General features: G+C 43.9%; 59 protein-coding genes (2 of these 59 running past the window's edge). 31 read left to right on the forward strand and 28 right to left on the reverse strand.

The window, feature by feature from the left end:
- On the forward strand, positions 1–356 hold the 3' portion of the coding sequence (locus L1D15_RS01520) for an NADH:ubiquinone oxidoreductase (RefSeq protein WP_239836361.1). The gene continues 7 nt to the left of window position 1, outside the view; 356 of the gene's 363 nt are visible here — the last part of the coding sequence; the start codon falls outside the window, past its left edge; the stop codon is at positions 354–356.
- Positions 357–567: 211 nt separating this feature from the next.
- The gene (locus L1D15_RS01525) at positions 568–1,734 is read left to right on the forward strand and encodes a D-alanyl-D-alanine carboxypeptidase family protein (protein WP_239874441.1); all 1,167 of its coding nucleotides are present in this window, start codon (positions 568–570) and stop codon (positions 1,732–1,734) included.
- Positions 1,735–1,775: 41 nt separating this feature from the next.
- Here the strand turns inward: L1D15_RS01525 and L1D15_RS01530 are convergent, their stop codons facing one another.
- The gene (locus L1D15_RS01530; RefSeq protein ID WP_239863737.1) at positions 1,776–2,297 is read right to left on the reverse strand and encodes a cytochrome b/b6 domain-containing protein; all 522 of its coding nucleotides are present in this window, start codon (positions 2,295–2,297) and stop codon (positions 1,776–1,778) included.
- Between the two features lie 414 nt (positions 2,298–2,711).
- Between L1D15_RS01530 and L1D15_RS01535 the strand changes: the two genes are divergently transcribed.
- From L1D15_RS01535 to L1D15_RS01550, 4 genes are all read left to right on the forward strand, one after another.
- Positions 2,712–3,059 carry a helix-turn-helix transcriptional regulator gene (locus L1D15_RS01535; RefSeq protein WP_239835445.1) on the forward strand — a complete coding sequence of 116 codons (348 nt, stop codon included), beginning with the start codon at positions 2,712–2,714 and terminating at the stop codon, positions 3,057–3,059.
- Positions 3,060–3,152: 93 nt separating this feature from the next.
- Positions 3,153–3,368, forward strand: a complete 216-nt coding sequence (locus L1D15_RS01540) for a DUF3820 family protein (RefSeq protein ID WP_239835444.1) — start codon at positions 3,153–3,155, stop codon at positions 3,366–3,368.
- A 40-nt stretch (positions 3,369–3,408) separates the two neighbouring features.
- Positions 3,409–3,654 carry a hypothetical protein gene (locus L1D15_RS01545; protein ID WP_239874442.1) on the forward strand — a complete coding sequence of 82 codons (246 nt, stop codon included), beginning with the start codon at positions 3,409–3,411 and terminating at the stop codon, positions 3,652–3,654.
- A 260-nt stretch (positions 3,655–3,914) separates the two neighbouring features.
- A complete protein-coding gene (locus L1D15_RS01550; RefSeq protein WP_239874443.1) occupies positions 3,915–4,982 on the forward strand; it encodes a sensor domain-containing diguanylate cyclase in 1,068 nt (355 codons plus the stop codon).
- Positions 4,983–5,144: 162 nt separating this feature from the next.
- On the opposite strand, the gene L1D15_RS01555 is transcribed toward L1D15_RS01550, so the two are convergent.
- Positions 5,145–6,092 (reverse strand): LysR family transcriptional regulator, encoded by a 948-nt coding sequence (locus L1D15_RS01555; RefSeq protein WP_239874444.1) that lies wholly within the window; start codon positions 6,090–6,092, stop codon positions 5,145–5,147.
- 148 nt (positions 6,093–6,240) lie between these two features.
- Here L1D15_RS01555 and L1D15_RS01560 point away from each other — a divergent pair, with 148 nt between their 5' ends.
- Both L1D15_RS01560 and L1D15_RS01565 read left to right on the forward strand, forming a co-directional pair.
- Positions 6,241–6,900, forward strand: a complete 660-nt coding sequence (locus L1D15_RS01560; protein ID WP_345779244.1) for a DJ-1/PfpI family protein — start codon at positions 6,241–6,243, stop codon at positions 6,898–6,900.
- Between the two features lie 47 nt (positions 6,901–6,947).
- Positions 6,948–8,378 (forward strand): NAD-dependent succinate-semialdehyde dehydrogenase, encoded by a 1,431-nt coding sequence (locus L1D15_RS01565; RefSeq protein WP_239874446.1) that lies wholly within the window; start codon positions 6,948–6,950, stop codon positions 8,376–8,378.
- A gap of 45 nt (positions 8,379–8,423) precedes the next feature.
- Here the strand turns inward: L1D15_RS01565 and L1D15_RS01570 are convergent, their stop codons facing one another.
- Positions 8,424–8,672, reverse strand: a complete 249-nt coding sequence (locus L1D15_RS01570) for a hypothetical protein (RefSeq protein WP_239836360.1) — start codon at positions 8,670–8,672, stop codon at positions 8,424–8,426.
- 231 nt (positions 8,673–8,903) lie between these two features.
- Here L1D15_RS01570 and L1D15_RS01575 point away from each other — a divergent pair, with 231 nt between their 5' ends.
- The 8 genes from L1D15_RS01575 (at position 8,904) to L1D15_RS01610 (ending at position 16,057) form a co-directional block, all read left to right on the forward strand.
- Positions 8,904–9,536 carry a hypothetical protein gene (locus L1D15_RS01575; protein WP_239874447.1) on the forward strand — a complete coding sequence of 211 codons (633 nt, stop codon included), beginning with the start codon at positions 8,904–8,906 and terminating at the stop codon, positions 9,534–9,536.
- A 9-nt stretch (positions 9,537–9,545) separates the two neighbouring features.
- A complete protein-coding gene (locus L1D15_RS01580) occupies positions 9,546–10,229 on the forward strand; it encodes an ABC transporter ATP-binding protein (protein ID WP_239874448.1) in 684 nt (227 codons plus the stop codon).
- Entirely contained in the window at positions 10,217–11,476 is a 1,260-nt protein-coding gene (locus L1D15_RS01585) for an FtsX-like permease family protein (RefSeq protein ID WP_239874449.1), read from the forward strand. The genes L1D15_RS01580 and L1D15_RS01585 overlap by 13 nt, the downstream gene beginning before the upstream one ends.
- On the forward strand, positions 11,469–12,218 hold the full coding sequence (locus tag L1D15_RS01590) for an outer membrane lipoprotein-sorting protein (protein ID WP_239874450.1): 750 nt from the start codon (positions 11,469–11,471) through the stop codon (positions 12,216–12,218). Before L1D15_RS01585 ends, L1D15_RS01590 begins: the two co-directional genes overlap by 8 nt.
- 34 nt (positions 12,219–12,252) lie before the next feature.
- Positions 12,253–13,485 (forward strand): hypothetical protein, encoded by a 1,233-nt coding sequence (locus L1D15_RS01595; RefSeq protein ID WP_239875100.1) that lies wholly within the window; start codon positions 12,253–12,255, stop codon positions 13,483–13,485.
- Entirely contained in the window at positions 13,485–14,543 is a 1,059-nt protein-coding gene (locus L1D15_RS01600; protein WP_239874451.1) for a histidine kinase, read from the forward strand. Before L1D15_RS01595 ends, L1D15_RS01600 begins: the two co-directional genes overlap by 1 nt.
- On the forward strand, positions 14,533–15,318 hold the full coding sequence (locus L1D15_RS01605) for a LytTR family DNA-binding domain-containing protein (protein WP_239874452.1): 786 nt from the start codon (positions 14,533–14,535) through the stop codon (positions 15,316–15,318). The genes L1D15_RS01600 and L1D15_RS01605 overlap by 11 nt, the downstream gene beginning before the upstream one ends.
- 112 nt (positions 15,319–15,430) lie before the next feature.
- Positions 15,431–16,057: a LysE family translocator gene (locus tag L1D15_RS01610; protein ID WP_239874453.1), complete on the forward strand. Its 627-nt coding sequence runs from the start codon at positions 15,431–15,433 to the stop codon at positions 16,055–16,057.
- A 51-nt stretch (positions 16,058–16,108) separates the two neighbouring features.
- On the opposite strand, the gene L1D15_RS01615 is transcribed toward L1D15_RS01610, so the two are convergent.
- On the reverse strand, positions 16,109–16,291 hold the full coding sequence (locus L1D15_RS01615) for a hypothetical protein (protein WP_006960472.1): 183 nt from the start codon (positions 16,289–16,291) through the stop codon (positions 16,109–16,111).
- A gap of 170 nt (positions 16,292–16,461) precedes the next feature.
- Here L1D15_RS01615 and L1D15_RS01620 point away from each other — a divergent pair, with 170 nt between their 5' ends.
- On the forward strand, positions 16,462–17,076 hold the full coding sequence (locus tag L1D15_RS01620; protein ID WP_239874454.1) for a DsbA family protein: 615 nt from the start codon (positions 16,462–16,464) through the stop codon (positions 17,074–17,076).
- Between the two features lie 53 nt (positions 17,077–17,129).
- Here L1D15_RS01620 and L1D15_RS01625 read toward each other — a convergent pair whose 3' ends face one another.
- Together L1D15_RS01625 and L1D15_RS01630 are read right to left on the reverse strand one after the other, a co-directional pair.
- Complete coding sequence (locus tag L1D15_RS01625) at positions 17,130–18,914, reverse strand: alpha-amylase family glycosyl hydrolase (protein WP_239874455.1); 1,785 nt, start codon at positions 18,912–18,914, stop codon at positions 17,130–17,132.
- A 171-nt stretch (positions 18,915–19,085) separates the two neighbouring features.
- Positions 19,086–20,876: a M28 family metallopeptidase gene (locus tag L1D15_RS01630; protein ID WP_239874456.1), complete on the reverse strand. Its 1,791-nt coding sequence runs from the start codon at positions 20,874–20,876 to the stop codon at positions 19,086–19,088.
- Between the two features lie 377 nt (positions 20,877–21,253).
- Between L1D15_RS01630 and L1D15_RS01635 the strand changes: the two genes are divergently transcribed.
- On the forward strand, positions 21,254–21,448 hold the full coding sequence (locus L1D15_RS01635; RefSeq protein ID WP_239835429.1) for a hypothetical protein: 195 nt from the start codon (positions 21,254–21,256) through the stop codon (positions 21,446–21,448).
- 48 nt (positions 21,449–21,496) lie between these two features.
- Here L1D15_RS01635 and L1D15_RS01640 read toward each other — a convergent pair whose 3' ends face one another.
- The 7 genes from L1D15_RS01640 to L1D15_RS01670 form a co-directional block, all read right to left on the reverse strand.
- Entirely contained in the window at positions 21,497–23,308 is a 1,812-nt protein-coding gene (locus tag L1D15_RS01640; RefSeq protein WP_239874457.1) for a diguanylate cyclase, read from the reverse strand.
- The gene (locus L1D15_RS01645; protein ID WP_239874458.1) at positions 23,301–24,470 is read right to left on the reverse strand and encodes a substrate-binding protein; all 1,170 of its coding nucleotides are present in this window, start codon (positions 24,468–24,470) and stop codon (positions 23,301–23,303) included. Before L1D15_RS01645 ends, L1D15_RS01640 begins: the two co-directional genes overlap by 8 nt.
- A gap of 133 nt (positions 24,471–24,603) precedes the next feature.
- Positions 24,604–25,212: a GGDEF domain-containing protein gene (locus L1D15_RS01650; RefSeq protein ID WP_239874459.1), complete on the reverse strand. Its 609-nt coding sequence runs from the start codon at positions 25,210–25,212 to the stop codon at positions 24,604–24,606.
- Positions 25,213–25,366: 154 nt separating this feature from the next.
- Complete coding sequence (locus tag L1D15_RS01655; protein WP_239835425.1) at positions 25,367–25,675, reverse strand: helix-turn-helix transcriptional regulator; 309 nt, start codon at positions 25,673–25,675, stop codon at positions 25,367–25,369.
- Between the two features lie 343 nt (positions 25,676–26,018).
- Entirely contained in the window at positions 26,019–26,999 is a 981-nt protein-coding gene (gene dgcA, locus L1D15_RS01660) for an N-acetyl-D-Glu racemase DgcA (protein WP_239874460.1), read from the reverse strand.
- Between the two features lies 1 nt (position 27,000).
- Entirely contained in the window at positions 27,001–28,011 is a 1,011-nt protein-coding gene (gene dgcN, locus L1D15_RS01665) for an N-acetyltransferase DgcN (RefSeq protein ID WP_239874461.1), read from the reverse strand.
- Positions 28,012–28,113: 102 nt separating this feature from the next.
- On the reverse strand, positions 28,114–28,989 hold the full coding sequence (locus L1D15_RS01670) for a LysR family transcriptional regulator (RefSeq protein ID WP_239874462.1): 876 nt from the start codon (positions 28,987–28,989) through the stop codon (positions 28,114–28,116).
- A 152-nt stretch (positions 28,990–29,141) separates the two neighbouring features.
- On the opposite strand from L1D15_RS01670, the gene yegD reads away from it, so the two are divergent.
- From yegD to L1D15_RS01685, 3 genes are all read left to right on the forward strand, one after another.
- Complete coding sequence (gene yegD / locus L1D15_RS01675; protein ID WP_239874463.1) at positions 29,142–30,494, forward strand: molecular chaperone; 1,353 nt, start codon at positions 29,142–29,144, stop codon at positions 30,492–30,494.
- A 388-nt stretch (positions 30,495–30,882) separates the two neighbouring features.
- Complete coding sequence (locus L1D15_RS01680; RefSeq protein ID WP_239863774.1) at positions 30,883–31,893, forward strand: porin; 1,011 nt, start codon at positions 30,883–30,885, stop codon at positions 31,891–31,893.
- Between the two features lie 191 nt (positions 31,894–32,084).
- On the forward strand, positions 32,085–32,699 hold the full coding sequence (locus L1D15_RS01685) for a fumarylacetoacetate hydrolase family protein (protein WP_239835419.1): 615 nt from the start codon (positions 32,085–32,087) through the stop codon (positions 32,697–32,699).
- Positions 32,700–32,872: 173 nt separating this feature from the next.
- On the opposite strand, the gene L1D15_RS01690 is transcribed toward L1D15_RS01685, so the two are convergent.
- From L1D15_RS01690 to L1D15_RS01700, 3 genes are all read right to left on the reverse strand, one after another.
- Positions 32,873–33,181 (reverse strand): AzlD domain-containing protein, encoded by a 309-nt coding sequence (locus L1D15_RS01690; protein ID WP_239863775.1) that lies wholly within the window; start codon positions 33,179–33,181, stop codon positions 32,873–32,875.
- Positions 33,181–33,897 (reverse strand): AzlC family ABC transporter permease, encoded by a 717-nt coding sequence (locus L1D15_RS01695; RefSeq protein WP_239874464.1) that lies wholly within the window; start codon positions 33,895–33,897, stop codon positions 33,181–33,183. Before L1D15_RS01695 ends, L1D15_RS01690 begins: the two co-directional genes overlap by 1 nt.
- Positions 33,898–33,974: 77 nt before the next feature.
- A complete protein-coding gene (locus L1D15_RS01700) occupies positions 33,975–34,802 on the reverse strand; it encodes an AraC family transcriptional regulator (RefSeq protein WP_239863777.1) in 828 nt (275 codons plus the stop codon).
- A gap of 208 nt (positions 34,803–35,010) precedes the next feature.
- On the opposite strand from L1D15_RS01700, the gene L1D15_RS01705 reads away from it, so the two are divergent.
- The 6 genes from L1D15_RS01705 (at position 35,011) to L1D15_RS01730 (ending at position 39,969) form a co-directional block, all read left to right on the forward strand.
- On the forward strand, positions 35,011–35,649 hold the full coding sequence (locus tag L1D15_RS01705; protein WP_239874465.1) for a LysE family translocator: 639 nt from the start codon (positions 35,011–35,013) through the stop codon (positions 35,647–35,649).
- 49 nt (positions 35,650–35,698) lie between these two features.
- Entirely contained in the window at positions 35,699–36,121 is a 423-nt protein-coding gene (locus L1D15_RS01710) for a GNAT family N-acetyltransferase (protein ID WP_239874466.1), read from the forward strand.
- A 79-nt stretch (positions 36,122–36,200) separates the two neighbouring features.
- Positions 36,201–36,566, forward strand: a complete 366-nt coding sequence (locus L1D15_RS01715) for a hypothetical protein (protein ID WP_239863780.1) — start codon at positions 36,201–36,203, stop codon at positions 36,564–36,566.
- A gap of 92 nt (positions 36,567–36,658) precedes the next feature.
- Positions 36,659–38,758, forward strand: a complete 2,100-nt coding sequence (locus L1D15_RS01720) for a protein-disulfide reductase DsbD domain-containing protein (protein WP_239874467.1) — start codon at positions 36,659–36,661, stop codon at positions 38,756–38,758.
- The gene (locus L1D15_RS01725; protein WP_239874468.1) at positions 38,758–39,258 is read left to right on the forward strand and encodes a protein disulfide oxidoreductase; all 501 of its coding nucleotides are present in this window, start codon (positions 38,758–38,760) and stop codon (positions 39,256–39,258) included. The genes L1D15_RS01720 and L1D15_RS01725 overlap by 1 nt, the downstream gene beginning before the upstream one ends.
- A 9-nt stretch (positions 39,259–39,267) precedes the next feature.
- Positions 39,268–39,969 (forward strand): DsbA family protein, encoded by a 702-nt coding sequence (locus L1D15_RS01730; RefSeq protein WP_239874469.1) that lies wholly within the window; start codon positions 39,268–39,270, stop codon positions 39,967–39,969.
- Between the two features lie 48 nt (positions 39,970–40,017).
- On the opposite strand, the gene L1D15_RS01735 is transcribed toward L1D15_RS01730, so the two are convergent.
- From L1D15_RS01735 to L1D15_RS01770, 8 genes are all read right to left on the reverse strand, one after another.
- On the reverse strand, positions 40,018–41,337 hold the full coding sequence (locus L1D15_RS01735) for an O-antigen ligase (RefSeq protein ID WP_239874470.1): 1,320 nt from the start codon (positions 41,335–41,337) through the stop codon (positions 40,018–40,020).
- 58 nt (positions 41,338–41,395) lie between these two features.
- Positions 41,396–41,971 (reverse strand): hypothetical protein, encoded by a 576-nt coding sequence (locus L1D15_RS01740; RefSeq protein ID WP_239835408.1) that lies wholly within the window; start codon positions 41,969–41,971, stop codon positions 41,396–41,398.
- 137 nt (positions 41,972–42,108) lie between these two features.
- Positions 42,109–42,801: a VpsP family polysaccharide biosynthesis protein gene (locus tag L1D15_RS01745; RefSeq protein ID WP_239835407.1), complete on the reverse strand. Its 693-nt coding sequence runs from the start codon at positions 42,799–42,801 to the stop codon at positions 42,109–42,111.
- Positions 42,801–45,005 carry an exopolysaccharide regulatory tyrosine autokinase VpsO gene (gene vpsO, locus L1D15_RS01750; protein ID WP_239874471.1) on the reverse strand — a complete coding sequence of 735 codons (2,205 nt, stop codon included), beginning with the start codon at positions 45,003–45,005 and terminating at the stop codon, positions 42,801–42,803. Before vpsO ends, L1D15_RS01745 begins: the two co-directional genes overlap by 1 nt.
- 9 nt (positions 45,006–45,014) lie before the next feature.
- Positions 45,015–45,533: an exopolysaccharide export protein VpsN gene (gene vpsN / locus L1D15_RS01755; RefSeq protein ID WP_239835405.1), complete on the reverse strand. Its 519-nt coding sequence runs from the start codon at positions 45,531–45,533 to the stop codon at positions 45,015–45,017.
- Between the two features lie 4 nt (positions 45,534–45,537).
- Positions 45,538–46,728, reverse strand: coding sequence for an outer membrane beta-barrel protein (locus tag L1D15_RS01760; protein ID WP_239874472.1), 1,191 nt, complete (start codon positions 46,726–46,728; stop codon positions 45,538–45,540).
- Positions 46,729–46,748: 20 nt separating this feature from the next.
- Positions 46,749–48,143, reverse strand: a complete 1,395-nt coding sequence (vpsL, locus tag L1D15_RS01765; RefSeq protein ID WP_239863794.1) for an exopolysaccharide biosynthesis glycosyltransferase VpsL — start codon at positions 48,141–48,143, stop codon at positions 46,749–46,751.
- Between the two features lie 436 nt (positions 48,144–48,579).
- A complete protein-coding gene (locus L1D15_RS01770; protein ID WP_239835402.1) occupies positions 48,580–49,188 on the reverse strand; it encodes a TetR/AcrR family transcriptional regulator in 609 nt (202 codons plus the stop codon).
- Positions 49,189–49,297: 109 nt separating this feature from the next.
- On the opposite strand from L1D15_RS01770, the gene L1D15_RS01775 reads away from it, so the two are divergent.
- Positions 49,298–50,467: an MBL fold metallo-hydrolase gene (locus L1D15_RS01775; protein WP_239874473.1), complete on the forward strand. Its 1,170-nt coding sequence runs from the start codon at positions 49,298–49,300 to the stop codon at positions 50,465–50,467.
- A 54-nt stretch (positions 50,468–50,521) separates the two neighbouring features.
- On the opposite strand, the gene L1D15_RS01780 is transcribed toward L1D15_RS01775, so the two are convergent.
- Positions 50,522–51,616, reverse strand: a complete 1,095-nt coding sequence (locus L1D15_RS01780; protein WP_239874474.1) for a mechanosensitive ion channel family protein — start codon at positions 51,614–51,616, stop codon at positions 50,522–50,524.
- Positions 51,617–51,739: 123 nt separating this feature from the next.
- Positions 51,740–52,186 carry a DUF2850 domain-containing protein gene (locus L1D15_RS01785; RefSeq protein ID WP_239875101.1) on the reverse strand — a complete coding sequence of 149 codons (447 nt, stop codon included), beginning with the start codon at positions 52,184–52,186 and terminating at the stop codon, positions 51,740–51,742.
- A 544-nt stretch (positions 52,187–52,730) separates the two neighbouring features.
- On the opposite strand from L1D15_RS01785, the gene L1D15_RS01790 reads away from it, so the two are divergent.
- Both L1D15_RS01790 and L1D15_RS01795 read left to right on the forward strand, forming a co-directional pair.
- Positions 52,731–53,012: a pyrimidine/purine nucleoside phosphorylase gene (locus L1D15_RS01790; protein ID WP_239874475.1), complete on the forward strand. Its 282-nt coding sequence runs from the start codon at positions 52,731–52,733 to the stop codon at positions 53,010–53,012.
- Between the two features lie 242 nt (positions 53,013–53,254).
- On the forward strand, positions 53,255–53,542 hold the full coding sequence (locus L1D15_RS01795) for a hypothetical protein (RefSeq protein ID WP_239836357.1): 288 nt from the start codon (positions 53,255–53,257) through the stop codon (positions 53,540–53,542).
- Here the strand turns inward: L1D15_RS01795 and L1D15_RS01800 are convergent.
- Both L1D15_RS01800 and L1D15_RS01805 read right to left on the reverse strand, forming a co-directional pair.
- Positions 53,529–54,695, reverse strand: coding sequence for a GGDEF domain-containing protein (locus L1D15_RS01800; RefSeq protein ID WP_239874476.1), 1,167 nt, complete (start codon positions 54,693–54,695; stop codon positions 53,529–53,531). The two genes, L1D15_RS01795 and L1D15_RS01800, sit on opposite strands and share 14 nt — an antisense overlap.
- Positions 54,696–54,990: 295 nt before the next feature.
- Positions 54,991–55,878 carry a LysR substrate-binding domain-containing protein gene (locus tag L1D15_RS01805; RefSeq protein WP_239874477.1) on the reverse strand — a complete coding sequence of 296 codons (888 nt, stop codon included), beginning with the start codon at positions 55,876–55,878 and terminating at the stop codon, positions 54,991–54,993.
- A gap of 90 nt (positions 55,879–55,968) precedes the next feature.
- Here L1D15_RS01805 and L1D15_RS01810 point away from each other — a divergent pair, with 90 nt between their 5' ends.
- Positions 55,969–56,761: the 5' portion of a DMT family transporter gene (locus L1D15_RS01810; protein ID WP_239874478.1), read on the forward strand. Its footprint extends 119 nt past the window's final position; the window shows 793 of its 912 coding nt (coding positions 1–793); the start codon lies at positions 55,969–55,971; its stop codon lies beyond the right edge, outside the window.

The raw sequence follows: 56,761 nt of genomic DNA on the forward strand, positions 1-56,761 counted from the left end.
TATTTCTGATAATAATGGCGTCAATATCAGCAGGTGTACTATCCGCTGATCACCTTCACTCTTTCATGTTAGGTCTGTCTATCTCTGCTCTAGCGGTAGGTAGTTGTTACTGGTTTGCATTCAGAACGACGCGTTTCCCTCAGCTAGCGCTGTTGCTACTTATTTGTGGCATGCTTTCTAAGTTAACTATTACCGTGGTCGGTGTGAGCTGGAGCATGTCGGAAGAGTTAATAACCTCACCACTAGTATTTGCATTGTCGTACCTGTTCTTCTCTTTAGTAGTGACTTACTTGTGGTTCAGCTATCGAGACAGCATTACACCTAATCCGAAGAAGGTGCAGGGAGCACAGGCATAATCGTTAATCTCGGCCAAATTGATAAAGCCAGTGTTGTGAACACTGGCTTTTTTGTATTAACTTTCCGGTATGTGGAGTCAAACTCTCATAATTTAATAAAACTTTCTAATAAGAGTAACGATTGATTACAAAGCAAATAAATATCATTGCGGTTTGTTTATATTCGGATCAATATAAAAACTCTAATTGTGACTTAAGTTGGTAACGTCCCATGAAAAAAACGTTTCTCCTCAAAGCAGCCCTTCTTTCCTCAATTGCTGTGTCATTGAGTGCACTTGCTGCACCAAGCATTATTCCTGATCCCCCTACACTAGGGGCAAAAGGGTATGTTCTTATTGACTATAACACCGGGCAAGTATTGGTCGAAAAAAATGCGAAAATTAAGTTAAATCCGGCCAGCTTAACTAAACTCATGACCGCTTATGTAGCTGGGCAGGAAGTTAAAGCAGGTAATATCACGCTAGATGATCAAGTTGTGATCAGTAAAAATGCTTGGGCGAAAAACTTCCCTGATTCATCAAAGATGTTCATCGAAGTAGGTACTACTGTTCCGCTCATAGATTTGTATCGAGGTCTGATCGTGCAATCGGGTAATGATGCCAGCGTGGCGATTGCAGAGTACGTCGCTGGAAGTGAAGATGCCTTTGTCAACCTGATGAATTCGTGGGCTGAAAAGCTTGGCCTAGAGAATACTGCTTACACTAATCCACACGGTTTGGACAGTAACGGCCTATACTCGACACCGTTGGATATCGCTAGATTAGGCCAAGCGATTATTCGTGATTTACCGGATATCTACCCTCTCTACAGCGAAACCTCATACACATACAATGGTATTACCCAATACAATCGAAATGGTTTACTGCGAGATCGCAGTATGAATGTTGATGGTATGAAAACCGGCTATACCAGTGGGGCTGGTTACAGTTTGGCTACTTCAGCGACTAACGGGGATATGCGTTTGATTGCTGTTGTGATGGGTGCAAGTAGCACTAAAAGTCGTGAATCAGAAAGCAAGCAATTGTTAAGCTATGGCTTTCGATTCTTCGAGACAGTATCACCGACGAAAGCGGGTGATATCGTTACGGAAGCAAAAGTCTGGATGGGTGAACAAGATAAGTTGAGTGTGGGTGTGGAACAAGACATCTATATGACCTTGCCAAAAGGTAGTGCAGGCAAACTTACGGCGGAAGTAGAGTTTGATCGTGAGTTGGTGGCTCCTATTCGTTCTGGAGAAAAAGTCGGTAAGATAATCTACGGAGTTGAAGGAGAGGACGTCGCTACGGTGGACCTTGTCGCCCAAACGGATATGGACGAGGGAAGCTTGTTTAAAAAAGTACTCGATTGGTTTAAACGTTTGATCTCAAGTTGGTTCTGATTGAGAAGCGGATGTGTGCAGCATCCGCTTTTTAGTTCGCTTTAGATCATCAATTTGAGAATCTTGTTTTTTCTAATGACATGGTGATGAATCACGGCAAGGATATGAAGCGTGACTAATGAGGCAAGAATAAGGCAGGAGAATCGGTGTACTTTAAAGAAAAATGAGCTTACCTCGGGTTCGGTAATGAAGTGATTAATTTCAATAACCCAGAAAAAATAATAAGGGTGCTCTAACATAAGAAAGCCTGAGGTAAATACTCCAAACATTGTGAAATACATTAATGAATGTATCAGCTTAGCCATATTTTTCTGAAAGCTTGAGGTGTTTAGTTCATCATTAAAGCTTGGTCTAAAATATTTCCAAACCCATCGGGCTAAAAACACTGGAACGGCAATAGTGGCGAGAGACATATTTAATGTCGATAAGAAATTAAATGTCGGTGAGCCTACAGTCGTGAAGTGCATCCCATAGCCTGCTATTGTTGTGTATAAGATGATGATAGCCATCAGCCAATGAAATACCTTGGAAGCTCTATCATAGCTAAAATCGCTTATGTTCATATCTTCCCTCAATATTTACACCAGATAGAATTAATTATTATTTGCCCACTAAAATATAAAAATAACATATGATAATGCCATTATTTTATATTGCTAATTAAGTGAAGATCTAACGAAAAAAATTTAATATTGGCAACTGGTTGTTATTATTTTGGAAGGGTAGTCCCGAATAGATTCATGGAAGAATATCCATTAATAAACCTACAACTGGTTTTACTGTTGATTTATTACTGGAGTTAATCATTGCCTTGTTAGTTATGTCTAAGTCAATGACTAACCATCAAAGTCGCTATGCTTTCAAGAGCGGTGCGTGTCGAGCCAACCAAACTTTTAACTAACGTTAACGCCTTGCTGACATCTCCGAGAAAGAAAGTGCACAGAATCCCCCTCATTAAGCAATACAAGGATTCACCAATGGAATTTACTGAGAAGGATAGAGAGGCGCTGTACAACACGTGGATGTCTCAGAAATCTAAAATGCGTCTCACACAAATGGAGTTTGCTAAAAAGTTAGGGATCAGCCAATTGAACTTTTCGCAGTTGTTGCGCGGAGAAGAGCCTTTGACTATGTCGTTTATTAGCCATTTTTGTCGATTGCTTCACCTAGATGCGAAACAGATTTTTCCTTCCCTCAAGGAAGCTAATGAAAATGGACCTAAGGTGGTCTACCTTCAAAGTCGCATGAGTGTTGATGGCGAAATTCAGAATGCTTACATCGAAGGTAATCAAATCGTGGTCGAATACGCTCACACGGTGAATTAAGCATAATGTTAGTTAATGGTGATCGCGCTTTGTACGACAAGCGGTTTCAATGATACCCTAAGCTCAGAATGAGTTCTGAGCAGCCCTACCATCATGCTAGAAAAAGAAAACCTTATAAAATTAGCCCGCGTCCAGATGCCATTTGGCAAATATGCTGGGCGTGCTCTAATCGACCTCCCTGAAGAGTATTTGCTGTGGTTCGATAAAAAAGGCTGGCCGAGTGGTGAACTTGGGCAGCTATTGCAACTTTGTCTGGCGTTGAAAATCGAAGGGTTAGACAGTGTGGTAAAGCCCTTAAAGCGAATGTAATTGACCAAAAACCTCTCCATTGTAATGAAAAAGACTGATTATGAATTTTGATATTGATGCATTGAGGCATCACCAGCTGGTCGAAGATGGCCCACTACTAGAAGGGTGCTACATTCATCAGCCTGCCCAAGGTAGCCATCAAGATGATAAGGCTGTGTTAGCTGAGCGCCAAGCGTTGGAAAAGATGGGCTATCAAGTAATGCAGGTTCAGGCTAAAGGCAAAACAACAACGTTTGCCGAAGCAATGCAAAAGTTTGCGAGGCAGAGTGGTCATCAGCCGAAGTAATAAGCGAATGTCACTTAGTACAGTATCCTGAAGTTTTCTAAAGATAAATCCTGTTTCTATTCAAAAGAGTCAGACCGCTAGGCTGACTCTTTTTGTCAAAGTTAGAAAATAGCAAGATAAAGAGGCTAGCTATTTAGCGCTTTGATTTATCTATATGAATGGGTCTGATTGTAATAATGCGTCAGGGTTATTTGTTTTCTGTGGGTTGTCTATACTTGTAACAACGACAAAATTATGGTTGATACTCGTCAGGATATCTTATGGAAGAGACAAACTACCTGAAGTCAGAATTATACAATCTCGTATCCAAAGATGACTCCATCTTTGAGTTCATATATCAGTATGCCCTAGATGGTATTTGGTATTGGGATACGGTCGATGGCAATAATGAATGGATGAGCCCTGGCTTCTGGGAGTTACTTGGCTATGACCCTCAAGAAATGGAGCATCTGGCCTCTGAATGGCAAGACATTATTAATTCTGAAGATCTAGAAACGGCCATCGTCAATTTTCAAAAGCATTGTGAAAACCCTGAACACTCTTACGATCAAGTTGTACGGTATCAACATAAAGATGGCTCAACCATTTGGGTTCGATGTCGTGGTGTTGGAATACGTGATGAGACAGGTAAAGTCATCAGAATGCTTGGAGCTCACACCGATGTCACTCAAATCAAGCTAGCTGAAGAGCAACTCAAAGAAGCGAATGAGCAGCTCAAAAAAGCGAATGCACAGCTTGAAAAAATGAATTTACAAGATCACATGACTAAGCTCCTAAATCGTAATGGGCTGGAAAAGAAATTTGAAGAATTATTAGCCTTATGCAAGCGCAAAAAGTTACCACTTAGTATTGCTGTCATAGACGTCGATAACTTCAAGGCGATTAATGACAAATATGGTCATCTTGTTGGCGATGAATTTCTTATTATCATTGCGGATTCAATTAAAAGGGCACAGAGAACAACGGATGCGTGTGCTCGGCTAGGTGGGGATGAGTTTATGGTACTTATGCTGGATGCCGATCTGGATCAAGCAAAGCAAGGGGCGGAAAGAATTCGATCTACCATACAAAAACAGTTTGTTGAACCCTATGCACTAACCGTGAGTATTGGCGTGTCTTCTATCAACTATCAAGAGTTGGCTTTATGTCAATCCGATAAAGAAAGCATACAAAATATCTTGCGACATATGATAAAAATAGCCGATAAAGCAATGTATCAGTCTAAGGCGTCAGGTAAGAACACGGTATCAAGCCACGTAATTAAAACTATCTCTTACGTTGTTCCACCACATATATCGGATTTGTATAGCCGTGAGATAAAGAGCTGAAAAATAATAAACGCTTATCAGGACCATTTGCCGTAATAATGTTCAGAGATAGCAGTCATCCAGTGTGAACAGATGATTTTTTATTTATTGGTTTTATAAAGTCTGGCGCTGATAATTGCAGGTCTTGATAGTGTTTTAAATCATGAAAGCGAAGGTATTGCGCTATGTGGGGAGTTTAATCTCTAGGTGACTTACCCAAGTGTGCCGTGGCGTTTCTGCTTGAGACTGTATTGCATCAACGACAAAGTCTACGAAGAGCTTTACTCGTAAAGGCATATATTCACGTTGATGGTAGAGAAGGTAAACGCCTTCGTTTTGTGGGCGAAAGCTGGGAAAAATAGGAACTAACTCTTCACTTTTAAGCCAGTCTCGGGCGATAAAATGAGGAATTTGGGTGAGCCCTAACCCTTGAGCACAAAGCTCTGCCATTGATTCACCATCATTAACGACAATGCTCCTGGCTGTTTCGATTCGGTGAGTATGTTCAGTGGTAGCAAGTCTCAGCCCGAGTAATTTTCCGGTTTGTCTAAAGCGAAAGCGTATCCAAGTGTGTTGGTGAAATTCCTCCGGTCCTCTGGGTGCACCGTATTGCTCAAGGTATTCTTTGCTCGCACAAATCAAGTAATCGATAGGACTCAGTTGTCGAGCGATCAGCTGCCGATCTTGTACAACACCTGACCTAATTGATATATCAACGCTTTGATCAATCATATCAACGTAAGAGTCATCGTAGCAGATGTCTAAGTCAATACTTGGGTATTGACGACGAAACTCTTTGAGCAAAGGCTGGATATAACGGCGCCCATAAGAAACAGGCAGGTTAAGTTTTAATGTACCTGATGGTGAACTGTTTGCATGTTTTAAATCTTTTTCACAAGTACTGAGTTCCTCAATAACTCGTCTTGCGGTTTGTTCATACTGCTGGCCAGCAAGTGTTAACTTAAGTCGCCGGGTTGAGCGGAGAAATAACTGTACGCCAAGTTCGGACTCCAACCTATGCACGGCTTTACTGATGGTCGATGGGTCGCTGCCGTACTTTGTCGCTGCTGCCGCGAAGCTTCCTGTGTCTAACGTTGCAATGAAAAACCGTAACGAGCGTAGTTTATCCATGCCAACTCCATTATTTATTCGTGAATATTATTCACTATAGATATGTAAGCATGCCACTTCAATCATTAAAGATGCCCGATAAGATAGTGATAACTATTTTGTTTCAACAGTGGAGTAAACAATAATGATTGGAAAACTTAAAGTCCGCATGGCGGCACTATGTACACTGATTCTTGCCTTAATTGTATTGGTGCCAACCGCGTCGGCAGCAGACAAGAAGATTGGTATCTTGGTCTATGATGGTGTTCTCACATCAGATGTGACAGGACCACTGGAAGTATTTGGGGTTGCTGACCGATTAACCTGGTTCAGTGACTATGATGTAGTGACGGTTTCCGTTACGAATACGACTACAGTGACAACAGAAGAAGGATTAAAGCTGGGGGTGGACACTTGGATTGGAGAGTCCCCTAAGCTTGATGTATTAATACTCACGTCGAGCTACGACATGGATCCATTGATCAACAATAAGGCTTTGATTAACTATATTTCCTCTACCGCCAAAAACGCAGAATGGATGGCAAGCAATTGCTCAGGGGCGTATTTGTTAGCTGAAGCTGGTGTATTAAATGGCAAGCAAGCGACGACATGGGCAGGAGGTGAGGGTGATTTTCAAAGTGACTATCCAGAAGTTAAGGTACTGAGCGATAAAAATTATGTTGTGGATGGTAATGTACTTACATCCAATGGCAGTTTGGTTAGCTATCAAGCTGCGTTAAAGCTGCTACATTTAATGAGCTCTCAATCTAAAGCTCAAGAGGTGGCGGATACGTTACAATACTCTCGCTTCTCCAATCAGGCTTTTTAGGAATAGCGTGCAGGGTTCAGCAATAGGCGAAGAACAAGGTAATCACAATGCAGCAAATAGGTAATCAGAGTTTAGTGTCTTTCATGGTGTCGGATCAGGACAGAAGTGTTGCGGTTTACAACCCCGCGACGCAAGAGCTGCTGGGTTATGTACCGATTTCCACTCAGGAGGAAATCGAACAGGGAATTGTTCGGGCTCACAATGCTCAGAAAGAGTGGGCCAAGCTGACTGGCAAGCAGCGAGCTGTCATCCTGCAAGGTTGGTTTCGATTACTGGTTGAAAACCAAGATGACCTCAGTCGTTTAATGACCCTAGAACAAGGCAAGCCACTAGCGGAAGCGAAAGGTGAAGTGCTCTATGGCGCGAGCTTTGTTGAGTGGTTCGCTGAAGAAGCAAAACGCACTTACGGTGAAACCATTCCAGCGCCAACGCCGGACAAGCGTATGGTGACTATTAAGCAGCCCGTCGGTGTCGCGAGTGCGATTACGCCGTGGAATTTTCCGATAGCGATGATTACTCGCAAAGCCGCTCCTGCACTTGCAGCCGGCTGTAGCTTTGTGGTGAAACCCGCTGAACTGACACCGCTGTCTGCGTTTGCGGTAGTAGAACTGGCCTATCAGGCGGGTATTCCTCGCGATGTTTTGCAAGTGGTTGTAGGGGAGAGTGCACCAGAAGTTGGAGCGCTGTTTACCTCGCATCCATTGATTCGCAAGCTGTCTTTTACTGGTTCAACTCGCGTCGGTAGTCTCTTGATGCAGCAGAGTGCCCACGATATTAAGCGCACTTCAATGGAGTTGGGTGGTAACGCTCCGTTCATCGTATTTGATGATGCGGACATAGACGCTGCGGTTGATGGAGCGGTGGCTTCTAAATTCCGTAATGCAGGCCAGACGTGCGTGTGTGCCAATCGCTTCTACGTTCATCGCAATGTATACGATGAATTTGTAGCTAAATTTGATGAAGCGGTAAAACAGCTCAAACTTGGGAACGGCTTGGAAGAAGGCGTCAATATTGGGCCTGTCATTAGCCAAGCTGCCAAAGAGGGTATTGAGCGTTTGATTGATGGGGCGATTGAACAAGGGGCGCAGCCAGTTTCACCTATAGTGCCTCAATCTGGACAGTTTATTGCTCCGGTTATCCTGAAGAACGTGACTCAAGAAATGGATATTGTCTCCAAAGAGATTTTTGGCCCTGTGGCGCCAGTCTTGGCGTTTGAGAGCGATGAAGAGTTGATTGAGATGGCCAACGACACCATCTATGGTCTGGCCGCTTACTTCTATAGTGATAACATTCGTCGTATCTGGAAGGTGGCTGAAGCACTTGAATACGGAATGGTTGGGATTAATGATGGGATTATCTCATCAGAAGTCGCGCCTTTTGGTGGAGTTAAACAATCCGGCATTGGCCGCGAAGGAGCCAAGCAAGGTATTGATGAGTATATGGATGTGAAATACCTGTGCTTTGGTGGCCTGAGCTAACTGCTTAAACACCTGAATTAAAATAGCCCGCGATTGCGGGCTATTTTAATGGCTTTTCTTCGGTCCGTTGCGGACTAAATCCTGACCTGTTTTGAAGATTTCGTCGGTCACCCAGCGAGCTAGCAGCAGTTGGTGATTATCATCCAGTACTGCCACAAAGTGGCGACCATCAGCATTGTTTGTCGCAAGTGCGATACCCGCAATGCCTTCCAAACCAAAACTGCCGCTTTCTACAGCGAGGAGAAAAGCTTCAAGCTCTTCCAGATTATCAATGATGCGATCATCGCTAAACATAATTTCTTCTCTCTCGTCACATTGAATTTCAATGCGATAACTAATCATGGCGCTACTTTAACGATCATAGCCGTTGATTTCCAGATAAGCCGCAGAGGCTGAACAAAATCTCACCATTCACGCTCTATTTTTACCATTCACGTCTTCCAACCACCGTTCGTCGCATACCCAAGCAGCCTTGCTCATCGCTGATTAACCTTTGAACATCAGCTAAGAAGAAGGAACGACAAAATGAAACTGACGCATCAATTAGGTCTGTGTTTACTGGTTAGCGCTCAAGCGGTCGCAGCGCCAAGTGACAAGTTAATAGAGCAATATAATCAAGCCGCTCAAGGCGATGAAGATAAGGTTGAATCCGTCTATGAGCAACTGCAAGGTCAGATCGAAAGACAAGGTGGTGATGCTCTGACATTGGTCTATCTCGGTAGCACACAAACCTTGATGGGACGCGATGCTTTTCTTCCTTGGAACAAGATGAAATACGTCGAGCAAGGGCTCGGTACTATTGCCAAAGGGTTAGAGATGCTATCGGATGATACAACGCCTGTTCCACTGCAAGAGATTCGTCAAGGGCTGCCAGAGTCACTATTGGCAAGAGCCGTTGCGGCGGCGACCTATACATCATTGCCCGACATGTTCAATCATTTCGAACGTGGTTATGAACTGTATTCGGGGCTTCTCTCTGAACAAGCATTTACGTCTCAATCCTTTGATGCGATTGCCTGGGTTTACATCTACGCCATTCAGGCCGCTATTCGCGCAGAAGACAGCTTGCAGGCACAAAAATGGGCACAGGAAATGTCAGCGCTCAATGCCCAACATCCGATGACGTTACAAGCGATAGCGATGGCCAATAACGCCTAAGGAGAGAGCATGTTGCAGTTTCAAAATCTAGCCAAGCAGTACCAACTCGGTCAGCAGCGAGTGGAGGCACTCAGCAACGTCACTGGCGAAATCAGTAATGGTGAAATGGTCGCGCTTTGTGGTCCGTCAGGCTCTGGCAAAAGCACGCTACTGAATATTCTTGGTTTGCTTGATAGTGAGTATGAAGGTCTGGTTACGTTCGATGGTTCGGCATACCCGAAAGAGCCACAACAATCGGCGCAATTGAGGAGGACCAGCATGGGCTTTGTATTCCAGCGCTTTAATTTGATCCCTGTGATGAGTGCGTGGGAAAACGTGGCGTACCCATTAATGTTGAACGGATACTCTGCCAAACAGCAGCAACGGCTCGCCATGGAAATGCTTGTCAAAGTGGGGTTGGAAGAGTGCGCTCACCATCGACCTGACCATCTATCGGGTGGTCAACAACAGCGCGTCGCCATTGCGCGAGCGCTAGTGCATCAACCCAAGCTGGTTATTGCCGATGAGCCAACCGCCAGTCTGGATAGTCATACCGCTCAGCGGGTAATTGAACTGATGAAAACCCTCGGGCATGAATTGGGAACAACCTTCATTGTAGCTACGCATGATCAGCGGATGGCGAATCAATGTGACCGCACCCTCTCATTGGTAGATGGAAGAATAAGCGAGGAGGCGATGAAATGGGCCAGTTAGTTCCTCAATCAGTGCGCATAGCGTATCTGAATTTACTGCGAAATCGTCGTCGCAGTGTGTTGTCCGCTCTTATTATCACGATTGCGGTTTTTGCTTTGACGTCAGCGGGTGGGTTTGGGCTTTACACCTATGAATCACTCCAAGAATCAACGGCGCGGGATACGGGCCATCTGACAATTAGTATTCCCGGATTTTTCGAGAAAGATGAAGACATGCCATTGGCGAATGGTCTGGAAGATAGCGCCGCGATCTACAAGCAACTGATATCGAATCCGGATATACGAGGCATTCAGCCAAGGATTGAGTTCACAGGGCTGGTCTCAAATGGCAATAAATCGACCATTTTTGTCGGTACTGGCGTGAATGAACGTGAGTTTGATATGAAGGGGCCGTTTCTCGACGTGCGTCAAGGTAAAACCTTGTCTGATATTCGCTCTTCGCGGTATCAATCCTTGGAGCCTGAGGTGATGCTTGGCGTCGATTTGGCGCGTAATCTCAACGTATCAGTTGGTGACTGGATCACCGTGCTTGCGACGACGAGCGACGGCGCGCTGAATGCGCTCGATTTTAAAGTTCATGGTATCTATTCAACGGGTGTACCGGACTTAGATAAGCGCCAGCTATACCTGCATATTGAATCGGTACAGGAACTATTGGTGAGTGACAAAGTGAGTACTTTGTCGGTTTTCCTTTACGAAACACAGAACACATTGAAGCTTCAGAGTTGGGTGGAAGAACAACTCGCTTCTTTGCCACACCGCCAAGCACTGGAAGTCACGCCGTGGCAGCAAAGAGCCTTTTTCTACACCAAAGTGAAAGACTTATACGATCGAATCTTCGGCATTATGGGGGCGGTGATGTCGCTGGTGGTGTTCGTTGCTCTGTTTAACACCATGACAATGTCGGTGACGGAAAGAACGCGAGAAATTGGAACCTTGTCCGCATTAGGCACATATCCTGCGGAAATCGTGGCGGGCTTTGTTCGTGAAGCTGCATTGTTGGCTGGTATCGGCACACTCTTGGGCGGGCTTTTAACAGGCGTCACCAGTATTGTCCTGATGGTGGTGGATGTGCAAATGCCACCACCACCGGGTCGAACCGACGGTTATCCACTCAATATCTATTTTTCACCCGAGCTGCTGAGTTATAGCGCATTGGGTGTCATGGCGATTTGCATTCTCGCTGCGTTTCTATCCGCCCGAAAGGGTGTCAATAAGCCGATAACGGAGGCGTTGACCTATGTTTAAATCACTTTCTATCGTCATCGGATTGAGTCTGTTGAGTATTGGTGCGTTCGCTAATGACACGGCCACCATGGTCAAAAATGCAGATGCCTATCGCCTTGATAAAGCGTTCGCCAAAGTGGTTTCTTTCGTTACCTTGTATAAAAACGGAGAGCTGGATAAAACACGCCAATACAATGTTTATACACGCCCTGAACGAGAGTCTTTGGTTGTGTTTAAGTCACCGGTTGAAGCGGGGCAAAAGATGCTGATGTTGGGAGATAACTATTGGCTGGTGATGCCTAAAAGTCGTCGCCCGATCCGTATAACACCGATGCAAAAATTACTCGGTGAAGCTTCCGTTGGTGATGTTTCTACCCTCACTTGGAGTCAGGATTACCGAGCGACGCTGACGGCTCAGGAAACCTTGACCATCAATGAGCGAACAGTGTTGGCAAACCAGCTTTCTCTGCAGTCTGTAACTCAAGGTGCGAGTTACGATCGCATCGAGTTATGGTTGGAATCGGAGAGCGATTTCCCGATCAAAGCCGACTTGTACTTAAAATCTGGCAAGTTGGCTAAGCAGGCATTGTTTGAGCAGGGTGAGCGCGATGGCCAGTCAAGAGTCGTGAGCATGACCTTGATTGACAAAATTCAGCCCGCGAAGAAAACGGTGATTGAATATCAGCAAGTGACGGCTCATCAACTCGAAGACAAGTACTATATTCCGGCATTTTTGACGCGTAACGCACTGTCGGAGCTGTAACGTGAGTTACCGTTTGATTTTTGCGTTGGCGGCAATGGTTTCAGGCAGTGGCCTTGCTCAGCCAAGTTTCAACTGGGACTGGACGGTCAGTGGTAGCCAGAATCAGCACAGAGACTCCGTCTGGTTTGAACCGCATACGGCGTCGCACACTGAGCAGCTAGACGCGTTACTTCGTGTGCAAGCCGAGTGGCAAAACTGGAGCGGCTTGTTCGCGGCGCAAAGTCGTCAACTGGCTTCAAGCAACTCGTCCGACTCTGCTGATAGTGAGTTGATTGTTCAGGAGCTATTTTGGCAAGGCGTCTGGGAGACAGGCGTATTGCCGCTTGATATGACGCTGGGTAAAGTCCGCCTTGATTGGGGAGTAGGGTATGGATATCGCCCCTTAGACTTGTTCAAACCTTATCGGCGTAACCCAGTGGGAATTCAGATAGAGGAGGGCGCAGGTGTCGTAATGGCATCATATTTTGATCTTTCGGGAGAGTGGAGTTTGCTTTACAGCGATTCCAGTTGGACAAAACAAGAGTCTAGCGAGCTCGAACAAAGAACTGAGCAACAGGGCATTGGTCTGCGTCGTTACTGGCTGACAGACGAGACGGAATGGCAGGGCATTGCTTACTATGACGATGTAAGACAAGGCTTAATTGGCGGCTCCATGGTGTCTGTTTATGATACGTCATGGGCGTACCACGCTTCTTTTGTGTACCAGAGAGACTACCTAGGGTTTGAGCAGCAAGGCCTCTACTCACCAGTGATTCTGGCTAACAAAAGTAGTGGCTTTCAAGGTTTGGTTGGGCTTAATTGGGCTAGCCAAGCCGGCAATCAAATCATTGTCGAATATTGGTATGACAATCGGGCATGGAGCAAAGAGGATTGGCGTCAGGGACTGGAAAGAGCGGCTGCTTTATCAGAAAGTTCCAGCACCGCTGGTCTGTCACATTCGTACGCTCAGGGGCTCAACCATATCAATCTGGTGCAGCATAACATCATGTTTCATTGGAGTTTGAATCCTACTAGCTGGAGTCAGTGGCAATGGAGTAAAAATGCCTTATGGCTGGAGAATGTAGAGCCTACTTTTGATCTCTTATTATCGCCACAAGACGGCGGTGTGATTGCAACACAGTGGATTAACTACAGTGCTTATGACTCGGGGCAGACTTCGGTCGACGTTGAACTTGCTGCCCGTTTTATGACGGGAAGCCATGACTCTGTATATGCAAACTTAGCTGATAAGCGTATGATTTTTATAAATCTAAAAGGAAAATTTTGATGACTGACGTTACTACTCGTACGGTTGATTTCTTAAAAAGTCTTGTCTTCACCTCGGTGTTTTGCTTGATTATTGCGTTTGTGACACAAACGATTTGGCCGAGCCCATTTTGGGAGCATATTCTGATTAGCTTTGGTTACGGGTACAGTGCGGTTTTGAGCTCGCACTTGTTACAGTGGTCGAGTGAGCGTTGGACTCGGCGTCAACTCAGCATCATGGCCATTGGTAGCTCAATGGTATTTGGCACACTAAACGCATACTACTGGCTGAGTAGGTACGATAAGTTTGCAGACTTTAGTCAGATGAAGCCAGTGATTATCCTTGGGTTTATCTTCTCCACGGCGTGTTTGCTTTACTTTTATATGCATGAGCAAAAATTACAGGCTCAAAAGGAGCTCGAACGGGCTCGTCGAATTCAAACAGAGCAAGAGAAGGCACTACTATTAAGCCAACTAAAACAGCTGCAAAGCCAAATTGAACCTCATTTCTTGTTCAACACATTGGCGAACATTATGGTGCTGATTGATGACGACACTAAAGCTGCCAAGCTGATGCTAGAGAAACTGACCGAGCTACTACGCGGGACGTTGCAGCAAAATCGCCAGAACAGTACGACCTTGAAAGGCGAACTAGAGTTGGTGGATGCTTACCTTGCCATTCAAAAAATACGCCTCGGAGAGCGCTTGAATTATGAAATCTCTGCCCATTGTTTGGGTGACCTCAATATACCGCCTCTGTTGGTTCAACCGCTAGTGGAGAACGCAGTACAACATGGCATCGAACCCAGCTCTGTCGGTGGAAAAATAACAGTAGAGGTTGCTGAAAATCAGGATAGTGTGACCATTTCTGTTATCGACAATGGGATTGGTTTTAGCGATACGCCTAGTCATGAGGGGCAAGGTATTGGGCTGGAGAATATTCGTCATCGGCTCACCACTTTGTTTGGTCAACATGCGTCACTGAAGCTGAAAGAGAATGCATCGGGTGGTGTGATTGCTCAGTTGTCTGTACAACGTCGTTCATTGGAGAAACTTGAGGAAAACATGGATGCAAACTGATCTTCTTACCGCCGTCATTGCCGACGATGAGCCGTTGTTGCGTCGTCATCTTAATCAGGCGCTTGCTGAGTATTGGCCAGAGCTCGATATTGTCGGGCAGGCTGTAAATGGTGAGCAAGCCCTTGAAATGATCGAGCAACATCGGCCTCAAGTGGTATTTCTGGATATAAAAATGCCCGGGCTGGATGGTATGTCACTGGCGAAGAAGCTCTCTAAGCGTGATTGCCAACCTCATATTGTGTTTGTGACGGCGTATGACGAATACGCTGTCCAAGCTTTTGAAACTAATGCGGTGGATTATCTGCTTAAACCTGTTTCTGATGCTCGTCTTACTCAATGCGTTGAAAAACTGAAAGCGAGGTTACATAGAGCTGAACCCGCGACGGAACTTGGCACTTTGCTGAATCAGATTCAGCAGCTCAATGCGCCTGCTCAGCCGAAATATTTAAGTTGGATTAGAGCAAGCAAAGGTGAAGAGATCCATCTCATTGCTTTATCAGAGGTTCTTTACTTCAAAGCGGAAGACAAATACGTTTCTCTATACAAGCGAGAGCAGGGCAACAAAGTCGAGTATGTGCTGCGAACGTCACTTAAGGAACTACTGGCTCAGCTGGATCCGGAGTTGTTTTGGCAAGTACATCGATCGAGTGTGGTTAATGTCTCGATGATAGACAAAGTGAAGAAGGATTTTACCGGCAAAATGGTGGCGATAATGGGTGACGACAGTATTCCCATCAGCAGAGCGATGCAAAGCAAATTTACCAGTATGTGGTAATCATGTCAGGAGAGAGTGGCTAGAGGCTTAGTCACTGTGTTGTCTATTTAGGCATTGTGTTTTGAGTCAATAATGTTATTTTTCTGTGATGAAAACTGATTGAGGTAGAACCATGACCGTTGAAAGTGCGATCACCTTTTTTATCGCCATGTTGATTTTTAGCATCACACCTGGGCCGGGCGTATTTGCCATTGTTGCTCGTGCGATGGTTTCAGGCGCAAAACACTGTATTTCGCTCTCTGCTGGAATGGTTGCCAGCGATGTTATCTATCTCCTTTTAGCCTGCTTGGGCTTGGCTGCAATAGCAGAAAACTGGGCGACACTGTTTGTCGTGATTCGCTATGTCGGTGCGGCTTACCTCATCTATCTCGGCTATAAGATGATCAAAGCACTGCCTCAGGCCAGTGAAGCGATTCACCAAGATCAAACACCAAAAGCACCGTCTCATATCGCCGGATTTGTACAGGGCTTTCTGATCTCGGCTTCAAACCCTAAAGTGATCCTATTCTATATTTCATTCCTGCCAACGTTTATGGACTTAACCGTTCTTAATAGTCAGGATATTGCACTGGCTGCGGTATTAAGCATTGTTGCTCTGATGACAGGGTTAATGATGATAGCGATTGGTGCAGGGCGACTGGTTAAAGTGTTGAAAACTCCAAGCGCTCAACGCAAGCTGAATCAAGGGGCTGGTGGCGTGATGATTGCTGCTGGCACTTACCTCGCAATCAATAAATAGACAGATAAAAAAACAAGCGCTTAGCAATGGGGGTTGCTAAGCGCTTGTTGTTTAAACACTCTGAACTAACAGTTCAATAAGTTCGTCTTCTGTTTCAGGTATTTTGTTAAATTCCACACTCACGTCTGCGCCGCCCTTGAGCATATACGCTTTACTGGTACAGTGATCATGGTGAAACCATTTACCACCTACACAAACGTCAGTGTAACATCTTGGGTCTTTTTTCAGTTCCATGGGCATCCCTCTTGTTAATCTCCGTAACATTATGTCAACATAAATGATGTAATCACTTTGTTAAAATGATCTCGATCAAGCAGAGGGTACAATTACCTCTATGGGGTTAAAGGAAATAGACGAATTGGTGATGTAGACCCTGATTCGCTACTCATTATAAGGATGAACTCATGCAAGCAGCCAAACTCTACTACGTTTACGACCCTATGTGTTCTTGGTGTTGGGGTTATAAACCCACTTGGGAAAAGATCCAGAGTGCGTTAGCTGATGAGGTGACGGTGCAGTATGTGGTGGGTGGATTGGCGCCAGACTCCATGGAGCCTATGCCCATCGCCATGCGTGAACAAATTGCCTCATATTGGAAAAAGATCGAAAACTATCTGGGCACTGAGTTCAACTATGACTTCTGGACGAAAAACACTCCTAAGCGCTCAACTTATCCTTCTTGTCGAGCAGTGTTAGCGGCACGTAAGCAGGGAGCGGAGAAAGAGATGCTACGTGCTATTCAGCACGCTTATTATCTTCAAGCACGAAACCCGAGTGACAGCGAAGTATTGATCGCGATAGCAGCGGAGATTGGGCTCGATGAAGCGCAGTTCTTGCAAGATTTTCAGTCTGAAGCTCTGAACCAACAATTTATGGAGGAATTGGGTTTCGCTCGCTCTATCGGTGGTAATAGTTTCCCATCTTTGTTTGTAGAGACGGCCAATGGTGTGGTCGAGCTGCCCGTTGATTATGAATCTGCCCAAGATACCATTGAGCAGATCCATCGTTTAATAGCCTAGAGTATTGCGCATTAAGTCTTAATACAGGTGAGAGCAGAGGAACAGCGATCGCCTTATTCTAAAGTGTGTGATGTAAGCTCTAGAAGCAGGCTTGCCAGTGGGGAAAGCAGCATAGAAATGGAAGCTGATGTTTGAGTCACATTCAGGGTGTACTCCGAGTTACCCATCCTATCTATCCAACGATATTGTCCGGGAAGCAGCTGCCAGTCAGTAATGAGTGAGTAAGGGAGAATCAGTTCGACTTGTTTACCTTGTTGCGTGCTGAAATTGGCAACAACAATCAGCTTTTGTTCTTCACTGGATCTGGCGAAAGCGAACAACTGATCTTGCATTTCGCCGAAATTGTCAAAGTTCGCGGCGTAAAGGTCGTGATAGCCACCCAATAGCGCAGGGCTTTTTAACGTCAGGTTAAGCAGCTTTTGGTAGAAGGCTCTCAGCGCTTTTTCATCCTCACTCAGTTGGCCTCCGTCAAAAGCGCCATGGTTCATCCAACGCTGATGGTGAGGGACGCCCACATAGTCGAATATCGATGTGCGGCTAGGTGTACCAAATCCACCGAACTCCGCTCCAGGCTCACCGACTTCCTGACCAAAATAGATCATGCTAGGAGAGCTTGATAGGCAAGTAGACACCAACATAGCGGGTTTGCCTTTTTGAGCACATCCCGCAAATTCAGGCGAGGCAAGTCTCTGTTCATCATGGTTGTCGAGAAAGTGCAGCATATGGTGCTCAATATCGCGTAGCTGATATTCAATGCGGCCAATCTCTCGCGTAGAACCGTGACCTTGTATAATTGATTTCAACAGGTCATAGAGATCAACCTTGTCGTAAAGGTAATCCATTTTTCCGAGCTGGATATAGTCGCGATAAAGTTCCGGCTGATAGACCTCAGCCATTAGAAAGGCATCTGGGTTAGACATTTTTATCGAAGAGTTGAGGTAGCTCCAGAACTCGACAGGCACCATTTCGGCCATATCGTAGCGAAAGCCATCGACGCCTTTTTCAAGCCAGTAAAGTGCTATATCCCGAAACTTTTTCCATGAATCTGGAACGGATTTATCCTGCCAGAATTGATGGTGCTCCGAATGAGGCTTAAAGCGGTATTCTTCCGGTAATATAGGAAAGGCTTTGCTGCCGTCAGGGCGAACACCATAATTGATTTTCACGGTCTCGTACCAATCATCAATGGACGGTTGAGCTTTCCTTGAGCCGTTGCCTGTCCATTTCGCTGGAAACTCCTGATAAGGCGTCTTCAAGTGAGGATGTGCCTCTCCTCCAAGGATCTTTTCAGGCGATAACTCGCTTGGCAGTTCAAAAGGAGCATCTGGAATATAGTAGAAGTTGTTGTCTTTGTGATAGCAGACATTGGTGTCATCGTGAGCCCCAAAATCTTCCACACCCGAAGGATTGTTTAATCCTTTATAAACACGAGCTACATGATTAGGTACGATGTCGATGATCACTTTGAGGCCAGCATTGTGGGTGCGACTGATTAAATCGTCGAATTCCTGATTTCGTCGGCTGGGGTCATCAGCTAGATCTGGGTTGACCGAGTAGTAGTCCTTTACCGCGTAAGGAGAGCCTGCACGGCCTTTGACAACCGAAGGGTGGTCATTATCGATTCCTACATGCGTGTAATTATTGACTAGGGCATGGTGTGGTACGCCAGTAAACCAGATGTGTGTGATGCCCAAGTCACGAATTTCATTTAAAGCCTTTTCAGTAAAGTGACTGAACTTGCCACCCCCATTGGTATCTATGTTGCCCCATGGCTGATTGGTGGTATTCGTGTTGCCAAACAGACGGGTAAAGACCTGATAAATATTGTATTTCTTCATTCAACAATCTAGCCATTCTTATTGAGGTTGATTTAAGGCTAGTGGAAGTTGATGGGGTTTGACTCCTCCTTTTGGCGAGAGTGTGGGGCGTAGAAAGAAGCTCAGTGATGAAAACGTGAGATAGAACGAAAAACGCCGTGCGAGGCACGGCGCTTGTATTACGAAAGGTGATTATTTCAGGTCTTGATCAAAATCACCGTGGAAGTGATCGTGGTCGGAGACGCTGTCTGCTGCTTTGAGTCTTTCGCCAATGCGTAGTTTCTCTTTTGGCGCCTCAGCTGTAGAGAAGGCACGTAGTGCTTGCACTTCCGGCTCTTCTGGCTGCTCTGGGAACAATTGCTTGCTCATTGCGTAGTAAGTTGTTACGTAAGCAAGTGACTGAGTATTGGTATAAAGCGCGTTCTGGTTAACGTTGTTCACGTCATCACAACTCTGGTGGTAACACTTATCGTAAGCGACATCAATGTCGCCACCAAATTTCTCAACTTCTTCAGCAGTTTTTACTTTCTCAGCACCCGTGAACAGACCGCCAAATGCTACGCCCCAATCTGCAAATCCAGCGTAGTCTGAACGTTTTGACAGAGCTTGAGGAATGGTTGCTTCTTCTTTTTCAGTAAAGAACTCTTGGAAGATAGACTCAATATCAGAGGTGCCATATGGCGGTTTGAAATCGCCAGTGTAAGCGTTATCTGGACTATCTTTGGTATCAGACAAGTCACCATCCATCACACCATAGATGTAGTTCGGTGAGCCGATCATATCGAAGTTGAGGTACAGCTTAACTTTGTTGAGTTCAGTGTAACGGGCTTCAACCAGCTCAATCTGCTCCTCAGTCAGCTGGCTAGGATCCTCTAAACCTAATTCTTCAAGAATTTGAGCCTGTGCATCATTGTAGATTGGTTGGAATAAGTCATTGGTGTAGTACTCAGAACCTACTAGACCTGCTTCTTCAGCCGCCCACCATGCGAAGCGAACTTTGTTTTTAACAGGTACTTCAAGCTCAGACAGTGTGACCGCGTATTCAAGCAAACCCGCTGTGCCCGTGCCGTTATCATTGATCCCTGGGCCTTCTGGAACAGAGTCAAGGTGTGCACCGAGCATGACCACTTGATCAGCGTTACCACGAGGAGTTTCCGCAAGAATGTTTTGTGTTACTACGTCTTCATCTTGCACGTTGACCGTCAGGTTTGCCAATACCGCTTCATATTGTGCTTTGTTGTACCACTCTTGGCCAAGATCGAAGCGCGCACCCAAAGCGGCGATAGTCGCTTTAGTATCACTACCGAGCGTGCCGTTAACGACAGATTTTCTGCCTTCATCATTACCTTGGTTGAAAACAATGACCGCTTTTGCTCCTGCATTTTCGGCGTTAACCACTTTTGCGTCAAATGAGCAGCCACCACGTTGTATTACCGCTATTTTTCCAGCCACATCTTTGCCTGTGAAATCTGAGGCTTCACAGCCATCAGTGCTGTCGTAATCAGGGGCATCAAAACGGAAGTCTGGTGTCACGAAGGCAATCTCACCGCTCACTGGCCCATTTGAACTACCTGAGTAAGACATGACGGCAAAATCGGGTTCAACACCGTCATCGGCCTCACGTACGCTAATAAGATCTTTACCATCGATATTGGCTTTCGTGCCAGCCAGCTCTTCCCAAGCACGGAAGTCAAACTCTTGCGTTGTAACTATGTAACCATGCTTTCTCATGGTTTCAACAATGAACTCAACCGAGTTAGCATAGCCTTGTGTGCCTGCTGCACGAGTAATAGAGTTGCCATCGGTAGTCGTAGAAGCTAAGCCTTCAAGTGTGACTAAGTGGCTAACGACTTCATCTCTGTCGATATTTTCACTGACGTATTTTGCCACCTCACGTGGGTCATCCCAGAAACACCCTGATAACATGGTGGTACTGATAACAGTTGCGAGAATGGATTTTTTTGTTGTTATGCTTACTTGCATGTGTGACTCCTTGTTAAACAATCCATTCCATTCTTCATAAAAGATTAAGTTATTAAAATGTTAAAAAATACATTTTTTATAAAAATGAATGCATATCAAATAATAAAAATGAGAAAGATGTAATTCATAGCTAGAGCTAATGTTCTAGATCTCAAAATCAACAGTTTCAATTAGCTACATAAATTATAAGGTCTTTTAATTGATAGATTTAGTATCGGTAATTTCGTGATGTATCGCTATTTGATATGTGTGTTGTTTTCTATTTGTGGGCATTAGTCGTTGGTGGTGGTTGATGAGCGTTTTACCAGCTTTGACAGATTGATTTTCTTTTCTACGCTTAAACTCGTGTATACGTAAGACGAAAAGGAGAATAGAAAATGGCGACATTTAAACAGGACATTCCACATCGCGTTACCGTTTACCATGATGATCTTGATCAGGAGAACGCGTTGAAAAATGCCATGCTGCCTGAAAAACCACGATATTTTAACGGCTCGCCCACTTATCAGGCGGACAGTATTGAAGAGTTTAAGACTAAACTCGGCCAGGTAGGGATGTCGCTTGATGAGTAAGTCATGTTAGGGCCGATTTATTGTGATTCTACAAAAGCCCACATAGTATTAGTGTGGGCTTATCGTTTCTTGAAACTTAACTTGATTTCGCCCTTCCTTTTTAGCCATGTATAAGTGTTTATCAGCTCTCGAGAGTGCTCTGTCAAAGTCATCATCCAGCCACTCTACAACCCCAATACTTACTGTTACCTGGCTACTTACTACCGAGCGTAAGCTGGCGACAAGCTGTATTTCTACTCGACTTCGAATTCTTTCAGCTAGGTTCACTGCTTCTTCAAGCTGGGTCTCCGGTAAGATTAATGCGAACTCTTCGCCACCGAGTCGGCCAAAGATATCCGATTCTCGAATTTCGCTCGTAACCAAAGTGCAGAAGGTTTTCAGCACCGAGTCTCCAATAGCATGGCCGTAGTTGTCATTAATTTGCTTGAAGTGGTCAAGATCCATCATACAAATACAAGAAGGCGCATTATGGCGGCTGATATCTTCGGCGTGGTCGACTAATGCACGTCGATTAAGAATGCCAGTCAGAGGGTCTTCACGTACCAATTTAACCAGTTGAGACTCTTTAGTCTTGATGCTGTAAGCCATGTCGGAAAAGGCACTAAAAAGTTGGCCAATCTCATCATCACGGACTGAAAAGTCAGTATTTGCTTTTCCTGTTCTCGATAGTATGGAAATACGGCGGCGCAGGTCAACAATAGGTGATGCGATATAACTGGAGAGAAAAAGTGTCAAAGAGACGAATAAAAACAGTGCAATCATTAAGTAAAGTAACACTTCACGTAGTAACAATAGATTTCTCGATTTCAACTCGTCCATCGATACAAATACTATCAAACTGACACCCTTTTGGCTGTTGGGAACCGTTGGGAGGTGGTTATTGACCGAGATGAGGTGGTTCTGAGTATGGAGAACAATTGGTTGATTGATGAGAATTCCTCCAAGGTCATTTCTCATCTGTGGCTTATTGGTTGGATTCAGCCCCGTTGTGGCAAGAGAGTCCAGCGGTAAGTGGTTGACAGAGGATAATGAACGAAGACCTTGGTTGCGAACCATAAGAACATCCACATGTTCAAGTCCACTTTGGGTAAGAGTATTTTTTATTTGGTACAGATGGTCTTCAACAATAGTGCGATCCAACACGGCGGTATAGAAGCCGATGATTTGTTGATTACAGTCAATAAGGGGGCGAGAGTAGAAGTAACTTGCAGTATCAAAGATTAGACCAAGCTTTGAAATGGTTTCTGCACTGGCTAAGCTGATGACTTGGCGAGGAAGGCTCCGTCCTTCGCGAATCTTTACCAATAAGTTACTCAAATTTCGGCTTGCCTGAGAGTTGATTTCGCCACGTTTGTTTAGGGCGAGTAATTGTTCGAGTGTTTCTTTTTCCAGCTTGAGGTTTTCAGGGTAGGAGGTTTGCCATTCTTGGTAAGAAGTGTGTAGCAAGGCTAGGACATGTTCGGGAAGGAGAATCAGTCCTTTGATATTTTTACGCAGTACGTAGCGATTACTTTTATTTGATGACAGGCTAAAGTGTGTCACTTGACCTGATAAATCGGAAATCGCGAGCGCGGAAAAACCGCTGGTGAAACTTAGAGCGTCTGAAGCGGATAAAGATAGAGACATTTCCCCTTCTTTGCAGGTACTTATTTCATTACTGAGTCGATCAAACTCAGTGAAACGACCCTCAACATAATGGCTAATTTCATTCGCTCCTAACGAAGCAGAAAGCTGTACAGATTGATAAATATGGTCAATGGTGAGCTTTTCTCTTGCGTTATAATAGGCGTAACTGAAGATCAGCAATGAAATTGCTAGAGGCAAAAGTATGATGAAAATCTTTACGCTGAGTTTATTCATTGCCTACAGATCTTTGATCCTCAGGTTTAATGATCCCTAGTCGCTCGATGACGTTAAGCTGTCCGGCCGCAAATTGGCCTAAGTACATTGGTAGCTCAAAATGATGGTCATCTCTGAGTTTAATTGCTAGATCTTTTTCGTATAGGGTTAATCCCGGTAGCTGATTGATGACGGCTTCTTTATCAACAACCCCAGCTTGTTCAATCGCGGCTTGTAGCAAGTAAATGAGGTCATAATGAGCTTTACTAGAGTAGGTCACAACAGATTCGGTGCCATGATGAGCTTTGTAGTCATTGACGAATTTTTGCAGAATTGGATCGTCGTTGCTACTGAAAAAGTGCAGAGCCGTCAGTATGCCTTCCAGTGAATCGTTATCGAGATTGGATAGATAGGTTTCATCAGCAGCGAAAGCAACAACCTGAACATCGCGGCCAAAGTCAAAAGATTTCATCTGTGATAAGAACGTAAAACCGTCAGCCCCTGGCAGGATGAGCATCAATGTTTCAGCGCCAGATTCTTTTATACGTTTGAATACGGGAGTGAAGTCTTTTATACCAAATGGGGTAAATTCAATATCGGTGACGTTTCCCTGATGTGTACTGACTGACTTTACAATACTCTTAGCCATCCTGTGCGGCCAAATGTAGTCATAGCCAAAGATATAGAAGTTTTTACCGATATTCTCTATCAAATAAGGGACAATGGGTTCAATGTAGTGCTCAGGTATTGTGCTGTAGCAAATCAAATATCGGCTGTAATGACGGCCTTCGTAATCGATCCCATAAAAAAGGGGCGTATAAAAAGTTTCTGCAACTTCTGCCATCGCGTAACGGGCTGCACTGCTTACAGGGCCAAACAAGGCAAATACTTGATTTTGCTGTACAAGCTCACGGCTGTATTTCACGGTTTTCGCTGGATCGGTTTGATTATCACGGATAACAAGCTCCAGCTGGCGATTGAGTACCCCACCTTGTGCATTGATTTGGTCTACTGCCAGTTGGGCGCCTTTTAGTGCTTGTTGACCATATATGGAAAAGCTTCCTGTTAGAGGTAATACAACACCAAGTTTGATATTGGGTTGCTGGGGAAGGCAACTGACGTTGAACAGCAAAATCAATGCTGTAGCAACCAGTTTTATCTTATGCCTAATCCGTATCACCATAAGCTACCTTGAGAATCCTTTCTCGTATTCTATTAATAAAAGTTTAAAAAGCGCATTAAGTAAAGTGTTGTAAGGCAATGAGATATATTACTTTGCTAACAGCAAAAATCGCTCAGGAGATAGTGAAATACATTCATGATTCATTCGCTTGAGCAGGTCGGCGCTCTTTTGACGACGACCTGCGCCTTTTCATCAGGTACATGTTTTTATCTGCTCGTGTAATTGCCGAAAATAATTCACCATTCTTGCTGCCGGAAACGCCATAGCTGAATTCAATCTCGGAGTTTGCCACATAATCTAGTAAACGCTCAATAAAATCACTACTGCGACCTGGCCGGACATAAGCAATAAACTCATCACCTCCGTAACGAACTAAATATTCATTCTTCAAAATACAGTGTGACAAATATCGTGCGAAGAGTACCAGTAGAGCATCTCCATAATCGTGCCCTAATGTGTCGTTAATCGTCTTGAAGTTATCAATATCCAAATAGATCACATCGTAGTTTTTTTCCGGTATCTTAGGCATGAACTTTCGATTATGAAGTTGAGTAAGGTGATCTTTCTCAGATTCTTCTTTGAGTTTAAAATATAACGAAGATACTCCAGATAGCATCAATGCATGAGCTATAAGCAGCGTTGTCGATGAAATCAGTAAGATGACATCTTGATGCTCAAAAGTAATCGTTGGCCACGATAACTGATAATAGTTGATGTATAGCTCAATGATCATCGAGACCATAGCTAATACACATCCATATAATATTTTATTGCTCACTTGATGGCGCAATAAAAGGTAGGAAATGTAGAGAAGAATTATGATTTTTATCAGTTGTATGGCGAGGTCGAGTTCAGAAATCATTGTTGTGTCTATCCAAAACCGCAAAGATGCTAACTTATTGTTTTTGAATCCCTTCTAGTATTTTAAGAATATCAAGCTTTGTTGTTTCACTGTGGCTGGATGCTTCTATTATGATATTTGCTAGTGTATCGTCATCACAGTAGAAGTAAGCGACGGTTATATCTAATACCGCAGATATGCGTTTTACAGTCGTGTAATCAGGAGCATGTTTACCAGTTTCGTATTGACTAATTCTAGCGCTAGCGCTTCCTGACTCCATTCCTAGTTTTTGTCCCAGCTCTTCTTGAGTGATCCCTCTTTTCTTTCTTATGTCTCTTAGCCTTCTAGGTAATGGGCTGGTCATGCAGTGAGTACCTCCACTATCAAAGCAGAGCCATTTTAACCTTATAGTATTAGATATATTACTAAGGAATTTTTAGATTCTAAGTTTTTAGGTATATCTATTAAATAAGTAATGACTTTTTCACTGTTATCGACAGGGATTTTATGAACTTGAGAATAATGTTTTGTCAATTTAGGGTTATATTTGAATAATGTATCGTATGAATTTTTTATAATTGTTTTTCTAGTACTTTAATATTAGTTTTGCCTAGTTACTTTGGGTTATTGATTGATCAATAAATGGGCAATAACCTCGCGAAAAACAAATAATATTTAATGCGAGCTTATAATATCTAAAAAATAAATTATTTGATTTTTTTGTCTAGACCTAAAGTGCCAGATTGGTATTTCAAGCAATCAAGGATATCAGTACCTAATAAAACAGGGCCATCTAAGTCCACGATGTCCGCACGTGTGGCAATAGGCAGGGCGGCTTTCATGGCTAAAGAAGTGCCCAGCATGCAGCCCACCATGATGTGGAACCCCTTGGCTCTGGCTTGCTGATCCAGAGCTATCGCTTCAGTCAGGCCTCCTGATTTATCAAGCTTAATGTTAATCATCTCATAGCAGCCTTCTAGTTTTGTAAGATCGTCACTAGTGTGGCAACTCTCATCAGCGCACAGAGGAATAGGGTGAGGTATCCCTTTGAGCATATGGTCGTAGCCTTTAGGCACGGGTTGTTCAATCATGGTGATGTTGAGAGTGTGGAGTGCCTGAAATAGAGTCGTTAGGGATTCATTTTGCCATGCTTCATTGGCATCAAGAATAATTTTACTTTTGGGGGCGGCTTGCCTGACGGCTGTGACCCTTGGCAGAATTTGCCTGTTATCCAGTTTGACTTTCAGTAGAGTCGCGCCCTGAGAGACGTATTCTTTGGCTTGCCGGGCCATCTTCTCTGGTGTGTCGATCGAAACTGTTATCGCTGTTTCCATTTTAGAGCGAATATCAAAGTATGGAGATGGAAAGTGTAATCCGTCCTCGTTTGCCATCAAATCCCATAGTGCGCAGTCGAGCGCATTCCTCGCTGCACCTGCAGACATGCCTTGCAGTTTAGTTTTTGCTTCTTTAGGTGGAAGCGTATTGAGTCTTGGGATCTCCTGTTGAATTTGTTCTAACACTGATTCAACACTTTCGCCATACCTTAGGTAAGGCGTGCACTCACCTAATGCGACATGTGAACGATAGCAAATCTTGACTCTGACGATGTCACAGTGGGTTCTGACACCACGTGAAATAGCAAACGGTTTTGCGAGAGGGATCGATTCACTCCAAGCGGTAATGTCCATGTTACCCTCTCAGAGTTTTAATATTGGCGGCAATGGTTGCTATACCAAAGCGTACCGGATCGGTGACAGGCACTTGATATCTGTCCTGCCAGTCTGCACATAGTGTTTTTGCTTCTTCTTCACTTACTGCTGATGTATTGAGGCTGATCCCCGCAAGCAGTACCTGAGGGTTGGTCAGTCGTGCAGCGGCTAGGTTCGCCTGGATCGTGGTTTCAATACTGGGTAGTTGGCAATGAGGTAAATGGCGAATGTGCGGGCGGCCTATTTCATGGCACAGCACAAGTGCATCGGCTTGTGCACCGTGAAGTAAACCAAGGCTGACACCAGCAAAAGAAGGGTTGAACAAGGAGCCTTGGCCTTCGATGATGTCCCAATCATGATCGACAAATTCCGGACTGATTGTTTCTACGGCGCCTGAAATGAAATCCGCAACAACAGCGTCAATTGAGATACCTTGGCCGTCAATGAGGATACCGGTTTGTCCAGTTGCCTTGAACTGTGCTGAGACCTCAATGTCTTTTAATGCTTTTTCTAATGCGAGTGCTGTGAACATCTTACCCACGGAACAGTCAGTACCTACCGTTAATAATCGCTTACCTTGACGTGGAATGCCTTTGCCCACTTCAAGGCTTTGATCGTAATGACGGACATCGTGAAGGCGAGTTATTCCTTGCTTTTCCAACTCAGCAAGCGGTGGGATCTCTTTTAGCTTCTGATGCATGCCTGAGGCAATGTCAAAACCAAGTTCTGCCGCTTGGATTAGGCAAGTTAGCCAGTTGTTGGGTATGTAACCACCAGCATTGGCAGTACCAATCACCAGAGTTTTTGCTCCTTGGTTTTTGGCTTCTTGTAGAGATAGATTAGGTAGGTTGAGAGTGACAGTGTCATCTGTAAGGCGGAGCTCACCGACACACTGTTCCGGTCTCCAGAGTGCAATACCTCGTGCAGTTTTGGCGGCAATAGGGTCAGTGACATCGCCTAGGAAGAGTAGGTAGGGTTGAGTGATAGACATAAGCATCCTGGTTATCGGGTTAGAGATTCTCTCACTCTATTAAAACCAGTGTTTAGAGCCGAATACTTATTCGTTTGTAGGGTATAACATCAAGTTATACGTTTAAATCGTATCTTTCTTAAGTTGCTCTGCGAACCATTTGGCAGACACTGACAGTGGCGAGTGCTGGCAATAGAGTAACGATACCGTCACTGGTATAGCAGGGGTAAGTGAGGCGCAATGAACCTGAGGGTTGAATTGATAATGCTGAGCCGTCCAAGGATCGACCACGGCGTTTGCAGCGCCATGTACTACCATTTCTGCGGCAACGTTATAGCTTCTCACACTGATTTTGGAATGAAAGCTGGGGAAAGTGGCAAGGATACTTTGATGTAGTTGAATTCCAAGTGGGTCTCTTGTGTCGAGGGTGACTAATGGCAACGAGCTTTCAAGTAAATCCGCGAGTGTGACCGAAGTGTTTTCGCATGTTCCTGTGGGAAGTAATGCTTTCATTTCGGTATTATATAGTGTGCTTTGGACGATGGGGGACGCTGTCTCTTCTCCAAAACATACTGCGAGATCCCATTCATTTTTGACCAAACCTTCAATGAGCTCATCTCTGTTTGCTGTACACACCTCTAAGGTATAATCGGTATACTTACACACTTGGGCGATCATTGGAGAAAGAAACCCCGATGCTAGGATGGGCGGAGCACCAATACGAAGATGATGTTGACCGTGTTTGAGCTTACTGGTTAAGCGTCGAAACTGTCCGAGCTGCTGATATATTTTTTCGGCTTCTGCAATCAGAAAGTGTGCTTCTTGAGTTGGTATTAGTCGACCTTTAATCCGCTCAAATAAGGTGAAACCAAGTTGTTGCTCAGTATGCGCCAGTACTCGGGTTACATTGGGTTGTGAAACATGAAGCTGCTTCGCTGCGCTCGAAACCGTACCAGTCTGCATGACGGCATAAAACACTTCTATCTGACGTAGGTTCACAACCAATTTCCCTCTAAGAACGTGAATAACTTAGCGTCACTTTAAAACAAACAGAACAAGTTAAAAAGATTTAACCAAACCGGGTTGACCTGTTTATGCGGGTAGGCTTTACTGTGCGGCCCTATTTTGGCAGAAGCATAGAGAGGTGATTAATGGCGATTGGATTCGATTACGGAACGGCGAACTGTTCGGTGGCAGAGTTAGTCAATGACGAGGTCAGACAAATCCCTCTTGTTGGAGATAACTACTATATTTCGTCAACACTGTGCGCACCAACGGCAGAAGTGGTATCGGAGTATTTGTTTCGCTGTTTGGATATTTCACCTGGAAGTGATATCAGCGAAAGTGTTTTGCGTCGGGCGATTAAGCTAAACCGTGAAGAAGGACTGGAGGTACGTTTTGATGATGTGCGATTTGGACAGCAAGCATTAGAGCTTTATTTGGAAGACCCGAAAGATGTCTATTATGTCAAATCACCAAAATCTTTTCTTGGTGTCACTGGCTTACGTGATATGCAGTTGGCTTTCTTTGAGGATTTGGTTTGTGCCATGATGGCCAATATTAAGACACAGACTGAGTACGCACTACAAAAAGAGGTTTCACAGACCGTTATTGGGCGTCCGATTAACTTTCTTGGCCGAGGGGGTAATGAATCGAATGTTCAAGCGGAAGGCATTTTGCGTCGTGCTGCTTCACGAGCAGGCTTCAGAGATATTGAGTTCCAGTTTGAGCCTTTGGCGGCTGGCTTGGATTACGAAGCGAGTCTAACAACCGACAAAAATGTACTGGTTGTAGATATTGGCGGCGGAACGACAGACTGTTCATTTGTTCAAATGGGACCAACTTGGTGTGGTAAACAAGATCGTACCCAGTCATTGATTGCGCATTCAGGTCAAAGAATAGGCGGCAATGACCTAGATATTTTCACTGCCTTTAAATGCTTTATGCAGGCGTTTGGGATGGGGTCTACTAGTCAGTCTGGTCTGGATCTACCCACTACTCAGTTTTGGAACCCCATTGCAATTAATGATGTTCAGGCACAGCGAAAATTTTACGCGCATGACAACCTCAAGCTACTACGACAAATGTGGAAGGAAGCACGAGAGCCTGAAAAGCTGGCTCGACTAGTACAAGTGCATCAAGAGACGCTTGGCTATTCAGTGATTCGTGAAGCAGAGCGAACCAAGATAGCACTGGCTGATGCTGAAACGTATGACGCAAATTTAGATCTACTTTCTGAAGTCGTTTCTCTTTCTGTGACGCGTGAACAAATAGAGCAAGCGATCTTGAATCCGACCGAAAAAATTAAAGCGTTGGTGGTTGAAGCTATTAAACAAAGCAGTACAAAACCCGACGTGATTTATATGACAGGAGGTTCTGCTCGCTCACCTATTCTAGCAGGAGCAGTAAGATCAGTATTACCCGAGATACCTTTGGTTAGTGGCAACTATTTTGGCTCCGTGACAGCGGGACTTGCACGTTGGGCGAATACCATTTTCAGATAGTCTATTAATGGATAACAAAGCTTGCTTCTTGTCGTTACATTTCGTCTAGTCGTTATCCTGTTAATTTGACTGGATTTAGCTTAAAAAGGCCTCTATTGATAGAGGTCTTTTTACTTTTTTTAAAAAAGTTCCGATTAAATTTTTAAAAATGTGAAGTCGATCGTTCAAAGTGAAAGTTTATTACCTCTCTTAAAAAAGGTAGGTTTTTCATGCGGTTAAAAATTGTTCATATTTTTATTATTTGAGTATTTGCTAATAAAATCCTTCTATAAGCAATTAATTGCACTTAATTTTTGAATATTTCGTACTACGTTTTAAATGTTCGTGATGCTTTGGTCCTTCAGGCCATACACGGACAGAGGCTACAACCCTAAACGGACGTTAAGTTATGAAAATTAAATTATTAGCCGCTGTCATTGCGGCAACAGCATGTGGTACTAACGCTTTCGCGGCAGAAATTTACAATAGCGAAGGTTCAACAATCTCTATCGGTGGCTACGTTGATGTAGGTATTGGTGAGTATGACTCTGCAGATGAGGTTGAAGTGCATGATGTCTCTCCTCGAATCAACATCTCGGGTACGCAAGATCTGGGTAATGGTGTGACAGTCGATGCAAAAGGTGAATGGGCACTCGATTACTTGGATGGTGGTGATACTTCCTTTACTACCCGTCTGGGTTACATAGGAGCAACTCATGATCAGTTTGGCCGATTTGTTGTAGGGACACAGTGGTCTCCATACTATGACGTAGCAGGTGTTGCGGATTTACCTATCGCGTTTGCCAACGAATACCTATATGACGATCACAACAATCTAGGTACGGCTCGGGGCGAGGACATGGTCAGTTACCGCAAGGCGATCGAGCTTGGTGACATGGGAAGCTTAAACTTAGGTCTAGCTTGGCAAGGAGAGCACACTGACTCGACGTCTAGCACGCTGTATGATGCTCGTGGACAAATTGCACTATCAATAGGCGTGTATGGTTTCAACCTAGGCTATTCATACAATGGCGGTGACGTTGCAAATGTAGACGCGCATTCGCATGTGTTTGCATTTAGCTCAGGCTCATACGGTGATGGACTATATTCGGCCGTTGTTTATGCAATGAATGAAAACATGAACGATGATGTGGTGAGTAGCGGAACCATGGCTGAAAGCGATCAATATGAAGTTTTATTGGCTTATGCATTTGGTAACGGCTGGAATTTAAGTGCTAACTATGAAGCAGAGATTAACGATAAGACCAATAAAACTCAGTACAGTGAGTCTGCATTGCAGGCGGAGTATACCTTCACACCTAAGTTTATGGGGTTTGTGGGTTATCAGTTTGACCTAGGCAATGATATCAACGTGAAAGAGGAAGACAATTGGACTATTGGTGCTCGTTACTTCCTATAAAATAATAACATCTACTGCCTCAACACATACTTGTGTTAGCGCCTATCCTGTATTGGGTAGGCGTTTTTCTGTTATTTAGGCTTCGAGTACATCAATATTGGGTATTGGATCTTAGTTTCGATACGCAATTGGTCAATTCATCAATCGGTTGAATTAACATGGCCGTCAGCGTTAATCATCAAGGAAGAAGCATGCATTCGGTTAAAATTGGCGAGAAAACTATCCACCCGACCAAGATCCTCTGTGTGGGACGAAATTATCTTGAACACATCAAAGAGCTGAATAATGCGATTCCTGATGAAATGGTGATATTTAATAAACCTTCCTCCTCTATCTCTTCTCAGTTGATGGCTCATCATGGTGAAACTCTGCATTACGAAGGGGAGATCTGCTTTATTGTACGCAATGGTCAATACAGTGCGGTCGGTTTAGGGTTAGATTTAACTAAGCGTGGGTTGCAATCCAAACTCAAAGACAAAGGCTTACCTTGGGAGCGCGCTAAAGCATTTGATGGTTCTGCGGTGTTCAGCCGATTTATTCCATTAAATGGTATTGCGATTGAATCACTTGAGCTTGAGTTATTCATTAATTGTGTCCGTGTTCAAAAAGGGGCGGTAACACAGATGCTCTATCCTCCTCAAACGATTCTTGAAGAGCTGAAAACTTACACGACGCTTTGTGACGGTGACATTATCATGACGGGGACACCACAAGGGGTGGGAGAAGTTCACTTGGGTGATGTATTTCTTGGCCGTTTGATCGCTAACGGCAAGACTTTAATAGAAATTGAGTGGGTAGCGCAATAGTTCTCTACCGTTAAGCCATTGGGAGGGATAGCCTCTGAAGGAAATGCATTCAGAGGTTATCATTATGGAATGTTGTCACTCGCTACCAAAAGGTTTCAGTCAGTCGCAGGGGTTCTCGTCACCTGAAGGGTGACATTGAGCTGCTTAATTGTATTGCTGGCCTCGATGTTGGGTTAAATACATTGTAGAACGACAAACACAACCATGCTTACTAAGGTTGTCAGCAGCACATTTTTTGTCTTCCATGCCAATATTGCCGCTAACATAGCTGAGATTAGATAAGGGTTGTCTGGTGCTAGCCAGAGTTGATTTTCGGGCATGAATACGATCGGTGCCCAAATGGCGGTTAAGACAGCTGGGCTTGAATAGCTGAGTAAGCGATGTGCTTTAGGATTTAATCTAAGGGGTAATTTAGGTTCAAGAAACAAATAACGGCTGAGAAAAACCAGCATTGTCATTGCGAAAATGGACAGCATAACCATTAATTTTCCCCTCTTAACGTCTCGCAGCTATAGCCTGCTACCATGCCACAAACGCTTGCGACCATAAGACCTGAATCGATCATCAAATAGTGACACAGAACAGAGACAACCAGGGAAACCAGAACGGCGATGAGTGTTGGCGAATTCTTAATGTTTGGTGTCACGATTGCGATGAAGGTTGCGGCGACCGCAAATTCCAGCCCAAGCTCATTCATTGCAGGTATTTGGCTTCCAGCCACAATACCGGCCAATGTCGCTAGGTTCCAGCAGACATAAAAGCTCAGCCCCGCCCCAAGTGCATACCAAGGATCAAATTGTTTCTCAGATTGTTGACCGCATATAGCGAACAGTTCATCTGTTAATAAAAAACCAAGCGCTAAGCGCCAATTGAGTGGTAATGGACTGACTTTACTGCGCATAGAGACGCTATATAAAAAGTGGCGTGAGGTGATAAAAAATGTAGCTAAAAGCATAGTGGTGAGCCCAGCCCCAGCTTTTAACATGCCAGTAGCGACGAGTTGAGCGGAGCCGGCAAAAAGAATCGCTGATAGCGCTTGGCTTTCTGCCACACTCAGTCCAGCATCTATCGCAAAAGAGCCGGCCAGTAGTCCCCAAGGAATAACGGCAATGCTCAATGGCATCATAGCCAAGGCTCCTTGTATGAATAAGCGTGGTTTGCTTGGCGAGTAAGAAGGGTTCAATGTTGTGCTACTCATAAAAATCAGATTAGTTGTTAGACTTGCTATTTATTAAGGCATACGTCAAAGCGTGTGCCTTGTATAAAATTGCTCAGTTAAATACTGCTGGAGTACTGCTTTGGTGTGACGCCCATCGCTCGTTTGAAGTGGCGATGGAAGTGGCTTTGATCGTGGAACCCGGATTCCTGAGCGACATCGGAAATTTTCATCCCTTGCCTGAGAAGACGTTTTGCGTATCTCAGCCTTGACTGAATTTGGTACGAATGTGGAGGCAAACCATACAGCTTTTGAAAACTTCGAACCAAATAAAACGGGCTTAACTCGGCGAGTGTTGCTAAGTCTTCGAGAGATACATCGGCTTGGGGAAAATCATCAAGAAATTCTTTCACTAAGCTGAGGCTGGCAGAGCTCGATGTGATCAAATCACTGGAATGACGGTTTTTACTGTGTCGAGCCATCAACTTAATGAGAGTGCCATAAACTAAGGTTTCTCGGAGAAGTTTATTCTCTGATTTCTCCAAAACATCAAATACAAGCCTAAGCTGCTGCGCCATCTCTGGGTCGTAGACGACGGGATCAGGGAAGTAGGGAGTAGACAAATTTGAAGCTAAGCCGCTTGTTAATTGTGTGAATTGTTCAGGAAGAGGGTACATGGCTTTGTATTCCCACCCTCCTTCAGTGGCTGTCTGACCGTTATGAACTTCATCTGCATTGACCAAAATGATGCTGTCTTGTGGAGCTATATGATTGCCACCAGTTCGATAGAACTTTTGCGCTCCTCTTTCTATGACACCCACGGTATAGCCTTCATGACTATGACGAGAAAAGTTTTGATTCGTGTATTTTGCGTCTAGTAATTCAAGCCCACCAAGCTCAGAGGCAAGTTGAAATCGTGCCGATTCCTTTTTGTTCTTCTCAGCCATAAAGACACCCTGTTATTAATTCCTCACCAGTCTAGCTTATAAGTTTCCTTTATTTTTGTACAAAATTGCTGTCTGACTAAGGATATATGGAGGGTTTGTTGTGAATTTATGTGTCGATTCTTTGGGTGTTTTATGAATTAAAAATCTGGTTATTGGTTTTAGGTTGATATAAAATTCCGCTTTTCCTTTTTTGGCTAATATAATAACTATGATCGATATTTCGGTGCTTCCTGTTTATTTAACCGCGGTGGTGGCACTTTTGTTACTGCCTGGCCCAGATATGCTTTTGATCGCTAGCTCAAGTATGAGTTATGGCCGCAGGGTCGGTGTGTTTGCCAGTTTGGGGAACGCTACATCAGGCGTGATCCTGACCCTTCTCGCAGCAGCGGGTGTTTCTGCTTTGGTAGCAATGAGCCCTTTAGCGCTCAAAGCACTCCATCTTTTAGGTGGAAGCTATTTGCTAAAAATGGGTTGGGATTGCTTGCGTGCCAATGACAGTGGAAACCCTGAACTAGAGTCATCAACTAAAATGGCAGGGGCTTTTTATCAAAGAGCGCTGGTCAGTAATTTACTCAACCCGAAAGCGTTAGTCTTTTTTGTTATGTTCTTGCCACAGTTTGTTTCGGCTAAGATTGAAGCATCATCTGGTGAGCAAATGTTAGTCTTGGGGTTATTGCTCAATGTACTGGGGTTGCTTTTCAATTTCCTGCTCGTGGCGTTGGTCGGTACCTTGGGCAAACCCTTGCTAGAAAATGCAAAGTTCAGGACTTATCAGCATAAATTTATGGGAATGATCTTTGTCATTTTAGCAATTTGGATGCTAAGCTCGTTTATCGCAGATTTGTAAGGTAAGGCCGGCTTTAGCTGGCCTTACTTATTGTTAGGAAAGGAATTCTATGCACATTAGTTTTATGCTAAACCCGCCGAAAAATATTAAAGATGCCATCTACAATGGTCTGAAGTCATTTAATCTTAAGCATTTTCCAGATGAAGATATTGTCTCATTGGCTTGTATTGCAGAAGATGAAAGTGGCAATTTTTCTGGTGGCTTAACGGGAGAGATATTCACGAATACTTTATTTGTTGAATTTTTGTGGGTTGATGAAGTCAAACGTTCTGCTGGGACTGGTTCAAAGCTGATGGCGCGTGTAGAGCAAGAAGCCAAAGCTTACGGTGTCACGGATATTTATCTGGATACCTACTCGTTTCAGGCGCCAGATTTTTATCTTAAGTTAGGATTCAAAGAGGTTGGACGTTATGACGGCTTCCCTACCGCTGGTGTTGATAAGATTTTTTTACAAAAGAAAGTTGTCTCGTAAAGTTCTGACACTACACTAATACTCACTTTGACCGCACACCGATAATGGGGCGGTTTAACACTCGGATTTAAAAGAGTTGATGATCAAGCGTTTGAAATCTGCTGCAATGGCGAGAATTACCCTACTTTTAGTTGGGTGGGTTTTTGCTATCTGCTTTATGCAGAATACCAGTATCATCAGTATGTGCTCGTTTAAGCAGTCTGTGGTTACAGACACTATCCAGTTCAGCGATAATAGTGACGAGATTCAAAAACAATGCGATCTGACAGAAAAACTGCTCAGTAGTGCCAAGGTTAACCTTGATAACATGATGGTACCGATGTTTTTGCTCTTTGTGATTATCGTTGCTTGGCTGACTCAGGTACGGCCAGAGACTCCTTCCTTTACTGAACCCATTATTCCCAAGTCTAGGGTTCACCTCACCTTGTGTGTTTTTAGAGAATAAATTTAGTCACTGATTTCTGACTTTTGTCAGAGGATTCAATACGTCTGTTACATCAACCATTGAATAAAATGGTGACTATTTTGGAAATACACATGAGAAGTTTATTTAAAGGCACCGCTGTCAGCATAATATCTTTGTTGCTTGCGCTGAGTGCGGTGCTGTCTATGGCTTATGCGTCAACACCAGTCGATACAGGCTGGATGAGTAAGGAAGAGCACCCGCCACTCAAAACCCGCTTCGTTCTTACGGGTCAAATTGACGAATCGGCAAAAACAGTCGAGGGGTTACTTGAGGTCGAGCTTGATGATGACTGGAAAACCTATTGGCGTAGCCCTGGTGAAGGGGGGATAGCACCTTCCATTGACTGGGGTGAATCAACGAATTTAGCCAATGTGAAATGGCATTGGCCTTACCCCGAACAGTTCAGCCTATTGGGTATCAACACTCTCGGTTATAAGGAAAGGGTGACCATACCGATGACGTTGCAGGTTGAAGATTTCTCTCAGCCGGTGTCGATCGATGCTAATTTAACGATGTCATCTTGTACGACGATCTGCGTGCTTACCGATTATCCATTCTCGCTCACGTTTATGCCAAGTGACTTAATGATTAATCAAGAAGCGCTCTATAAACATGCTCAGGCGATCAGTCAGGTACCTAAGTCTTCTCCTTTATTATCGAATGCAACAGCGACTTGGGATACGAGCGCGAATGTTCTTCAGGTAAAGATGACTAAGGCGCTGGGCTGGCAAGAACCTGAGCTAATTGTGGATGGGCATACCGATGAGGCTAAAGAGTATAGCTACAAGTTAACCAATGTTAATGTTGATGAAAACACGGTCATTGCTACGTTTGAAGTGTCGAGTTGGCTCGGGGAGATTGAGTTTGATGACCAGAGCGTGTTTGTCACAGTTCAGGACAAAAATTTCCTTGCTGAGCAAGATGTTGCTGTCGTTAATGGTGCCATCGTTAAGCAAGATATATCTCTGTTGCCGATGATCGGCTTTGCCTTATTTGGTGGCCTAATCCTGAATGTAATGCCCTGTGTATTACCTGTTCTGGGGATGAAGCTGAGCAGTATCGTTGCGGTTCAGGGGGTAGAGCGACGCCAGATTCGCTGGCAATTCTTGGCGTCTTCGGCAGGTATTCTTACTTCGTTCTGGTTACTTGCGGCATTTCTTTTGGTGCTCAAGCTGACGGGCAATGCCGTCGGTTGGGGAATCCAATTCCAAAGTGGATGGTTTCTTGCCATTATGGTGCTGGTTACTGGTCTGTTCGGTGCCAATATGCTGGGTCTGTTCGAAATTCGTCTTTCATCACAAGCCAACACTTGGGCGGCATCAAAAGGGGATAACTCCTACACCGGACACTTTACCCAAGGTATGTTTGCCACTCTGTTGGCAACTCCGTGCTCGGCTCCGTTTTTAGGCACAGCGGTTGCGTTTGCTTTAGCCGCCAGCTCGTTGGAGTTATTGGCTATCTTTACGGCATTAGCGTTGGGTATGGCGCTGCCATGGATTGGTGTTGCACTTTTCCCTGGAATCGCCAACTTACTGCCTAAGCCTGGCGCATGGATGAACAAGCTCAAACTTTTGTTTGGCATCATGATGCTAATGACCAGTGTCTGGTTACTATCACTGTTAAACAACCATATTCCTTCGTTCTGGATCGTCTTAATAGCGTTGCTTTCAGTAGTGCTGATTCTGGCCCGCGTTAAGAAGGTTTATGGCGATAAAGCGATGGCAATTTCTGGCGCAGCAGCCGTACTCTTGCTGGCAGGTGGATTTGTACTAGCCAGCTTGACGACCGAACATTGGGCGACACCATTACCCAATGATCTTGTTTGGCAGCCTCTGTCTGACGAACGCATTCATCAAGCTGTGGAACAGGGGCAAACCGTATTTGTGAATGTCACGGCAGATTGGTGTGTCACCTGTAAAGCAAATGAGATTGGAGTCATCCTTCAGGATCCTGTTTACCCTGCACTGAAGCATCCTTCGATGACTCTGATTGAGGGAGACTGGACACATCCTGATGGCTCAGTCACTGATTACCTAAGAGCGAATGGTCGCTTTGGTGTTCCTTTCAATATCGTCTATGGCCCTGAAGCACCTCAGGGTATCCCTCTGCCCGTCATTTTATCAAGTGACGCGGTTATGGAAGCGATTGCAACTGCAGGGGGAAACCGCTAGTGAAACGTTCTGTACGTTACTGGCTTAAAGAGGTTCTGATTCTGGTGGTATTGGGTATTGCCATTACCTCTGCTATGGATTGGTTTCGTAGTCAGGGTCTGCCTACGGAGTCTGCGCCACCGATTATGGGGAGGACTATGGATGATCAATTCGTCGACGTTATTGCGATGAGCTATGAAGAACCTGTAGTGGTTTATTTCTGGGCAACATGGTGTCCTGCATGTAAGTTTGTCAGCCCTACGGTTGATTGGCTCAGCCAGTATTATCCAGTGGTCGGTGTTGCCGGTTCGTCAGGTCCTTCAGAGCGTGTTAAGCAGTTCATGCAGGCAAAAGCTTATCAATTTAGCAATATTAATGATCAAAAAGGGGAGATATTCAATCGTTGGAATATCTCTGTGACCCCAAGCATTTTTATAGTCAAAGAGGGCAAGGTGGAAAGTATTACAACAGGAATCACTACACCACCAGGAATGCTGGCCAGGCTTTGGCTAAATCAATAGGAATAAAAAGTGATGAAAAAATTAGCAATTATCTTAGCGATGAGCACTTTTGCTATCGCCCCCTTAGTCCAAGCACAAACGCAGGATGAGAAGATCAGTGAGATTGTCGAAATGCTTAACGCCAACCCGAGTATTGTCGATGGGCTTCATGAAAGTTTGGGTTTGTATGTCAAACAACAGCAGCAGTTTGATCAACTTTTGTCGAGCAGCAAAGCGTATATTAATGACCCGAAACACACTTCTATGGGGGCAGAAGACGCTGAGCTGACATTAATCAATGTGACGGATTACAGCTGCCCTTACTGCAAAAAACTTGATACTGAATTGGAGAAGTTAATTGAGGATTATCCTCAGGTTAAAATCATTAACTTATACGTCCCTCTAAAGGAAGGGATGTCTAACGTCAATTCAGCAGGCTATGCCTTAAATGTCTGGCATAACGCACGGGAGAAATACCCGCAGGTGCATGAATTGTTGGTTGCAAAACCCGGAGTTCATGATGCGGTTTCTCTGGCTAAAATTGCCAAGAAAACAGGCACGGAGCAATACTTAAATAATCCTGAAGACGTCGAACAACAGTTAGAGAACAATTACGCTTTGTTCAATGGTTTTGGCTTGCGAGGAACACCTGCATTGATCGTCGGACAAGATGTTATCCCAGGGTACGTACCATACCAAAAGTTAGAAGAAGTGGTAGAAAAACATCTGTAATTAAAAAAAGGAACACTCCTTCATTGAGAAGGAGTGTTCGCTTACTCGCTAATCATTTGGGCGTTTACGCTTTACGGCAGGGATGGTAACAGCCCAGTGAGCGATGAGTAGACAAAGTAAGAAATAGAGAGTAGTAGCAGGTGCTTGCAATGGAAAGTCGACACTCATATGGATCAACATTCCCAAGATAGCCATAAAAGCCCCTAGCCCAGCCCCTTTCATTTGGCGGCTGCGACGTTGTTTAAATGCCACTATAGATTTACGAAGAGAGGCAATAACGATAAGAGCTAGTATTGAGCTACCAATTAGGCCATATTCAAAAATAAACTGTACATAGTCGTTATGGGCATGGTCATAAAATAATTGGATGTTTCCATTATTAAATGCCTGAAATGAAGAGTAAAAGCTTCCTCCACCATAACCAAGCCATGGTTGTTGCTGAATGGCCTCCAAGGCAGCATAAATCACATCGTCTCGCGACTCATTACTCAGGCTGGTTTCGACTAAACGCTGCTTGACCTTGTCTAAACCAAACCATGTACTCACGATCACAGTATCAATCACGAATAGGCTGGCAATAAGAACATACATACTTTTAGGTTTATTTTTATACAGCAGTAATAGGAGTAAGCTGCCCGTTGTTAAAGCGACAAAAAAAGCGACGTTCCCCATTCGCGACCGGGTCAAAACTAAAGCAATGACCATAATGATCAAGCCTAAACGAATAAAAGCCTTATCAGATAAGAACACGGCAAAAAAGCGTTGTGCAGACAGGCGAATACTTTGCTTTTGGCTATCTTGCAATTGTGAGATTAGCAAGCCAAAGCCGATACAAAGATTGATCATTAAGAAGTTTGCCAGATGATTGTGATAAACAAAACTCCCTGAGGCTCGATGACCCACGGGTAAATCAAACATGGGTGAGAAAGAGAGGTCGAGCAATTGAATGACACCCGCATAAAAACCTTGGCACACCCCGCTGCTGACCATGACGATGAGCAGGGTTTTGAGTCGTGGCATGCTAGTAATGACCACTGATGCGACTAAGCAAAGCTGTAAATAATGCAGTGTTTTAACGGATGAAACGAGTGCCAGCCCTGTGTCTTCAAAAGACCCAAAAGGGAATAGAGGCTGAGCAAAAGCCCATACCGTAAAAATAGTTAATGGTACTAACAGCGACTGAGTTCGTTTAAGGCTATGTCGCCAATGATCGCTGGAATAACAGATCACACAGAGAAGCAGCATTCCCGCGATAATAAATTCATTAATCGACCATGCCCATGGACGGTTACCTCCCAAAGGAATTGGTAGCCAAAATACAAACAGAAGAAACGCAGGATAAATGAGTCGTTCAAGGAAACGTGTCATATAAAAAGCACAAAAAAAGAGGCAGGCTCAAGGCCTGCCTTAACAATACAAATTCAACTTAATTAGGCGAGGCAGTACCGCCGCCACTACCGTTGCCCGTGCCAAGTGCGGTCGTAGCACCCGGATTCACCGCCAAAGGTGGAGCTGTCGCAATACCTGCTGCGGTTGGTTCACTGATTAACGCCGGGTCGGCACCACCTGAAATAGCAGCGACAAGAATGTCGGTTGGGTCAAGAAGGTTGAGCTCTGCAACGGCATCCACAATGTCTTGCGCGTAATCTGGAGCAGCCAGCACAGCTTGCTGGATAAGTTGTTCGTAGGCATCAGGCGCTGCATGGCTGACAATAATTGCTGTCGCTTTAGCCATTTGTTCTGGAGCGAGTGTTTGAATGGCTGCATCCAGAACCGCAAGGCTCTCACTTGTATGTGTTTGTGAAGCCATTGCCAAAATATCAGTTGATTGTTCAGGACAGCTCGAGAGTAAGCTAATCAGTGTCGAGGTGACATCTGTTGTGTCGTTTAATGAAGCCTCAATGGCATCAATATCTGAACAGGCAACGTTAGAGACTTCTTCTGCCATGCTGTGTGTTGAAAACACTATGCTGGTTATCAACATCCATATTTTGTGGTTCATTATGCTAATTCCTACTTACTCACAGTGAGGCGACAATCCAGCCAGTATATGGCTTTACGCTGATTAATCGACAAATATTGAACTAAGATTCTGTTTTTCTTAAAAATGATTCTCTTGCTTACTCATTTTTGAAACACTTATATGTTTAGGTAACGACATGAGGCTAAAGATGCGTAGTCGATATCCGGCATTTGCTTCATTACGATACAAGCGAAGCGGAATTTCTTGTTTTGTGTCAGGTAGTCACGAAATCTCTGTCGGACATCTTTATGCTTAATCGCCCTATAGATGTGGGGCATCGCTAGCTTGCGCTCATTGGGTGAGAACTGTTGCCAGTTGGACAAAGCTAAAGTGGCGATTTTAAAGTTTACCTGAGGTATGTAGGGGCCTTTTATATCTGCTTGATGCAGATACTGCTCTCGGTTAGCTCCTAGAAGCTGAGTCTCTAAAGTCGCTAAATCGGCCCAAGTATTGGGCCAATTGGGTCGAAGCTCAGCACTAATAAGATAAGCACTTTTCGCGAGTTCAAGATAAGCCTGTTTCTCTGCATCATCGCTGATGTAAGCTTTCCACTCGTACACTTTTCCTTGTAAATCGAAATAGTGTGGATGTGAAGAGTGGTGCTTAATGCTCGATTCAATGAGCATTTCAGCCTGCTCGATGTCACTGAGTTTAGGTTTATCGGCTGATTTATCCCATAGTTCAATTTGGTTCGATACCGCTTTGGCGTAGAGAGAAGCTACGCCAAAGTGATATGAGAGATAAAGGACAAATATAGCGGACAATGCCAATCCTAGCTTAGACAAAGAAGCGGCCAACTTACCTTTCATTAGGCGTTCTCGACCCCGTAGTATGATTGGTACTGTTTATAACCGCTATAGGCTGAAGCTTTCTTTACATTAAGCTTGTTGAGGATAACGCCATCGATTCTTGTTCCTTGTTGAGCGAGCTTACCGACGACATCACGTACTGTCTTGGTTCGGGTTTGAGACGCGTTGATAACGATAACAGCAGAGTCCACATAGCGAGACAGCATAAATGCGTCACTGACGGCGAGGCATGGTGGTGTATCGATGATAATGCGATCGTACTTCGTTTTTAATTGCTCAATAAAGTCAGAAAAGCTGGTAGAAGAGATCAGCTCAAGCGGGTTGTTGGTGTATGTGCCTGCAGCGAGTATATCCAACTCTGACTCATCATCCCGATATACACAATCTTCAATGGCGTGGGTTTTCGTCAATACGTTTGTCACCCCAGGCTGCGCTGATGGCAAACCAAATCGACGTGCGATGGTGGGTTTTCTCAAGTCGCAGTCGATTAATAAAGTCTTTTCCATCTGAGCCAGAGATAGCGCAAGGTTTAGTGCTGAGGTGGTTTTCCCTTCATCAGGCTGCGACGAGGTTACCATGACTACAGAGCTAGGCTTATTTGAGTTTGCCAGTAGATAACCCGTACGAACAGTACGTATAGCTTCTGTTAACTGGCGATTACGCTCATCAAAATAAGCTTTGCTATCCAGTGGACGTTTGTTTTTTAGTGACGGCACAATTCCCAGAATCTCCAGAGACAGTTGCTTGGAGACCTGCTTGATATCTGTGAAAGTATCATTTACAGCATCCGCGACAAATGCCATTACACAACCAAAGCTCAGAGAGGCCAAAAACGCCAGAATCACGATCATTTTACGATTTGGCTTACTTGGTGCTAACGGAGGGCTAGCGTAGTCCGTAAAGCGTGCAATATTGGCGTTGAAATCGCTTGATGCACTGGTTTCTTTTTGGCGACTTAAGAATAAATCAAATAGCTCACGGTTGGTCTGTACCTCACGTTTAAGCTCTGAATATTTGGCATTTTTAACCGTTAGTGCCTGAAACTCGACTTTGCGATTTTCGAGTTCTCGACGAATGGCTTGCTCAGCCTGCTTTGCAGCTTTAAGCTCATTATTGATGCCGTTCAGTAACTGGTTTAATTCTGAACGAAGGTTTTTCTTCACGGACTCTCGCTCGGCGATCGCGGCTTTGAGTTTTGGGTGTTTAGGCCCGTAGCGCTTTGAAAGCTCAGAGACCTTTCGCTCTGCCTGTACTTCCGCCACTTTGACGTCACGAATCGTCGGGTGATTTGAGATTTCAGGGACCGAGGCAAGTGCTGATAGCTGGCTTGAATCAGATTTATAATTTCTGGCCACTTGGTATAAGGTTTCCGAAGCGACTCGGCGATCCCGAGCTTTGTTGAGCTGGGACGTCAGCTCTGCGAGTTCTTGCGAAGCCAGACTCTCGACCCCTTGGATATCAACCAGCCCTTCAGCCTGCAAAAAGGCTTGGAGCTGAGATTCCGATTGGCGCAACTTCTCACGTAAATCACCAATACGCTCATTAAGCCAGCTGGAAGCTTGTTGAGTGACCTCGATTTTGGCTTCTATGTTGCTATCCATAAACACACGGCCAATTTCATTGGCAATTTGTGCTGATAATTCTGGATCTCTGCTGGTATAAGAGATCTGTACAAGCTGAGTCTTTCGAATCGGATTGATCGCTAAACCGCGTTTGAATTTGTACAAGACTAATTTGTTTCTGGCGTACTCCGACTTTTCAAGATCCTGCTCTGGTAGGGATTTTCTAAAGGCTTGTAATACAGGAAACCATTCAATTAACTTGTCTTTCAGTGAAGTGTCAGATTCCTCTTGTGCACGAGGATCAAACTCAGGATGGTTAGCCAAATTCAAGCGACGGATCACCTCTTCAGACACGCGATCCGATTTTAGAATCTCGATTTGAGTGAGGTAGTATTCTTGGCTTTTGGTATCTAAGCCGTAAAACTCCTCGATTGAAATAATATTAGCCTGTTTGGACTCAATTAATAATGTGGCTCGGGCGGTGTATTTTGATGGCAAAGACAATACAACCAATACTGCAATAGCAGTCACCAATAGTGAAAAAACAATGATGCGCCACTTGTAGTTAAGCAGCACTTTGAAATATTGGCGGATATCAATGAGCTCTTCTTTGCTCACCGGAGAATTCTGGGTATTTTCCATAATATTCAATTAAAAGAAGCTTTCTTCAACGGTGATAATGTCACCAGGTTGGATTCGGTGAAGTAGGGAAACACGAGTCGGCTCAGAGTTGGGTTCATCACTGGATGAGACAAAAATTTTGGTTTTTGACGCACGCTCGGTGAAGCCTCCGGCAATAGTGATCGCTTTGTTGACGGTTAACCCCGGATGAAATGGATAGCCACCGGATGCGATGACTTCACCATTGATAAAGTAAGGACGGTACTCAACAACGCTGACATAAACGTTAGGGTTCACTAAATAACCATCGAGTAGGCCATCATGGATCGATTGTTTTACTTCTCTGAGCGTACGGCCTTTGAGAGCGATGCTGCCTAGAAAAGGGTAATCGATGGAGCCGCTGTCACTGACTCGAGTTTCAAGTGACAGTTCAGGTTCATCATAGACCTGAACTTTGATCAGATCACCAACGCCAAGACGATAAAGCTCATCGCTAGCCATAGCTTGAAATGAAAGACATAGCAGCAGAATTGAAAATAGAGACTTCATGAGCTTACATTACACCTTCTAGCGCTATGTAATAGACGGATTGGTCATAGCTAAAGTTGTTTAGATTTGAATCACGTGATTCATAAGACACTCCGCCTTTGAACGTCAACCAACGACGGAAATCATAATCAAGATAAACGCTGGCTTTCGACGTATCGTCCTCTCGTGTGCTGTCCGTATAGTCCTCTGACATATAAGAAAGCTCAGTGTTTGTTGAGATGATCTCCGTCCAGTTATGAGACCAGTTCGCATTGTAAACTGAGGTATCAATTGCACCGCCCAGTCCATTAGGGTCGGTCGACTTACGGCTGGTTTTCAGTTCTAGTGCCGAGTAGCTTCTTAACAAGTAAGCGACATCAATATCCCAAGAGAAAGAATCGAAATCTTTTCGTTGTGAGGCATCAAACTCTTTATTTTGATAACCTACCTTCACACTCCCGCGAAGTTTTCCTGTTGCATCCCAAGATGTCCCTAGATAAATGAAGTGATGCAAGCTATCACGTTCACTAGAGCCTGGAGCGACTTCGTTGTAACTTCTGTCATTGACAATGTACTGTGCTAATAAAGAGGTTTTTGGAAATGCCTTGTAGAAGAAAGCGGTACTGAACCGTCCTTCATCCCAATCCTGATAACGAGTTACATTGCGGTTATTCTTGTACGACAAGTCCCCCCAACCGACATTGGTCTCTATTTGTCCCTTAGCTTCGGTACTGCCATAGCGATAACCAAGATTGAAAGAATTCGAGACATACTTGTTGTAGTCGAGGTCAGTCGTGGTGTCGTTATCACCACGATTTTCATGCGTTTTTGCTAAGCTGTAACGCAGGTCGAGTGCGTTTCTTGAATTTGCTTCCCAGTAACTGGTGAGATCCAGAAAATGATCGGTGTAGTTGTCCCGCTGAGAGCTAAAGAATTCACCGCGTTGGATACGGTATCCTAGGTTGTGCTTTTGTTTGCCATTTTCAAGCTCGAACCCAACGCCGGGCTCGTACACGCTAAACCAAGAACTGGTTTCATTGAATTCTTCTTTCGCTACGTTGCTGTTATGGCCACTGTATAGGTTCAGATAAGGCACAATAGCGATGCCTGACTCTGTTTCAATCGGCACTGGTGTTGGTGCAGCACAGATGGAATAAGACATCGCAATCGTCAGAAAACCGCTAGTGGGTGAGATGAGTTTGTTGAATCTATTCATAATAAAATCATGTCCATGACTTAGTAGGCGTTTTTGCCGACAAAACCTTTAAAAACAGTGAGGAAAACGATCTTTATGTCGAACCATAGTGACCATCTGTGGATGTAGTCGAGATCGAACTGAACTCGCTTCTCCATTTTGTCGATAGTATTCGTTTCGCCGCGCCAACCATTAACCTGAGCCCAGCCAGTGATGCCCGGTTTAACCTTATGACGTAGCATGTATCGGTTCACGATCGTACGATATTCTTCATTGTGCGCCACGGCATGTGGACGCGGACCAACGATAGACATGCGTCCTTGAAGGACATTGATAAACTGAGGTAGCTCATCCAGTGATGTACGACGAATAAAAGCCCCAAATTTAGTGACACGTGGATCGTTTTTCGTCGCCTGAGCCACTTTTTCTCCGTTATCCATGACCTTCATACTGCGAAATTTCCAAACCTTGATTGGTTTTCCATCTAAGCCATATCTAAGCTGTTTGAATATGATAGGTCCTGGAGATGAGATTTTGACGCCTATCGCAACGGCAGTGAGTACTGGGCTTATCAGCACTAGGATCAGGCTGCTTAGGACAAGGTCTTCTAGGCGTTTAAGCCAGGTTGATAAACCATTAAATGGGGTATCAAATATGCTGAAAGCGTTGACGTCACCAATGGTATACCAGCGAGAGTGGAGCAAGTTAAAAGTAAAGAAGTCCGGTACGACATAGGTGTTAACGGTACTATCCGAAAAAGCTTCCAAGATATCGGAAATGCGCTTTTGTGCCTGCATAGGTAAAGCGATATAGATATTTTGTACTTCCCCGTTCTTTGCTAATGCCAACGCATCTTTTATTGTCCCTAGTATAGGCAAATCGCTAGAGAGTCTTTTAGGTTCTCTATCATCATAAAAACCGGTAAGTTTAATGCCTAACTCTGGGTGATTACTCAGGTTTTTCGATAATTCTAAACCTTGAGGCGTCAAGCCAATAATAGCGGCTTTTTTGGTATGAACCCCTCTCTGATGAAGATAATAAAGAGCCATAAAAGCGAACGTTCGCCAAATAAGCAAAGTGGCAAAGGTCAGTACGATCCAATAACCAATGATCAGGCGAGAAAAGTCGGGGCCTGTTTTCGAAAAATAGCTAAGTAAAGTGAGCCCACCAACGGTCGAGAACCAGCAAAACGAGGTGTAAAGCGCAAGGGAACGAAGCTTAGCTGTGCGCCAATGGCTGTATATATCTAGGCTTTCAGCGATGAAAGAGTAGATGATGACACCTAACAGCCCAGCAGAAATGTAGCCTAAAGTAACAATGTGATCGTTGGCTTTTATTGCAATATACAACGCGCTGAGTATTACCAAGCAGTCAATCAAACGGTAAAAGACTTTACCGTGATAATTGGTAATACGTATCCTGCCTCGTTCACTCATTGGGGCTCCTGAAATACATGTAACCTCTGTAAGGTTTTATTGATGTGAAAATAGCAAGGCGCATTTTTATAACATCTTTATATATGTTGCAATGATATAAGGTGGCTCATTATTAAGACTGGCGATGTATTATTTTTGTATAGAGGGAAATGGATAGGATAGTTACTAATAAATAATCACTTAGAACAATATTAGGCTTTTTACTCAATAATTTACGGGTTATTTTAATGAGAGAATTTTATTTCAAATTTTTCCTTTATTCTTAAATTGAAGACGAAAGCGGAGGCTTTACTTTCTCATTTATAAGAATGGGGAGTAATTGGTGTTTACTTTTTATTAAATACAGTATTGGTTTTTAGGGCCGGTAATGCCTAATGAGTGTTCTAAGAGAGGTGCTAGGCAAGAGCAATGGTTAATACACTTGCCTAATTTAGGGTTATTTCTTAGTGTATCTGGCAACAAAAGTTTGTGCTGCGTACTCAACCGTTGATTTCAGCTGTTCGCAGCTTGCGGGTGGTTGGTGTCCCAATAATTGTGGCCAGAAAACGATGGCCTTAATACTGCCTATGAATTGCTCGATAGCCATGGGGATGTCCTCAACCTCAAGAGCACCGGCATTAATTCCTTGCTGCACCCATTGATTCAAACCGTACGAGTCCTCTATGGCTGCAAACTGTTTCATCAGTAATTGAGAAGTATGAGAGCAGCGAATGCACTCGGCCATCACTAAGCGAGCAGTCATTTGAAAGTCTTCGGTGTTGATGTAACACATCTGCTTGAGCGTAATATCAACAAGCTGCTCCGCCACTGACACAGAAGGTTCAAATTTCAGCTCACATTGTTCATTAAAGCGACACATTAGCTTATCTACAATGACCTCAAACAGAGCATCCTTGTTTGGATAATATTTATATAACGTGCGCTTGGAGACTCCAGCGTGTTTAGAAATACCTTCCATACTCGCTTGCTCAAAGCCTTTTTGAGAAAAAACTTCAATGGCGGATTTGATGATATCTTCTTGTTTTATATCGCTTCGTTTAATCATGCATTCATCTCAAAATACTTAAAGTAAACGATGGTGTTTACTTTTAATGCTGCAGTAACTAAAGTATACACCATCGTTTACTTTCTTGGGTAGCCAGTAGGTCATGAAAATGAGCAATATGATCAAAGCATCGATAGTTTCAGCACTAGGTGTTATGGGGTTCAGTCAGCTTCTTAAAGCGGAGAACAATGTTGAGTTGCGACAAAGTGAGCGTTTAAGAGCTGAACGGATTGACAACTCAAAGCAATTTCAGAACGGTAAGGCTATCGCTCGAATGCCGAACGTCCCAAGCTCCGAAAGTATGTCTTCGGTTATGTGGAAATTTTTCTTTGAAAGAGCAGCCTTGAAGCCGAATTCACCCTTGCCACATACACCTGTCGATGCTGATAAATTGGCTCATCGTAGTGATGAGATACGCGTAACCTGGTTGGGTCATTCAAGCTTATTTATTGATATCGACAGAACACGAATTTTGATCGACCCTGTGTTTGAATATGCATCCCCCTGGATTGCCAAGAAGCTATTTTCACGAAACGTAAAAGCTCCTGTTGAGCGCGATAACTTACCGCTTCCAGACGCTATCGTTATTTCTCATGATCATTATGACCATTTAGAGGAATCGACGGTCCGCTACTATGCCAATAAAGACGTAATGTTTATGGTTCCACTGGCTGTAGGCCGACACCTTGAAAAATGGGGAGTTAACCCAGACAAGATTCAAGAGCTTGATTGGTGGGAGTCCACTTCAATTAATGGTGTCACACTTACGGCAACGCCAGCTAACCATAATTCTGGTAGAACGGGGCTGGATTCGAATAGTACGCTATGGGCTTCTTGGGCCATTCATGGCCAGTCTGGCTCTATGTTCTACAGTGGGGACTCTGCTTATGATTCACATTTTAAAGAGATAGGTGAGAGGTTAGGCCCTTTTAATATGGCATTTATAGAAGTCGCCGCGAACGTGAAAGATGGTAAGGGCTTCCCGGTGGAAAATTGGGGTCATATGCAGGCTCGTCATACGATGCAAGCCTTTAAGGACCTAGAAGCGGAAAAGCTCTTCCCTGTGCATTGGTCTACTTTTGAATTGTTTGCTCACAAATGGGACGAGCCGATGACAGATCTGATTGCTGAGGCGAATGACATAGGAGCGGATTTAGTCACTCCTATGGTTGGAGAAACGATTGAACTCAATAATGAGATTAAGACATCATTCTGGTGGGAAAATCATGATGAAATCTTGGCAAAATCTGACTTAAGCTTGCAAAGTCATACATTCTAACTTTCTAAAAAATAATGATATTTAATAAGAAGCCCACAGATTGTGGGCTTCTTATTAGGCTTTGTCTTGTAGATCTTCGCCTGAAATGGGTGGATCAAACTTCAGGGTTTGAGTTGGGTAGGCGATATCAGCGTCATGTCGGTGAATAATAGTCATGATTTTAAGTAATACATCTTCTTTTACTTCATGATAGCGAATCCAGTTTACGGTTTTAGTAAAGGTATATACCATCATTTGTAATGAAGAGGGTCCAAAAGCGTTGAAATTCACGATTAAGGTTTGCTTAGTATCAATGTCAGGATGATTTTTGAGCATTGTTTTGATGTCTTTTACGATTTGAGCAACCTTCTCGCCATCGTCGTAGCGGACACCGATTGTTTCTTTGATTCGTCGGTTGAGCATACGCGATGGGTTCTCTACCACGATATGACTGAACACTGAGTTTGGGACGTATAGAGGGCGTTTATCAAAAGTACGAATGATGGTCATTCGCCATCCAATACGCTCTACGGTACCTTCGATTTGACGGTCCGGAGAGCGAATCCAATCCCCGACTTTGAATGGGCGATCGAAGTAAATCATCATTCCACCAAAGAAATTCGAGAGCAGATCTTTCGCGGCTAAACCCACAATCAGGCCACCGACACCACCAAAGGTCAACAAGCCAGATAGACTCAGGCCAAAGGCTTGCATGATGGTTAGCATACCTATAATGATGAAGAACAGCCTTGATACTTTAGCGATCGCTTGAACCGTTGTTTCATCACGAGAATGCTGCTTTAGTACGTACTCTTCAACATTGTTGATCAACCGCATGATAATCCAGATGAAAATAGCAATCACAAGAAGAAGCTTAAGCGTGCTAAGCCAATTTAATTTGGAATCCAAGTAGTCTTCGAGAATGAAACCGAGTGAAACGGTCGCAGGCCAGCACCAGATAAGAGTACTGATAGGGGTTTTTAGAGCGTGGAGAGTTAAGTCATCCCAATGGAAGTGAGTTTTCTCAACAAGAATATCTAATCGGCTATAGATAATGCGCCAAGCTACCCAAGCAAAAAAACTGGCAGCGGTAATAAATAAAACATTGGTATCCCAGCTTTGCAGTAAGGCGACAAGATTCTTAGGCAAATATGCAACTAACTCATTCATTAAACAGTTCTTATTGTTAATTTTACTGAGTCCAGTATAAAGGCTTGAAGGGAGGGAAACTACCGTCAATTTATGAGATGGCAACTGTAAGAGTGTATGTGGTTTGTTATTGAACTGGCATTGTTACTTTTTACTGCTGAAGTGCTCTGATAGGGCTGCTCGACGGTTTTTCGCTGAACCACTACTACCACTCATATCGACAGTATTCTCGTAACCCGCTTTGATGAAACGTTGAGTTGGGCTGTTGGGTTCTAAACGACGAAGTTGTGGAGACTTGAATGTGCCAGCAACCTGATAAATAGAAATGCCTCCCCCCGTAGTCACTGTGATAACCTTACCGTCAAAATCAAAGTTGGTCGTGACCAATCGATCATTACGATAAACTCCTCTCTCATTAAAGGTTAGAACCTCGGTATTATATTCAGGTGTACCAATTTCTATCCATCGCCCATAAACGTGCTTGGGGTGGACGTAATCTTGATAGCTGAAGAAAAGAAGAGACGAGAAAGCTATCGCTAAAGTGACTAATAGCGTAGCAAAAGACAATTTTAGAAAAGCTTCTTTTTCCATATAAGAGCGCTTTTTCCATCTTGGTGCATTGGTTGCTGCTCTGTTTAACGCCACATTCAACTGCTCTGATCAGTAAGCTGGTTGAGAAGTTTACCTGTATTTTGCTAAGTGTGGTGTAAGAGTTTAAACATTGCTGTTTACTATCAATGATAAGTTTGATCTTAAGCCAAAAAAATGCACGGTTTATTTACGTTAATATAAGGTTTTACCAATGCCTTACATTCTGCTTTCTGCCAGTAAGTATAGTCTGTCAGTCTTGTGATGCTGCAAAATACAATGGATGATAAGAGTTCTACCTTCCTGTTTGTGCAGTGCTAGATTAGCCACTATACGAGATAATCTCTTGGTTGGAATCTAAGCTTCATCTTTAGATATCAAGTTCCTTCTTGCCTATGGACGCTTATACGGTGACTTATGGCTTTTGTATTATTTTAGAAACTTGCCGTCTAATACGGGAAGCTATTTCGAGCTTGATTGGGGAGAATGATTCCGTTACAACAAGTCCTAGGTTACAGAAACATAAAGCAATTTTCATGGAGGATACATGATCAAAATAAATAAGTATTTTGAAGGCAATGTTCAGTCGCTAGGATTTGAGCAAGAAGGTAAGCAATCGAGTGTCGGTGTTATGGCTCCTGGTGAGTATACGTTTGGCACTGCAGCTCCAGAGCGTATGACAGTGGTGACAGGTAGCCTGACGATTAAGCGTGTAGGAGAAGATGCTTGGACGACTTATTCTAGTGGGGAATCATTTGATGTTAGCGGAGATTCTTCTTTTGATTTAAGAGTGTCTCTAACGACGGCTTATTTATGTGAGTATCTATAAATCCCAACTCCACGTGTGATAATACACGTGGTGATTTTCTTTTGATCTTGCTTCGATAGGTAATAAATTGGCAAAGAGTTTGCTTAAATTATTTTTAATTTGGGCATGAATACAAGGGAACGTGAGGTTTTTTCGGTCTATTGTTCGGGAATCCCGAAATGTCCTGTAGTAATAAACAAATTTATCATTTAGGGCGTTGGCTATACTTAATCTGACGGAACCGGTTCGAGAGGAGGTCGATGATGGCTGTAGTACCTAAACACAAAGACCCACATGCTCGTTACGATCCCAGTCAGGAGCTTACTGCAGATCAGTTGCACCGATTTGGTAAAGTAGCGAATAAAGCACAACAACGCCGAGATGAAGTTTCTCAGCGCAGTTCACTTAGAACCGCAGCGAGAGCGGCTAAAGAAACGGCAATGAAACCTGTTGTCGTACCCAAGAAAGACAAACCTAACTCTACCCGTTATGCAGCGTGGATGCTCGTTGTAATGGCGTTCTGCCTGTGGCTCATGTTTATGAGCCGTTAAACTTTTTTATTGGCGTTACTTTACTTGGGTCAGGGTTTTCCACGCTTTTAACCATGTCCGCATGGTCAAGTTGATAGTAGCGATACTGATTCTTGCCCCCGTGTTTTGCCGCGTACATCGCCTTGTCTGCACAGCGAGTTAGTTCGGGTAACGAATCCCCATCTTCAGGAAAAATAGCGACCCCAGCGCTGACAGTGAGCTTGTTGATTCTTTCCGTGCTTTGGTAACTGTCTTCAAATAGATGACAAATACGATTCAAAATACCATTAAGATCTTTGATGCTGCGTACGTCATAAAGGAGTAAAACAAACTCGTCTCCAGCGTAACGTGCGATTGAATAATCGTGCTTCTTTGTTTTCCTATCTTTGGAGCGAATATTATTTCTTAACCTTTTGGAAAAGTGTTGTAAAACACGGTCACCAACTTCATGCCCGTATGTATCATTAATAGCTTTGAAATTGTCTATGTCGAGAAAGACCATTGCAGTAATAGTGTTACTATCTCGCACTTCTTCTAGTTTCTCCAGCGCCCAACTTTCAAAACTCCAACGGTTAGCAAGGCCAGTTAACTGATCACGATAAGCGAGATCCTCTATACCTTCCTTATAGAGAGACTGAATATAGTTAACGACTTTTGCGTAAAAGTATGATGATGTATTACATAATAGATAGAGAGCAAATAGGCTGATGAGAAAGCGGTCGATGGAAATCGGTAGGGGAACCGTAATGATATTGGTAAACAAGCAAGTCGAAAAGGTAAGTAAATAAAAAGCAGAGCTTAGTATTAGACCAGTACGAAAGTCACATACAAAAATCACGGCAGCAAGTATTGGATATAACCAAAACAGCCGATCAGATGCGTTGTCACCATATACCAATAATAGGGTTGCCTGAAAGAGTAAAACACCTGAGAGTATTAAGTCTGAAAGGTTGTCTGATTGGTTGAAATTCAAATACCAAAGATTGGCAATTAAGATACCCACACACAAAATATTGAGTGTACCAAACAGGTAATTCTGATTCGTGATGTGCATGAAACCATAATAGGCAAGAATAGCCAGTGTGACGATCGAACAAAGAAGAACGACTTTACACTTACGAGCTGAGTGCATATCGGCCATTTCTTCTAAATGTTGTCCTACAAATCCCGCCATTTAATTCCCTGCCTGTAAATTCACAATCCGGCAATTAAAGTCTAGAAGAAAAAATGAAGTTTGAATGAAGGTATTATTCAAGGCAATTTAGTGAGAAGAAATAATTATATGAACCCTGTTTCTTATTATATAGCTGACTAGTATTAATCACTAAATTTTGGCGCTTATGTAACTAATTGTATTTGATGCTTAAATACACAAGGCGTTAATATTTTGTCGTTTTTAAATCTATGATTAAATTGAAAAAATAAAATGCTAGGTCTGTTCCTTATAATAAAATAGTCTATAGAAAATACTAAGCACTGAATTCATTTCTCAGCCAGTTACGCAATGTAAGGACGTGTTCATTTTTAAGTTTTTCTCGCTGACAAGCGAAGTAAAAGTCTTGATGAGGGTTGAGTACGGGGGTTCCGACTTCGACTAGAGAACCATGATGAACATCGTCACGAATGAATTGTCGGTGGGTCACAAATACCCCTAACTGACGGATTGTTGCCTGAACCGCCTGAATGGAAGCCGAAAATCTTAAGTTATTGACGGAGCTTGGTATTGGTAGTTGGTGGCTCTCACACCATACTTGCCAGTCATACTTTCTTCTATCATTTGCGGCGATAATTGCGGGGTAGCGTGCGAGAAGTGACTCTGGCGTTGTGCCCGTACGGACCAGTTCAGGGCTGGCGACCATCACTAACTCATCATGAGCCAGTAACTCGCAATAGTAATCTTGCCAGTCATCCGTTTTGCCGTGAATAATTGCAACGTCAACACCTTCATTTTCCATTACAAAGTGGCCAATTAAGTTAGAGATACGAATATCCAGTTGAGGCGCGTATTGATTAAAACGGTTCACTCGCGGAATCCACCAATGCATTGCTAATGAATTGACCATGTTAAGTGTTATCCGCTGACTTTGCTGCTCATCAATTAGGTGTTGAGTGGCGGTTATAATTTGCTCTATTGCTGGCGCGACTTGTTTGTAGTAACGGCGACCGGCAGCGTTGAGTGTAACTGTTCGTCCAGTACGAATAAACAGCGCTTGTCCAATCTGAGTCTCTAAAGATTTAATCGCTTGGCTTACTGCTGAGTGGCTCACATTCAGCGCTTTTGCTGCTTCCGTCATGCTGCCAGTCTCGGCAATTGCGATAAATGAATAAATTGATTTAAGAGGCGCTAGTTTTCTCATTTGTAAGTTTTTCTTACTTATTGTGTCAATATTACTCGTTTTTAATTTGTACTGACGGCTTCTAAACTAAGTGCTAAATACGGAGGAGTTATGCCCAGTCAGTTGTACCCAGTTTTATTCATGTTGTCTTCTACATTCAGTTTGTCATTAACCGGATTATTTTCCAAGTTTTTGAGTGAGCACTTTGACGCTAATCTACTCAGTTTTCTTAGATTTATCCTGCCTGCAATGGTATTAATTCTAGCGTTTTGTGGCAAAGATGTGCGTTGGCCAGACCGCAATGAACAGAGACCAATTTGGTTGAGAGCCTTGTGTATCGGGGCATGCCAAGTTTGTTTTGTTTACTCACTCCAGCATCTGACCTTGGTGGAAAGTGTGGTTCTATTTGGGACGGGCCCGTTGTTTATCCCATTGTTAGAAAAGCTTATATTTTCTATCAGTATTGGAGCAGTGAACCTGTTAGGGCTCCTGACTACCTTTGTTGGTGTGGTTCTACTGGCGGGAGATGTCAGCGGGTTCAACTTCAGAGCTGAGCTTTTAGTGGGACTTGCAGCGGGCGTGTTTAATGCTGGATCCCAACTCAGCCTTTATCGTATTAGTCAAAGTCGGTTGAATGCATTTGAAATCAATTTGTGGACTTTCCTATTCGCCGCTGTTGTTATCACACCGTTAGTCGCATTCAGCTTAGTGAATCATCATGCTATGTATCAAGCATCGGACGTAAGTCCTTGGCTTATTGTGATGGCGCTTGGTACTTTATCAGTGCTGATCATTAATACGCAGGTGTTTCGATCAAAAGCGTACAAACTGGCTGAGTCAGGCTCACAACTTGCGCCACTTATTTTTACCAATCTGTTGTTTACCGCGGCCTGGCAGGTGCTGT

It is taken from the genome of Vibrio sp. Isolate25, assembly GCF_022398025.1.
Lineage (GTDB): Bacteria > Pseudomonadota > Gammaproteobacteria > Enterobacterales > Vibrionaceae > Vibrio > Vibrio coralliilyticus_A.

Excerpts from the sequence above, each read along its gene's own strand:
- L1D15_RS01690 (WP_239863775.1), bottom strand. The coding sequence starts at position 33,181 with ATGGTTATGCTGTCCATTTTCGCAATGACAATGCTGGTTTTTCTCAGC.
- L1D15_RS01585 (WP_239874449.1), top strand. The coding sequence starts at position 10,217 with ATGGGCCAGTTAGTTCCTCAATCAGTGCGCATAGCGTATCTGAATTTA.
- L1D15_RS01635 (WP_239835429.1), top strand. The coding sequence starts at position 21,254 with ATGGCGACATTTAAACAGGACATTCCACATCGCGTTACCGTTTACCAT.
- L1D15_RS01650 (WP_239874459.1), bottom strand. The coding sequence starts at position 25,212 with ATGGTCTCGATGATCATTGAGCTATACATCAACTATTATCAGTTATCG.
- L1D15_RS01800 (WP_239874476.1), bottom strand. The coding sequence starts at position 54,695 with ATGGCGGGATTTGTAGGACAACATTTAGAAGAAATGGCCGATATGCAC.
- L1D15_RS01775 (WP_239874473.1), top strand. The coding sequence starts at position 49,298 with ATGAGCAATATGATCAAAGCATCGATAGTTTCAGCACTAGGTGTTATG.
- L1D15_RS01695 (WP_239874464.1), bottom strand. The coding sequence starts at position 33,897 with ATGAGTAGCACAACATTGAACCCTTCTTACTCGCCAAGCAAACCACGC.
- L1D15_RS01620 (WP_239874454.1), top strand. The coding sequence starts at position 16,462 with ATGCAAGCAGCCAAACTCTACTACGTTTACGACCCTATGTGTTCTTGG.
- L1D15_RS01680 (WP_239863774.1), top strand. The coding sequence starts at position 30,883 with ATGAAAATTAAATTATTAGCCGCTGTCATTGCGGCAACAGCATGTGGT.
- vpsO (WP_239874471.1), bottom strand. The coding sequence starts at position 45,005 with ATGGAAAATACCCAGAATTCTCCGGTGAGCAAAGAAGAGCTCATTGAT.
- L1D15_RS01715 (WP_239863780.1), top strand. The coding sequence starts at position 36,201 with ATGATCAAGCGTTTGAAATCTGCTGCAATGGCGAGAATTACCCTACTT.
- L1D15_RS01630 (WP_239874456.1), bottom strand. The coding sequence starts at position 20,876 with ATGCAAGTAAGCATAACAACAAAAAAATCCATTCTCGCAACTGTTATC.
- yegD (WP_239874463.1), top strand. The coding sequence starts at position 29,142 with ATGGCGATTGGATTCGATTACGGAACGGCGAACTGTTCGGTGGCAGAG.
- vpsN (WP_239835405.1), bottom strand. The coding sequence starts at position 45,533 with ATGAAGTCTCTATTTTCAATTCTGCTGCTATGTCTTTCATTTCAAGCT.
- L1D15_RS01595 (WP_239875100.1), top strand. The coding sequence starts at position 12,253 with ATGGTTTCAGGCAGTGGCCTTGCTCAGCCAAGTTTCAACTGGGACTGG.
- L1D15_RS01705 (WP_239874465.1), top strand. The coding sequence starts at position 35,011 with ATGATCGATATTTCGGTGCTTCCTGTTTATTTAACCGCGGTGGTGGCA.
- L1D15_RS01710 (WP_239874466.1), top strand. The coding sequence starts at position 35,699 with ATGCACATTAGTTTTATGCTAAACCCGCCGAAAAATATTAAAGATGCC.
- L1D15_RS01570 (WP_239836360.1), bottom strand. The coding sequence starts at position 8,672 with ATGTTTAGCGATGATCGCATCATTGATAATCTGGAAGAGCTTGAAGCT.
- L1D15_RS01615 (WP_006960472.1), bottom strand. The coding sequence starts at position 16,291 with ATGGAACTGAAAAAAGACCCAAGATGTTACACTGACGTTTGTGTAGGT.
- L1D15_RS01625 (WP_239874455.1), bottom strand. The coding sequence starts at position 18,914 with ATGAAGAAATACAATATTTATCAGGTCTTTACCCGTCTGTTTGGCAAC.
- L1D15_RS01600 (WP_239874451.1), top strand. The coding sequence starts at position 13,485 with ATGACTGACGTTACTACTCGTACGGTTGATTTCTTAAAAAGTCTTGTC.
- dgcA (WP_239874460.1), bottom strand. The coding sequence starts at position 26,999 with ATGGACATTACCGCTTGGAGTGAATCGATCCCTCTCGCAAAACCGTTT.
- L1D15_RS01700 (WP_239863777.1), bottom strand. The coding sequence starts at position 34,802 with ATGGCTGAGAAGAACAAAAAGGAATCGGCACGATTTCAACTTGCCTCT.
- L1D15_RS01745 (WP_239835407.1), bottom strand. The coding sequence starts at position 42,801 with ATGAAAGGTAAGTTGGCCGCTTCTTTGTCTAAGCTAGGATTGGCATTG.
- L1D15_RS01720 (WP_239874467.1), top strand. The coding sequence starts at position 36,659 with ATGAGAAGTTTATTTAAAGGCACCGCTGTCAGCATAATATCTTTGTTG.
- L1D15_RS01580 (WP_239874448.1), top strand. The coding sequence starts at position 9,546 with ATGTTGCAGTTTCAAAATCTAGCCAAGCAGTACCAACTCGGTCAGCAG.
- L1D15_RS01735 (WP_239874470.1), bottom strand. The coding sequence starts at position 41,337 with ATGACACGTTTCCTTGAACGACTCATTTATCCTGCGTTTCTTCTGTTT.
- L1D15_RS01640 (WP_239874457.1), bottom strand. The coding sequence starts at position 23,308 with ATGAATAAACTCAGCGTAAAGATTTTCATCATACTTTTGCCTCTAGCA.
- L1D15_RS01575 (WP_239874447.1), top strand. The coding sequence starts at position 8,904 with ATGAAACTGACGCATCAATTAGGTCTGTGTTTACTGGTTAGCGCTCAA.
- L1D15_RS01760 (WP_239874472.1), bottom strand. The coding sequence starts at position 46,728 with ATGAATAGATTCAACAAACTCATCTCACCCACTAGCGGTTTTCTGACG.
- L1D15_RS01590 (WP_239874450.1), top strand. The coding sequence starts at position 11,469 with ATGTTTAAATCACTTTCTATCGTCATCGGATTGAGTCTGTTGAGTATT.
- L1D15_RS01535 (WP_239835445.1), top strand. The coding sequence starts at position 2,712 with ATGGAATTTACTGAGAAGGATAGAGAGGCGCTGTACAACACGTGGATG.
- L1D15_RS01525 (WP_239874441.1), top strand. The coding sequence starts at position 568 with ATGAAAAAAACGTTTCTCCTCAAAGCAGCCCTTCTTTCCTCAATTGCT.
- L1D15_RS01685 (WP_239835419.1), top strand. The coding sequence starts at position 32,085 with ATGCATTCGGTTAAAATTGGCGAGAAAACTATCCACCCGACCAAGATC.
- L1D15_RS01740 (WP_239835408.1), bottom strand. The coding sequence starts at position 41,971 with ATGAACCACAAAATATGGATGTTGATAACCAGCATAGTGTTTTCAACA.
- dgcN (WP_239874461.1), bottom strand. The coding sequence starts at position 28,011 with ATGTCTATCACTCAACCCTACCTACTCTTCCTAGGCGATGTCACTGAC.
- L1D15_RS01605 (WP_239874452.1), top strand. The coding sequence starts at position 14,533 with ATGCAAACTGATCTTCTTACCGCCGTCATTGCCGACGATGAGCCGTTG.
- L1D15_RS01550 (WP_239874443.1), top strand. The coding sequence starts at position 3,915 with ATGGAAGAGACAAACTACCTGAAGTCAGAATTATACAATCTCGTATCC.
- L1D15_RS01555 (WP_239874444.1), bottom strand. The coding sequence starts at position 6,092 with ATGGATAAACTACGCTCGTTACGGTTTTTCATTGCAACGTTAGACACA.
- L1D15_RS01785 (WP_239875101.1), bottom strand. The coding sequence starts at position 52,186 with ATGGAAAAAGAAGCTTTTCTAAAATTGTCTTTTGCTACGCTATTAGTC.
- L1D15_RS01560 (WP_345779244.1), top strand. The coding sequence starts at position 6,241 with ATGGCGGCACTATGTACACTGATTCTTGCCTTAATTGTATTGGTGCCA.
- L1D15_RS01645 (WP_239874458.1), bottom strand. The coding sequence starts at position 24,470 with ATGGTGATACGGATTAGGCATAAGATAAAACTGGTTGCTACAGCATTG.
- L1D15_RS01540 (WP_239835444.1), top strand. The coding sequence starts at position 3,153 with ATGCTAGAAAAAGAAAACCTTATAAAATTAGCCCGCGTCCAGATGCCA.
- L1D15_RS01805 (WP_239874477.1), bottom strand. The coding sequence starts at position 55,878 with ATGAGAAAACTAGCGCCTCTTAAATCAATTTATTCATTTATCGCAATT.
- L1D15_RS01780 (WP_239874474.1), bottom strand. The coding sequence starts at position 51,616 with ATGAATGAGTTAGTTGCATATTTGCCTAAGAATCTTGTCGCCTTACTG.
- L1D15_RS01565 (WP_239874446.1), top strand. The coding sequence starts at position 6,948 with ATGCAGCAAATAGGTAATCAGAGTTTAGTGTCTTTCATGGTGTCGGAT.
- L1D15_RS01530 (WP_239863737.1), bottom strand. The coding sequence starts at position 2,297 with ATGAACATAAGCGATTTTAGCTATGATAGAGCTTCCAAGGTATTTCAT.
- L1D15_RS01790 (WP_239874475.1), top strand. The coding sequence starts at position 52,731 with ATGATCAAAATAAATAAGTATTTTGAAGGCAATGTTCAGTCGCTAGGA.
- L1D15_RS01655 (WP_239835425.1), bottom strand. The coding sequence starts at position 25,675 with ATGACCAGCCCATTACCTAGAAGGCTAAGAGACATAAGAAAGAAAAGA.
- L1D15_RS01795 (WP_239836357.1), top strand. The coding sequence starts at position 53,255 with ATGGCTGTAGTACCTAAACACAAAGACCCACATGCTCGTTACGATCCC.
- L1D15_RS01610 (WP_239874453.1), top strand. The coding sequence starts at position 15,431 with ATGACCGTTGAAAGTGCGATCACCTTTTTTATCGCCATGTTGATTTTT.
- vpsL (WP_239863794.1), bottom strand. The coding sequence starts at position 48,143 with ATGAGTGAACGAGGCAGGATACGTATTACCAATTATCACGGTAAAGTC.
- L1D15_RS01770 (WP_239835402.1), bottom strand. The coding sequence starts at position 49,188 with ATGATTAAACGAAGCGATATAAAACAAGAAGATATCATCAAATCCGCC.
- L1D15_RS01545 (WP_239874442.1), top strand. The coding sequence starts at position 3,409 with ATGAATTTTGATATTGATGCATTGAGGCATCACCAGCTGGTCGAAGAT.